The following is a 57,351-nucleotide window of genomic DNA, read 5'->3' as shown; positions in this document are numbered from 1 at the left end:
TTCGACGGCTTCGCCCATGATCCCGACTACACCACCTCCGTGGTGGTCGAGGCCTTCGCGGCGGGCGCGCGCGTGGTGGTGCTGTGCGACACCAACGGTGGCATGCTCCCGCACCAGGTGACCGAGGTGGTCGAGGAGCTGCGCGCCCGCCTGGAGGCCGCAGGGCACGCCGGGGCACGGTTGGGCGCACACACCCACAACGACTCCGGCTGTGCTGTCGCCAACGCCCTCATGGCAGTGCGCTCGGGCATCACCCATGTGCAGGGCTGCGTCAACGGCTACGGGGAGCGCACCGGCAACGCGGATCTGCTCACCATGCTCGGGGACCTGCAGCTGAAGATGGGGCTGGACCTGGTGCCGGGGGAGACCCTCGCCGAGGCCACCCGGATCGCGCACGCCATCGGCGAGATCGTCAACATGCCCGTCGGCGCCCGCGCGCCCTACGTCGGGGCCAGCGCCTTCGCCCACAAGGCAGGCCTGCACGCCAGTGCCATCCGGGTGGACCCGGACCTCTACCAGCACATGGATCCCCGCGCCATCGGCAACGACATGCGGATGATCATCTCGGACATGGCCGGGCGCGCCTCCATCGAGCTGAAGGGCCGGGAGCTGGGCTTCGACCTCACCGGGCAGAAGAACCTGCTGGGGCGGCTGGCCGGCACCGTCAAGCAGCGCGAGGCGGAGGGGTACTCCTACGAGGCGGCCGATGCCTCCTTCGAGCTCCTGCTGCTGGAGGAGATGGGTCGGGTGCCGCGGTACTTCGAGGTGGAGTCCTGGCGCGCCACCTCCCAGCAGTTGCGCGACGGCACCTTGGAGACGGAGGCCACCGTGAAGCTGCGCGGGGCGGGCATCGATGGGGCCGACGGCGGCCGCTCCGTCGCGATCGCTGAGGGGAACGGTCCGGTCAACGCCCTGGACCTCGCCCTGCGGCAGGCCCTGCGGGACCGCTTCCCGCTGATCGACGAGCTGGAGCTGCAGGACTTCAAGGTGCGCATCCTCGATGCCCACCACGGCACCGACGCCACCACCCGGGTGCTGGTGCGCACCGCGGGGGCGGACCTCGAGTTCACTACCGTGGGCGTGGGCCCCAACCTCATCGAGGCCTCCTGGGAGGCGATCTCGGATGCGTACACCTACGGGCTGTACAAGACGGGTATCACCCCGTCGGCGCCCGGCCTCGGATAGTCTGCGCGACATGACTCAACTCGTGCTCACAGCGATCGGTGATGACCGCGAAGGACTGGTCTCGGCCCTCTCCGAGCAAGTCGACCTCCATGGCGGGAACTGGCTGGAGAGCGGCCTGTCGCATCTGGCCGGCAAGTTCGCCGGTGTGGTCCTGGTGGAGGTGCCCGAGGAACGGGTCCAGGACCTCACCTGTGCCCTCGGCGCCCTGCATCAGAGCGTGGGCCTGCGGGTCGACGTCACCGATGCCCGCCTCGCGGCCGCCGCGTCGGGCGATGCCGGGGAGCAGGAGCGTCTGCGGCTGCACCTGGTGGGGCAGGACCGCACCGGCATGGTGCGGGAGGTCACCTCGGCGCTCGCCGCCCAGGGCGCCGGCATCGAGGACCTGCGCACCTGGACCAGCGATGCCCCGCAGGGCGGCGGCGTGCTGTTCGAGGCGGAAGCCCTGGTCGCCCTGCCGGCGGGGCGCGACCCGGGCGAGGTGCGGGAGGCGCTGGAGCGCATCGCCGCCGAGCTGATGGTGGACCTCGACCTCGACGAGCCCGCCTGAGCGTTGCCAGCGCGTTGTCAGGAGACGAGACCGGGCATGTCTACCATCGCGCTCATGCCCGATGAACCCCCGTCTGCCAGTACCGTGCCCGTCAGCTCCCCTGAGGGAGGCCTCCTCTGATGGGCACCACGATCCTCCTGCTCCTGCTGGGCGTCGCGATCATCCTCGCGCTGATCGCTGCCAACGGCTACTTCGTGGCCCAGGAGTTCGCCTACATGTCGGTGGACCGCTCGCGGCTGCGGGCCGCCGCGGCCGGGGGCGACGAGGCCGCCAAGCGCGCCGTGAAGGTCACCGAGCGCACCTCCTTCATGCTCTCCGGCGCCCAGCTGGGCATCACCGTGACCGGCCTGCTCGTGGGTTATGTGGCCGAGCCCCTGGTGGGCGAGTCCCTGGGCACGATCCTGGGAGTGGCCGGCGTGCCCGCCGCCATCAGCATCGCGGTGGGCACCGTGCTGGCCCTGGTGCTCGCCACCGTGGCGCAGATGATCTTCGGCGAGCTGTACCCCAAGAACCTCGCCATCGCCGCCCCGGAGCCCGTGGCACGCGCCGTCTCCCGCTCCACCCTGATCTACCTGGCCCTGTTCGGCTGGCTGATCACCGTCTTCGACCATGCGGCCAACGGCCTGATCCGCCTGCTGGGCATGGAGCCCGTCCATGACGTGGACTCCACCGCGACCGCCAAGGATCTGGAACGGATCGTGCGCGACTCCCGCGACAGCGGGGACATGCCCGAGGACCTCTCCGTGGTGATCGACCGCGTGATCGACTTCCCCGAGCAGGACGCCGAGCACGCCATGGTTCCCCGCGCCAAGGTCAGCACCGTGGACACCGAGACCACCATCGGTGAGATCCGCACCCTGATGGCCGGCGCCCACAGCCGCTACCCCGTGGTCTCCGACGAGGACGAGCCGGTGGGCGTGGTGCTGATGACCGACCTGCTGACCGCCGGCCACGGCGACCACGAGTCGGTCACCGCGGCCATGCGCGAGCCCCTCATCGTCCCCGAGCGGATGCCGCTGCCCGATGTGCTGGAGGCCCTCAGCGAGGTCGGCCAGGAGATCGCCTGCGTGATCGACGAGTTCGGCACCTTCTCCGGCATCCTCACCGAGGAGGACCTCGCCGAGGAGCTGATCGGTGAGCTGCACGACGAGCACGATGCCGAGACCGACGAGGTCACCGCCTCCACCGGCCCGGAGGACTCCTGGGAGATGGACGGCGACGTCCACGCCGACGAGCTGATCCGCCTGATCGGCCACCCCCTGCCGGAGGACGACTACGAGACCGTCGGCGGCCTGGTGATCGCCCAGCTGGGCGAGCTCCCCGAGCAGGGCCGCACCCTCACCATCGAGCTGCCCGCCGTGCCCAGCGACGTGGTCGCCGACCAGCCCGTGCGTCGCGAGCTCCACATCGAGGTGCTGGAGACCGACCGTCATGTGCCCAGCCGCCTCCGGGTGGAGCTGCGGGTCCACGAGATCGACCCCGATGAGCTGAAGGCCGGCGACATCGACAGCACCGACCGCGCGACGGACCAGGAGACGAAGCGATGAGCACTGATCCCGTCTTCGTCACCGTCGCGACGATCCTGCTGCTGATCGCCAGCGCCTTCTTCGTCGTCATCGAGTTCGCACTGCTCGGTGCCCGTCAGCACCGCCTCGAGGAGGAGACCGGCCACAGCGCCTCAGCGCGGGCCGCACTGAAGGGCATGCACGAGCTGACCATCATGCTGGCCGGCGCGCAGCTGGGCATCACCCTGTGCACCTTCGCGCTGGGCGCCATCACCAAGCCGGGCGTGGATGCGGCGCTGGGCCCGCTCCTGGAGGCGACCGGGCTGCCCTCCCAGGTCGCCGGCACCACCTCGTTCGTGCTGTCGCTGCTGCTGGTCACCTTCCTGCACCTGGTGGTGGGGGAGATGGCTCCGAAGTCCTGGGCCATCGCTGCCCCGGAGACCGCCGCAAAGGTCATCGCGATCCCCTCCCGGGTGTTCATCGCCGGGGTGCGGCCCCTGCTCACCTTCGTCAACGCGGTGGCCAACCGCCTGGTGGCGGCCAGCGGCTTCGAGCCCATGGACCGCGCCGCCGTGGGCGGTCACGACGCGGAGACCATCCGGCAGCTGGTGGAGCACTCCGGGGAGCAGGGCGTGCTGGAGCAGGAGTTCCGCGACCAGATCTCCGAGGTGCTGGACCTGGCCGACGCCCCGTTGTGCGGGTTGATCGACCCGGCCGACCGCGCCACCGCCGTGGATCGCGATGCCACCGTCGCCGATCTCCAGGCGGCCTCGGCCCGCACCGGTCACAAGCGGATCCTGGTGCGGGACCTGGATGCCGACGGCCCCGGTGTGATCCACGTGCGTGACACCCTGCTGGAAGATTCGGCCCGTCCCGTCGCCGAACTGGCTCGCCCCGCCTTCCGGCTCCAAGGGGACACCCCGGTGCTGGCCGCGCTGACCATGATCCGGGGAGAGAACGAGCAGCTCGCGGCGGTCATGGACGGGGAGGAGTTCCTCGGCGTGGTCACCTCGACCGACATCATGCGCAAGGTGCTGCCCCGCCGGGAGCCGCAGGAGACCGGCGCCTAGAGGGGGTCCACGCGCAACCGGAAACCCTGCGCCCGCAGCCGCTCGACGAGCACATCGCCCAGGGCCACGGCCGGTGTCAGCACGCCCCCGCCGGGGCGGCAGCGCTCGGGCTCCACGGCCAGGGCGAGCGCGCACTGTCCGATCATCACGCAGGTGGCGGCGTACCCGGGGTCACCCTGGGCGCCCACGGTGGCCAGGTACCCCTGCCCGTCCTGGGCGGTGGTCCGGGCCTGCACCTCGAACAGGCCGGAGGCGCGCTTTTCGGGGGAGGGGCCCTCGCCGGGCTTCGGCAGCAGGGCATCGACGATCCGCGACAGGCCCGGTGTGCTCAGGCCCAGCCACAGCGCCGCGAGTCCGGTGCGGAGCGCCTGTGCACGCCGACGTCCCCTCCGCCCACGCCCGGTGTCGACCATCTCGCGGTACCGGAACGCCGCGCCGTACCCCGCCGGTGTGTCCCCGTGCTCGCGCAGCAGCGCGTGGCTGCGGCGCACGATGCGGGTGTTGTAGGAGGCCATGACGAACGGGGCCGTCCACCGGCCGGAGCCCGCCTCGACGAAGACGCCTGTGGAGTCCTCTTGCCCGGGCAGGCGCGGCTCGGCGGCACGGTCCGGTGCGAGCGCGTAGGGATCGGCGGCCAGCTGCGCCGCCTCCCGGTCGGAGCGGACCAGGGAGAGCTGCTCGCGCATCGAGTCCACGGTGCCTCCGCTGAGCCCGCCGCGCAGCCGTGTCACCAGCAGGGTGGTGTCGCCCAGCCCGCCCGCTCCGTCTGCGGTGGCGGCGCCGTGCAGGAGGTGGACGGCCAGATCGGAGGGGACCGAGTCGAAGCCGCAGGAGTGGACGATGCGGGCCCCGGTGCGCACCGCCTCGTCATGGGCGCGGTCGATCGACGCGCGCACGAAGGCGACCTCCCCGGTCAGGTCCACGTAGTCGGTGCCGGCGCGGGCGCACTCGAGCACCAGCGGCAGGCCGTGGCGGTGGTACGGGCCGACGGTGCTCAGCACCACCCGGGTCGATGTGGCCAGGTCCGCCAGCGCGGCCTGGTCGCTGCTGTCAGCGGTGAGCAGATCCCACTCGGGGCGGCCGTGCTGGTCCCGCACCTCCTCCAGGCGGGAGACGGTGCGGCCCGCCAGGGCGATGCGCAGCCCGGGGGGAGCCTGGTCGGCCAGGTGCTGGGCGATCAGACGGCCGATGAAGCCGCTGGCACCGAACAGGACGAGGTCGTGACGCCGGTCGTGGTCCATCCGTCGACCGTACCCTTCCCGTGCGCTGAGCGGGGAGCGCGCGGGGAGCCGATACCGGCGTCAGTGCCCGCCCAGCTCGCCCACGTGGGTGATCGCCAGCACCGGCTCGCCGGCCTCGTCGGTCGCCTCCAGGTCCAGCTCGGCCTCGATGCCCCAGTCGCGGTTGTGGTCCGGATCGTCCAGCACCTGGCGGATCCGCCACACCTTGGACTCCTCGGTGATCTGCAGCAGCTGCGGTGAGCGGGCCGGGCCGTCGATGCCGACGTGGTCGTAGGTGTCGTAGTAGTCGTCCATCGCCTCGGCCCAGGCTTTCCGGTCCCAGCCCGAGGCGCCGTCCAGCTCCGCCAGGCGTGCCTCGCGTTCGAAGGCGAAGTGCTCCACGCGCTGCCACATGGCCGAGCGCACCATGGTGCGCAGCACCTTGGTCTGGGCGGAGAGGCCGCGCGGGGTCGAGGGGCGGATCTCCTCGGCACCGTCGGCGGCGTCCTCGGGATGGGTGAGGGCCTCCCACTCGTCCAGCAGCGAGGAGTCGATGCCGCGCACCAGCACCCCGAGCCACTCGATCATGTCCTCGAGCTGCGCGGTGCGCAGATCCTGCGGGATGGTGCGGCGCATCGCCTGGTAGGCGTCGGAGAGGTAGCGCAGCACGATGCCTTCGCTGCGGGCCAGGCTGTAGCGCTGCACGAACTCGCTGAAGGTCTGCCCGGTCTCGTAGATCTCGCGCACGATCGACTTGGGGGAGAGGTCACCGGCCCGCACCCAGGGGTGCTTTCCCCGGTAGATCTCCAGGGCGGCCTCGAGGTCCTCTGCCAGGGGCCTGGGCCAGGTGACCTCGTCCAGCTGGGCCATCCGCTCGGTGTACTCGACGCCGTCGGCCTTCAGCTCCGCCAGCAGCTCGCTCTTGGCGGCGTTCTGCTGTGCCAGCAGGATCTGCATAGGGTCCTCGAGGATCGCCTCGATGATCGAGACGGTGTCCAGGGTGACCGTGTCCGACTCCTCGTCCAGGGAGTCGATCATGGCGATCGCGAACGGGGCCAGCGGCTGGTTCATGGTGAAGTCCAGCTGAAGGTCCTCCACCAGGGCGATGCGACGACCCAGGTGGTCGGGCTGGTCCAGGATCTCGATGATGTCGGCGTCGCGCAGCCCGCGGAAGATGTCGACCGCCTGCTTGACCAGCGCCAGCTTCTGGGTGCGGGTCTGGTGGCTGGTCATGATCAAGTGGCGGCCGGCAGCGATCGCGTCCCCGGGCCGGGCGATCATCGCCAGCACCATGGAGGCGGTGATCCGAAGGTGGGGGCGCAGCTGCTCGGGCGGGTTCTCCATCAGCTTGGTGAGGTTCTGCTCGGACCACGTCACCGCTCCGTCGGGGACCTTGGGCCTCGGCTCCTTCTTGCGCTTCTTGGCGCTGTTGGGGGCCGTGCCGGCCTCCTCGCGGGCACGCACCTTGGCCCGCTCCTTCTCGAACTCGATGGTCCACGGCGGGGCCTGCACCACCACGTGCCCCACGGTGTCGAAGCCCGCCCGGCCCGCACGGCCGGCGATCTGGTGGAACTCCCTGGCGTTCAGCAGGCGCGTGCGGCGCCCGTCGTACTTCGCCAGCCCTGTCAGCAGCACGGTGCGGATGGGTACGTTGATGCCCACCCCCAGGGTGTCGGTGCCGCAGATGATCTTCAGCAGCCCGGACTGGGCCAGCTTCTCCACCAGACGCCGGTACTTGGGGAGCATCCCGGCGTGGTGCACGCCGATCCCCTCACGCACCAGGCCGGACAGCACCCGCCCGAAGCCCTTGGCGAAGCGGAAGTCGCCGATGATCTCCCGCACCTGCTCCTTCTCCGCGGCGGTGAGGATCTTCTGGCCCTTGAGGGCCTGCGCCTGCTCGAGCGCCTCCTTCTGGGTGAAGTGCACGATATAGACCGGCGCGTCGCGGTCCTCGACGATGGTGGCAATGGTGTCCGGCAGCGGCTCGAGCGACCAGCGGAAGTCCAGCGGCACCGGGCGGGGCGCGTCGTCGATGGTGGTGACCGGACGCCCCGTGCGCTGCTCGAGGTCCTCCTCGAAGAAGGAGACATCACCCAGGGTGGCGCTCATCAGCACGAACTGGCAGCCGGGCAGCTCCACCAGCGGCACCTGCCAGGCCCAGCCGCGCTGGGGGTCCCCGTAGAAGTGGAACTCGTCCATCACGGCCAGGCCCACATCGGAGGTGGGGCCGTCGCGCAGGGCGTGGTTGGCGAAGATCTCCGCGGTGCACACGATGATCGGGGCGTCGTGGTTGACCGAGCTGTCCCCGGTCATCATGCCCACGTTCTCGGCGCCGAACTGGGAGACCAGGTCGAAGAACTTCTCGCTCACCAGCGCCTTGATGGGGGCGGTGTAGTAGGAGCGCTGGCCCCGGGCCATGGCCGCGAAGATCGCGCAGTAGGCGATGGTGGTCTTGCCCGAGCCGGTGGGGGTCGCCGCGATCACATGATCCCCGGCGGCGATCGCCAGCAGCGCCTCCTCCTGGTGCGGGTAGAGGCTGCGGCCGATGGCCTGCTGGGAGGCGATGAAGCCCTCGACGATCCGGTCCTGCGCGGCCTCGTCGTCCGCAGCGACAGGGGAGGAGTGGTCACCGGGCAGGAAGGGCGTCAGCAAAGCCATGGGTCCAGTCTCTCAGGTGCAGCCATCCGCTCAGGTGCAGGCCTCTCACCGGTCAGGGAGCGTCGACCGGCAATCCCTCGAGCTCACCCAGGATCCGCCCGCGGAGCTGCTCGGCTCTGTCGGCCAGGGCGCGCTGCCGTCGTACGTACTCCGCCTTACCCGCCGGCGTCTCGATCGGGACCATCCCGTACCCCAGGGGCCGAACGTCATAAGGGCTCGCCTCCATGTCCAACACGCGGGTCTGGCGGGCATGCTCGAAGCAGTCCAGCGCCAGGCTGCTCGACACCAGGGGTGAGAGCTTCATGGCCCACTTGTACAGGTCCATCCGCACGTGCATGCACGCAGGATTGTCATTGGCCATCTGCGTGGCCCGGGTGGGCTGGGTGGCGTTGCGAGGAGCGGCCGAGGGGGTGAAGAAGCGGAACGCATCGATGTGCGAGCACACCAGGCGCTCGCCTTCCACCACGGCGTCCGTCTCGGCCTCGCTCAGGCGCAGCGGGAGGGTCTCGTGACGCTGCTGACCGGGCCGGAGCCCGTGCACCATCGCCCATTCGTGCAGGCCGAAGCAGCCGAACTGCGGGGAGCGCCGCGCCATGGAGGAGGCCGACAGCAGGCGCACCATGAAGCGGAGCGCATCGGAGCGCTCGGCGAGGTACCGGCCCACATCCGCCCGGCGCAGGGGCGTTGTCGCGGGAACGTCCACGTACCAGGTGCGCGAACCGGCCTCCTGCACGTCACCGCCGATCCCGTGCCCCGCAGGGTCGAAATCGGCGGCAGGGTCGTAGGCCGTGCGCCACCCCGGGTGCCAGCGACGCAGCCGGGCTGCGGAGAAGGGGTAGTAGGAGAACAGGAAGTCCTCCACCGGGTGCTTCTCCCCTCGTGCGCGCCGCTCCCGGTGACCGGCGGTGAGGGCGTCGGCCCGCTCCTCGTGGAGCGCGCGCGCCTGCCGGGCCTGCTCAGCGGTGAGCACCCGCTCGGGCGCACGGATCGGCGGTATCGTCACCAGGCTCCTTCTCGAGCGTCGGCAGCGGCAGCGGAGAACTCGCCGCTCAGGTACCTGCGGTGCGCGTCCATCGCCGCCCGGGTGGGCACGAGGTGTTCGCGCGGATCGCGGGCCCGGGCGTCGTACGGCTCGCTGCGCCAGAAGATGTACTGGTAGGCCGTGACGGCGGCGGTGATGCGCTCGCCGTTGCCCGAGAGGGTGTGGTGGGTGTGGATGCAGGTGGCCCTGCGCCAGTACCAGTGGGAACTGGACTCGATCATCGCGATCTGATCCCACGGGATCCAGCGACGGATCCAGTACCCCCGCACCTCGATGCCGGTGGTGGTCGGTGCAGTTCACGCCCCCGGTCCTGGGTGCGTGCTCTCGCGTCGGCCATCGTTCCCCTCTCGGTCTCCCGTACGTGCACTCGAGGCGTGACGGGGCGGTGCGGTCCATGATCGCACCGCCCCGAAGGTGGCGGTCCAGACCTCGCTCCCCAGGCGCCGGTGATGCCGGTCTCCAAGGCCGCGGCCTCGGGAGACGTGACCCCCGGGGCCGGGCGGAGCCCGGCCGGTGCGTCAGGCCAGCAGGTCGCGCACCCGCGGGATCACCTGAGTGCCGTACAGCTCGATCGACTGCATCAGGTGCTCATGGGCCACGGTGCCATTGGCGTACTTGAGGTCGAAGCGGTCCACCCCTAGCGCACGCACGGTATGGGCGATCTTCTTGGCCACGGTCTCCACCGAGCCCACGTACAGGGCGCCCTGCTCCACCTCCGAGTCGAACTCGCCGGGACCCGCCGGGCCCCATCCGCGCTCGCGGCCCAGCTGGTTGCGGTTGGCGAGCCATGCGTCGCGCAGCTGCTCGCGTGCGGTGTCGTCGTCCTCGGCGATATGACCGGGGGAGTGCACGCCGACGGGCAGGGCGGGATTGCCGAGCTTGTCATTGGCCTCGTGGAACAGCTGGACGTAGGGGGCGAAGCGCTCGGCCTGCCCGCCGATGATGGCCAGCATCAGCGGGAAGCCGTAGCGGGCCGCGCGGATCACGGAGTTGGGGCTGCCGCCGACGGCCACCCAGGTGGGAATGGTGCGTTCGGCCCGGGGGTGCACGGACTGGTCCTTCAGCGGCGGGCGGGTGGTGCCGGACCAGCTGAAGGGCTCCTGCGGCAGGACTTTGCTGAGCAGGTCGATCTTCTCCTCGAACAGGGTCTCGTAGTCCTGCAGCGCGTAGCCGAACAGGGGGAACGACTCGGTGAAGGACCCGCGGCCGATGGTGATCTCGGTGCGGCCCCGGGAGATCGCGTCGAGGGTCGAGAAGCGCTCGAACACCCGGATCGGGTCGTCGGAGCTGAGCACGGTCACCGCGGTGCCCAGGGTGATGCGCTCGGTGCGCGTGGCCAGGGCCGCCAGCACCGTGTCCGGGGAGCTGATGGCGTAGTCGGGGCGGTGGTGCTCACCGACGGAGAAGTGGTCGATGCCGACCTGATCGGCCAGGGCGCCCTCGGCCAGGACGTTCCGGATCACCTGCGCGGGGGCGAGGGACTCGCCAGCGAGGTCATGGGTGATGTCGCCGAAGGTGTCCAGGCCGAAGGTGACCTCGGTCGGATCGATGGCTGCTGCTGTCGGATCGATGGCTGCTGCGTTCTGGGGGGTGCTCACGATGCTCCGTCCTGCCGCCCAGCGGCACATGGTTGATAGTTCAACAATAGCGGATATCGGCCCGGCCCGGGAGGGATGCGGGATGGTGGCGGCCGCGCGTCGCAGGCCCCGACGCAGGTGCACCTAGACTGGCGGGCATGCGCATCGCCCGATTCACCACCGGTGACGACCCGATGTACGGCATCGTCCAGGCCAAGGACGGTCGCGAGATGGTCTACGGCATCACCGGGGACCCGCTGTACACCGAGATCCGCCCCACCGGCACCATCCTCCCGCTGGACGAGGTCCGGCTGCTGGCTCCCGTGATCCCCCGCTCGAAGGTGGTGTGCGTGGGCCGCAACTACGCCGAGCACGCCGCTGAGCTGGGCAACGAGGTGCCCGAGCAGGCGCTGTTCTTCCTCAAGCCCAACACCGCCGTGATCGGCCCCGGCGAGCCTGTGGTGCTGCCCGCCTACAGTCGGGAGGTGAGCCTGGAGGCGGAGCTCGCCGTGGTCATCAAGCGGATGTCCAAGGAGCTCGAGCCCGATCAGGTGCGCTCCGCGATCCTGGGCTTCACCTGCGCCAATGATCTCACCGCTCGGGATGCCCAGCGGGAGGAGAACCAGTGGCTGCGCGCGAAGGCCTTCGACACCTCCTGCCCCATCGGTCCCTGGATCGAGACGGACCTGGACACCTCCTCCCTCTCCATCGCCTCGAGCGTGGACGGCGAGCCCGCCCAGACCGGCAGCACGGCCGACATGATCCGCTCGATCGAGCAGATCGTCTCCGAGGTCTCCCAGGTGATGACCCTCCTCCCGGGCGACGTGATCCTCACCGGCACGCCCGCCGGGGTGCGCGCCGTCGACGCCGGGTCCAGCATGGACGTGACCATCGAGGGCATCGGCACTCTCACCAACCCCGTGGTGCGGCGCTGAGCGCCCGCCGCCCTTCGACACCGAACTACCTGTCTCGACCAAGGAGCATCCTCGCGTGAGCGACACCCCGGACACCCTCACCCCGACCTCGTCGGCCCCCTCGGAGGTGCGGGTGCGCTTCTGCCCCAGCCCCACGGGGACCCCGCACGTGGGGATGGTGCGCACCGCGCTGTTCAACTGGGCGCACGCCCGCCATCACGGCGGCACGCTGATCTTCCGGATCGAGGACACCGACGCCGCCCGCGACAGCGAGGAGTCCTACCACCAGCTGCTGGACGCCATGCGCTGGCTGGGCATCGACTGGGACGAGGGCGTCGAGGTGGGAGGCCCCCATGGCCCCTACCGCCAGTCCCAGCGCGGGGAGATCTACCAGGACGTGATCGCGAAGCTCAAGGCAGCCGGGCACATCTACGAGTCCTACTCCACCGCTGAGGAGATCAAGGCCCGCCACGAGGCGGCCGGCCGGGATCCGCAGCTGGGGTACGACGGCTACGACCGGGAGCTCACCGAGGAGCAGAAGGCCGCCTTCCGGGCGGAGGGCCGCGAGCCCACCTGGCGCCTGCGGATGCCCGACGCGGACATCTCCTTCACCGACATGGTGCGCGGGGAGATCACCTTCAAGGCCGGCACCGTTCCCGACTTCGTGGTGGTGCGCGCCAACGGGCAGCCGCTGTACACCCTGGTGAACCCCGTCGACGACGCGCTGATGCGCGTCACCCATGTGCTGCGCGGTGAGGACATCCTCTCCTCCACGCCCCGCCAGATCGCCCTGTACCGGGCCCTGATGGACATCGGGGTGGCCGAGCGCATCCCCGAGTTCGGGCACCTGCCGTACGTGATGGGGGAGGGCAACAAGAAGCTCTCCAAGCGCGACCCGGAGTCGAACCTATTCCTGTACCGCGAGCAGGGCTTCCTGCCCGAGGGCATGGTCAACTACCTGGCCCTGCTGGGCTGGGGCTACAGCGCCGACCAGGACGTGTTCAGCCGCGAGCAGCTGGTGGAGCGCTTCGACGCCACCGACGTCAACCCCAACCCCGCGCGCGTGGACATCAAGAAGGCCACCGCCATCAACGCGGACCATGTGCGCCTGCTGCCCGAGGCCGAGCTCACCGAGCGGATGATCCCGTACCTGCAGCAGGCCGGCGTGCTGGGCGAGAGCATCACCGAGCAGCAGCGTGCGCTGCTGTCGGCCGCCACCCCGCTGGTGCACACCCGCATGAACCTGCTGGGTGAGGCACCAGACCTGCTGCGCTTCCTGTTCGTCGACGACGCCCAGCTGGAGGTCCAGGACGAGGCCCTGAAGAAGATCGGGGAGGACCCCGTCGCGGTGCTGGAGCGCGCCATCGCCGAGGTCGAGGCGGTGCCCGAGGACTCCTTCGCCGCGTCGACCCTGGAGGAGGTGCTGCGAGGCGCCATCGTGGAGGACATGGGTATCAAGCCCCGCCTGGCCTTCGGTCCGCTGCGCAGCGCGATCTCCGGCCGGCGCATCTCACCGCCCCTGTTCGAGTCGATGGAGCTGCTGGGCAAGCCCTCCAGCCTGGCCCGGCTGCGGTCGCTGCGGGACCGTCTGGCGGGCTGATCAGGCCCGGGTGCGCAGCCTCACACCGCAGAACGGGCCTCTGGCTTTGTCTTGAGGGCGGAGATTCGCTAGAGTCGTCTCCCGGTACGCTTCCGTGAACCACTCGCACGAAGGAGCTCCTCCCCAGGAGATCCGGACCGCGAGGAAGGCGCGAAAACGTGCTCTGACCATGGGGTATGGTGTAATTGGCAACACGGCTGATTCTGGTTCAGTTGTTCTTGGTTCGAGTCCAGGTACCCCAGCGCTGATCGACTTCGGTCGTTCCGTCCGCGCCCCGTTCGTCTAGCGGCCCAGGACGCCGCCCTCTCACGGCGGTAACACCGGTTCAAATCCGGTACGGGGTACGAAGTGCAGCCCTTCGGGCTGCACTTGCTCTCTGTCAGGGAGCGGGGCCCCGTTCGTCTAGCGGCCCAGGACGTCGCCCTCTCACGGCGGTAACACCGGTTCAAATCCGGTACGGGGTACGAGCAGGACGCAGGAGCCGGCACCTACGGGTGCCGGCTCCTTCTGCATTCGGCCTGCGGTCGGCGCGGCGGAGCCCTAGACTGCCATGTATGACCTCCGTCACAGTTCCGCGCATCACCGTGGGCGTCTCGGACACCCCGGAGGCCGATCGTGCCGTGCGATGGGCCGCCCATCACGCGCACGTGGTCGGTGGTCAGCTGCACCTGGTCCATGCCTTCGTATGGACCGAGCTCGACGTCAACACCGATCCGATCCCGGGCCTGACGGGGTCGGGGATCCGCGCCGCAGCGGACGGCCTGATCGAGGATGCGGTGGCGATCGCCCGCCAGGTCCATCCCGATCTGGAGATCACCTCGCAGGTCATCGACGGCAACCCGGTGCCGGTGCTGCTGCACGTCAGCTCCCGCTCGGACGTGGTGGTGGTGGGCGGTCGAGGCCTGGGGCGCCTGCTCACGCTGATCGTCGGCTCCAAGAGCCTGGCGCTGGCGGCGAAGGCGTGCTGCCCCGTGGTGGTGGTGCGCGGCGATCTCGCGGTCGACGGCCCGATCGGACTGATCCACCACCCCCGAGGGCAGGAGGCCGTGCAGCGAGCCGTGGAGCTCGCGCGGGGCTACGGCCGTCCCATCCAACTGGTGGCTCGGGCCGATGTCGATGAGCAGCGCGCCGAGCAGATCCTCGGCGAGGTGCGCGAGGCGGTCGCCTCCGCCGATCCCCACGTCGAGGTGCTGGGGGTGACGATCCCCACCACCCCTGCGCCGCGCGAGCTGGCGCAGGCCAGTGAGGGCGCGGCGTTGATGGTGGTCTGCGGAGAGAGGGTCGAGGGGCGGCCCAAGCGGATCACCGCACCGCGGCAACTGGTCACGGTGCTGCGGTACGCGCACACGCCCGTGTGGATCGAGCGGTCCTGAGCTCAGCCGCCGGCGCGGCGCAGCATCTCGGTGAGGTGGTTGGCCGAGCTCATCACGGAGGTGGCGTGCAGCCGGCCGGGCTGGCGGGTGAGTCGCTCGATGGGGCCCGAGATGCTGAGCGCGGCGACCACGCGGCCGTTGGAGCTGCGCACGGGGGCGGAGAGCGATCCCACGCCTGGTTCGCGCTCGCCGATGGACTGTGCCCAGCCGCGGCGACGCACGGCCGAGAGCTGGGTGGCGGTGAAGCGGGCGCCGAGCAGGCCGCGGTGCAGGCGGTCCGGCTCCTCCCAGGCCAGCAGGATCTGCGCCGCGGAGCCGGCCTTCATGGTGAGCGTGGCGCCCAGGGGCACCGAGTCGCGCAGGCCGATGGGGCGCTCGGCGGCGGCCACGCAGATGCGGTGATCGCCCTGGCGGCGGTAGAGCTGCGCTGATTCGCCGGTATGGTCGCGCAGGGCGGCCAGCACGGGCCCGGCGGCGGCCAGCAGTCGGTCCTCGCCGGCGGCGGCGGCCAGTTCGCCCAGGCGCGGGCCGAGCACGAAGCGGCCCTGCATGTCGCGGGTGACCAGGTGGTGGTACTCCAGCGCCACGGCGAGACGGTGGGCGGTGGGCCGGGCCAGGCCGGTCGCCTGCACGAGCTGGGCCAGGGTGGCGGGGCCGGCCTCGAGGGCGCTGAGCACGATCGCGGCCTTGTCGAGAACGCCGACGCCGCTGCCGTTCTCGGTCGATGTGGTGTCCATGGTCCGATACTGCCGTCTTATTCTATGAGACGCAAGTGTCGCGGAGTGGGATTCCCCGCAGGATGACGGGGTGCGCCCGAACCTCGGGTGCGTCACCAGAGCAGAAGGCGCCCGCGATCCGGGCGCGGGGAAGGATCATCCATGGCGGGAACGCTGGCGGAGAAGGTCTGGGCAGACCACGTGGTGCGCCGCGGGGAGAACGGCGAACCGGATCTGCTCTACATCGACCTCCACCTGATCCACGAGGTCACCAGCCCCCAGGCCTTCGACGGCCTGCGGCAGGAGGGGCGTGCCCTGCGGCGCGTGGACCAGACCCTCGCCACGGAGGACCACAACACCCCCACCGTCGACATCGACAAGCCGATCGCCGACATCACCTCCCGCACCCAGATCGAGACCCTGCGTCGCAACGCCGAGGAGTTCGGGGTGCGCATCCACTCCCTGGGCGACAAGGACCAGGGCATCGTGCACGTGGTGGGACCCCAGCTGGGTCTGACCATGCCCGGCATCACCGTGGTGTGCGGCGACTCCCACACCTCCACGCACGGCGCTTTCGGGGCACTGGCCTTCGGCATCGGCACCAGCGAGGTCGAGCACGTGATGGCCACCCAGACCCTGCCGCTGACCCCTTTCAAGACCATGGCGATCAACGTCGAGGGGTCCCTCAAGCCCGGCGTCACCGCGAAGGACATCATCCTGGCGGTGATCGCGAAGATCGGCACCGGCGGCGGAGCCGGCTACGTGCTCGAGTACCGCGGCCAGGCCATCCGCGACCTCTCCATGGAGGGCCGCATGACGATCTGCAACATGTCGATCGAGGCCGGTGCCCGGGCCGGCATGATCGCCCCTGACCAGACCACCTTCGACTACGTGCAGGGCCGTCCCCACGCCCCCGTCGGCGAGGACTGGGATGCGGCGGTGGAACACTGGCGCACGCTGCGCAGCGATGACGACGCGGTGTTCGACGCCGAGGTCACCATCGACGCCGACCAGCTCGAGCCCTTCGTCACCTGGGGCACGAACCCCGGCCAGGGCCTGCCGCTGTCGGCCTCCGTCCCGGCGCCGGAGGACTTCGCCGAGGACAATGCTCGCGTGGCCGCCGAGCGCGCGCTTGAGTACATGGACCTGGTCCCCGGCACCCCGCTCAAGGACATCAAGGTGGACACCGTCTTCATGGGCTCGTGCACCAACGGCCGCATCGAGGACCTGCGCGCCTTCGCCGAGACCATCCGTGGCCGCACCAAGCACCCCGACGTGCGGGTGCTGGTGGTGCCCGGCTCCGCCCGGGTGCGCCTGCAGGCGGAGCAGGAGGGCCTGGACCGCGAGTTCCTCGACTTCGGCGCTGAATGGCGCCAGGCCGGCTGCTCGATGTGCCTGGGCATGAACCCGGATCAGCTCACCCCGGGTGAGCGCGCCGCCTCCACCTCCAACCGCAACTTCGAGGGCCGGCAGGGCAAGGGCGGCCGCACCCACCTGGTCTCCCCGGTGGTGGCTGCGGCGACCGCCGTGCGCGGCACCCTCGCCTCGCCCTCCGACCTCACGCCGGCCGCCTGAGCGTCCCCTCGACCACCGCGATCCCAGGAGCACACCCATGGAAGCCTTCACCACCCACACCGGCATCGGCGTCCCGCTGCGCCGCAGCAACGTCGACACCGACCAGATCATCCCGGCCGTCTACCTCAAGCGCGTCACCAAGACCGGCTTCGACGACGGGCTGTTCTCCGCCTGGCGCAACGACCCGGACTTCGTGCTGAACAAGGACGCCTACCGCAGCGGCTCCGTGCTGGTGGCCGGCCCGGACTTCGGCACCGGCTCCTCCCGCGAGCACGCCGTGTGGGCCCTGCGCGACTACGGCTTCAAGGCCGTGCTGTCCTCCCGCTTCGCGGACATCTTCCGCGGCAACGCCGGCAAGCAGGGCCTGGTGGCCGCTCAGCTGGCCCAGGACGACATCGAGCAGCTGTGGAAGATCCTCGAGGAGGCCCCGGGCACGGAGGTCACCGTGGACCTGGTGGAGCGCCAGGTGCACGCCGCCGATGCGACCTTCCGCTTTGACGTGGACGACTACACCCGCTGGCGCCTCATGGAGGGCCTGGACGACGTGGGCCTGACCCTGCGGCACGAGGCCGATATCGATGCCTTCGAGGCCCGACGCCCCTCGTGGCTTCCGAAGACCCTCCCGGCCCGCAACGCCGAGTCGGTCTGAGCGCGGTATCGCAGCGGCCGGCAGCGCCCCCGGCAGGGATCGACGATCGCGCGGGCACTGAGACCTGCGTCGCGGCCTGCGACCAGGGAGCTCCGGTATGGTGAGCCGGTCATACAAGCGGGTGCCGAGGTGCCCGTCCAGCGGAGCAAGGACACTATGAGTTCGACATTCCATGTGCGCGGCGGGCGCCGGCTCGACGGTGAGATCACCGTCCGCGGCGCGAAGAACCTCGTCTCCAAGGCGATGGTGGCCGCACTGCTCGGGGAGCAGCCCAGTGTGCTGCGCTCCGTGCCGGACATCCGGGACGTCCAGATCGTGGGCGAGCTGCTGAAGGTGCACGGCGTCAAGGTCGAGCGGGGCGTCGCATCCGGCGTGATCCGCATGGATCCCTCGGCCGTGGAGAAGGCCCACGTGGCCGATATCGACGCCCATGCCGGCTCCTCGCGGATCCCGATCCTGTTCTGCGGCCCGCTGCTGCACCGCCTCGGCGAGGCGATCATCCCGGACCTGGGCGGCTGCCGCATCGGGGACCGCCCCATCAACTACCACCTCGACGTGCTGCGCAGCTTCGGCGCCGTGGTGGACAAGCGCGAGATGGGCATCTACATCACCGCGCCGGACGGCCTGCGCGGCACCAAGATCCACCTCGAGTACCCCAGTGTGGGCGCCACCGAACAGGTGCTGCTGACGGCGGTGCGCGCCGAGGGCATCACCGAGCTCACCAACGCCGCGGTCGAGCCCGAGATCGAGGATCTCATCGCGGTGCTGCAGAAGATGGGTGCGATCATCTCCCTGCAGACCGACCGCACCATCACCATCGAAGGCGTCGACAGCCTGGGCGGCTACGACCACGTGGCGATCCCGGACCGCATCGAGGCAGGTTCCTGGGCCTGCGCGGCACTGGTCACAAAGGGCTCCGTGTTCGTGCGCGGTGCGCAGCAGAAGCCGATGGCCACGTTCCTGAACACCTTCCGGAAGATCGGCGGCGGGATCGACATCACCGAGGAGGGCATCCGGTTCTACCACCCCGGCACCCCGCTGAAGGCGATCGCCGTGGAGACCGACGTGCACCCGGGCCTGATGACCGACTGGCAGCAGCCTCTGGTGGTGGCGCTGACCCAGGCCGACGGCATCTCCATCGTCCACGAGACGGTGTACGAGAACCGCCTGGGCTTCACCGATGCCCTCAACGACATGGGTGCCCGCATCCAGGTGTACCGCGAGTGCCTGGGCGGCTCCAGCTGCCGCTTCGGCCGCCGCAACTTCAACCACTCCGCTGTCATCTCCGGCGCCAAGGCCCTGCATGCGGCCGAGATCACCGTGCCGGACCTGCGCGGCGGCTTCTCCTACCTGATCGCCGCGCTGGGCGCCGAGGGGGTCTCCGGCATCCACGGGATCGACCTGATCGACCGCGGCTACGAGCTGTTCCGCGAGAAGCTCACCGCCCTCGGGGCCGAGTTCTGGGAGGACTGACATGCCCGGGCACGACGATGCGATCGACACCGGCGCGGACGGTGCCCTGAGCGCCGGCCACACCTCGGCCTCCACCTCGCTGGCACTGCGGGACATCCCCGTGCCGGACTACTGCGACGTGGTGATCGTCCCCACCCGGGGCGTCGACGAGCCCGATCCGCGTGCCTGGGCGGAGGCGATCTTCTCCCACGAGAACACGCCGCTGGGCCGGCGAGGCCTGCTGGCCCTGCGCGATGAGGCCGTGCGGCTGTTCGACATGGTGCCGCCCCCGGCCAAGGAGTACGTCGCCGACGAGGTGGTGGGCTCGGAGGCCCTGATCCGCGACGACGACGAGGACCTGCTGGTGCGCATCGGCGTGGCCCTGCTTCCCGGTGGCCGGCTGCTGCAGGTCACCACGGCCGTGAAGTACCGCAGCCTGCGGGGCCGCCTCGCATTCGGTCCCCGTCGACTGATGCACGCCGCGGCCGTGAACACCCTGGCGCGTCGCGCACCGACCACGCTGCGCCGCCGCTCCCTGGCCGGCGGGCAGGCACTGCCGGCCGCCCGTCGGAACCGGTCCGTGCGTGCCCAGGCCGTGCGCAAGGCCCTGGGCCGCGGTGCGAGCAGCACCGACCCGCGCTGATGACCCCGCCGCCGCCCGCTCGCCGTGCGCGGTCCCTGCGGCAGCGCGCACATGACCTGGCCGTCAGCTGGGACCTGGGTGGCGCCCGCGCACCCGAGAGGCGCTCCGGGGCCGTGATCGGCGTGCTCCAGGTGCCGCTGCGGCCGATCCTCACCCTGCTCGCCCGCCCCACCTGGATCGGCCGTGAGAACCTGCAGGTGCCCGGGCCCGCCGTGGTGTGCGGCAATCATCTGGGCCCCTTCGATGCCTTCGCCTACGGTCACCTGCTGCACGCCGCGGGGATCGCCCCCCGCTTTCTGGCCAAGGAGTCCCTGTTCCGCATCCCCGTTGTGGGGGGCCTGATCCGCGCCACCGGGCAGATCCCGGTGCTGCGCGGCACGGCCCGTTCCGGAGGCGCCCTCGCCGCAGCCCGCGCCGCCCTGGGGCGGGGCGAGATGCTGATGGTGTTCCCCGAGGGCACCTACAGCCGGGACCCGCAGGGATGGCCCATGCGGGCCCGACTGGGCGCCGCCCGGCTCGCCCTGGAGACCGGGGCGCCGCTGATCCCCGTGGCGTGCTGGGGCTCCCCCCAGCTGTGGCCCGTCGGCTCCCCGCTGCCGCGCCCGCGCCCGGGCCGGACCCTCACCCTGCAGGTCGGCGCACCGATCCGCGCCGAGCGCGCCGAGGGGGAGAGCACCCACGACGCGGCGGTGCGGGTGACCGGTCACGTGATGGACGTGATCACCGCGATGCTCGCCGATCTGCGGCAGGAGCAGCCGCCCGCGCAGCGGCACGACCCCCGGCTGGACCCCCATCGCCCCGAGGAGGGCAGTCCTGCCTCCCGGGCGGTGCGCCGCCGCATCGAGCGCCGCGGCATAGGCCGCCGTCGCAGCCCCCTGTTGCGGCGGTCCACCTTCTCGACCCCGCCCGAGGAGCGATGATGGCCCGACTTGCCGTGCTGGGTGCCGGCAGCTGGGGCACCACCTTCGCGCAGGTGCTCGCCGACGCCGGGAACGACGTGGTGCTGTGGGCCCGCCGTGAGGACGTGGCCCGCGAGATCAGCGAGCACCGCACCAACCGCGCGTACCTGGGGGAGCGGGAGCTGCCTGCCGCCGTCACCGGGACCGCTCGCATCGAGGAGGCAGTCGACGGGGCTGAGGGGCTGGTGGTCGCGGTGCCTGCGCAGGCACTGCGCGCGACGCTCGGCCAGTGGCGCCGTCGGCCCGGCCTTCGGGAGGGTCTGCCCGCCGTGCCGGTCCTGTCGCTGACCAAGGGCATCGAGCGCGGCACCGACGCCCGGATCAGCGAGGTGCTGGTGGAGGCAGGGGGTGTGAGCGCGCAGCGGGTGGGAGTGCTGTCCGGACCGAACCTGTCGGCGGAGATCGCCGAGCGCCGCCCCTGCGGCAGCGTGGTCGCCGCCGCCGACGAGGAGCTGGCCGGTGTGTTCGCCCGCTGGTGCGACGCCCCGTACCTGCGGGCGTACACCTCCACCGACGTGACCGGCGTGGAGATCGCCGGTGCCGTCAAGAACGTGGTGGCGATCGCGGTGGGCGCGGCTTCCGGCCTCGGCCACGGCCACAACACCACCGCCTCCTTGATCACCCGCGGCCTGGCGGAGATCACCCGCCTGGGCGTGGCCCTCGGGGGCCGACGGGAGACCTTCGCGGGTCTCGCCGGGATGGGTGACCTGGTGGCCACCTGCGCCTCCCCCCTCAGCCGGAACCACCGCCTGGGGCTCGCACTGGGGCGGGGTCTGGACATCGAGCAGGCCGTGGCGGAGGTGGGGCAGACAGCGGAGGGCGTGGCCACGGCCCGTGCCGTCGCCGATCTCGCCGAGCGCCTCGAGGTGGACATGCCGATCACCCGCTCCGTGGTGGCGGTGGTGGATCACGGCGCGAGCATCGAGCACGTCACCACGGCCCTGCTGGCGCGGTCCGTGCGGCCTGAGTGATTACGCTGGAGCGATGACGACCACCGTTGCACTCCTGTTCGGCGGCCGCAGCGGGGAGCACGGCATCTCGTGCATCACCGCCGGCGGCGTCCTCGGCGCGATCGACCGCAAGAAGTACCACGTGATCGCCGTGGGCGTGACGCGGGAGGGCCGCTACGTGCAGGTCTCCGACGACCCGGCCGACTGGACCCTGGTGGACGGCAGGGCACCGGAGGTCAGCGGTGACGGACCGGAGGTGCTGCTGCCCGCTGTGCGCCACAGCGCCGGGGAGCCGATCGAGCTGCGCGTGATTCGGGACGGTCGTGTGGAGCCGCTGGCCCGCATCGACGCGGTCTTCCCCTTGCTGCACGGCTCCTACGGGGAAGACGGCACCATCCAGGGGGCCCTGGACCTGCTGGATGTGCCGTACGTGGGCAGCGGGGTGCTGGCCTCCGCGATGAGTATGGACAAGGCCACCACCAAACTGGTGCTGACCACCGCGGGCCTCACCTGCGCACCGGGCCTCGTGGTGCACCAGGACCACTGGGAGCAGCAGTCGCGCTCCGTGATGCGGCACCTGCGCGAGTCGTACCCGCTGCCGTGGTTCGTCAAGCCGTCCCGGGCAGGTTCCAGCCTGGGCGTGACCCGAGTGGGCCGCGAGGAGGAGCTCGAGCCCGCGCTCCGGGAGGCCTTCGCGGAGGATCCGAAGGTGCTGATCGAGCAGGCCGTCGCCGGGCGCGAGGTGGAGTGCGGCGTGCTGCAGGGAGCCGACGGGGGACCGCCGCGCACCACGCTGCCCGGTGAGGTGCGCGTGGGGGAGGATCTCGAGTTCTACGACTACGGCTCGAAGTACTTCGGCAAGGGGACGATCGACATCGAGATCCCGGCAAAGCTGCCCGACCGCGTCCTGGAGGAGGTGCGGCACGTGTCCGCGGCCGCCTTCGAGGCACTCGGCCTGGAGGGCCTGGCGCGGGTGGATGTGTTCGTGACGCCGGAGAACACGGTGATCGTGAACGAGGTGAACACCATGCCCGGCTTCACCCCGTACTCGATGTTCCCGGTGCTGTGGCAGAACATGGGTGTGGACTACACGGCGCTGATCACAGATCTGGTGGAGCAGGCGCTGGCACGGCGCATCGGTCTGCGCTGAGGGCCCAGCTCGGGCGGGCTCTCTCCGGGAGGGCTGTCAGGGTTGACCCCGGGCGGGCTTTCTCCCGTGGGCCGACCCGGTCGATCGGGGCCTTCACTCCACGTCGCCGGGCCCCACGCAGTGGTCCGTGGCAGGGATGGTGGCGTCGATCAGTCGGCCCATGTCCATGGCCGCGGCCGAGGGCTGGTCCGGGGCCACCGCGCGCGGCACCGAGATGTCGATCGCCGGTTCGCGACCGTAGGTGGTCAGCAGCACGATGCCGTCCTGCTCACGCACGATCCAGTCCACCTGGATCCCGTCTGTGTCCCCGAGTCGGGTGCAGGCATCGGTGGTGGGACCGGGGGGTGCGACGCCGCAGCGCAGCACGACGGTGTCGTCCCCGGATCCCCAGGCCACGGTGCCCTGGCTGCTGGTCTCGGCGCGGGGCAGGCCGAGCATCTCGTGCGGGGCACCGAGCACGATCTCGGCGCACAGCGGATCTGATGCCGCCGGCCCCGCTGGCACCCGGACCGCGCCGCAGCCAGCGATCCCCAGCAGCAGCCCGGTGAGCGCGGGCAGCACGAGCAGGCGTGATCGAAGAGGGGGGCGTCGGGCAGCGGGCGGTCGGCGGGGCACCCGTCGAGCCTACCGCTGGAGCTGATCGTGAATCCCCTGCAGCTGCGCGTCCGCTCCGGCACACTGGGAGGATGAGAGACCAAGCGCGCCCCGGTGAGGCCGGGATCCTCGCCCGCCTTCTGCCGCACCTGCCTCCCGGTGGTCCAGGAGGGGCTGCGAGCATCGAGGTGGGGCCTGGTGACGATGCCGCAGTGCTCTCCCTTCCCTCGTCACGGATGGTGATCACCACCGACAGCATGGTCGAGGGGTATGACTTCCTGACCCATGCCACGACTCCGGCCTGGATCGGTCACAAGACGGCAGTGCAGAACATGGCTGATGTCGCGGCGATGGGCGCCCGACCTCTGGCGCTGGTGTCTGCCGTCTCCACCCCGGGGGACACGCCGGTCGAGTGGTTCGAACAGGTCACGATCGGTCTCACCCGACGGGCGGCCCGGGACGGCGCTCAGCTGGTGGGCGGGGACTTGGGACGAGCTGATCAGTGCACTCTCACCATCACTGCCGTCGGGGCCCTCGAGGACGGCGAGGAGCCTGTGCTGCGCAGCGGGGCCCGGCCCGGGGATGTGATCGCGATCGGTGCTCCGCTGCTCGGGCGCTCCGCGGCGGGTCTGACCGGGGTGCTGTCCGGCAGGGTGGAGATGGACCCGACCGGTGTGGTGCTGGTGGATCCGGGTCTCGACCCGGAGCTCGCTGAGGAGCTGAGGGAGATGGTGGGCTGGCACAACGCCCCGGATCCGGATCTCTCGCTCGGGTGGACGACGGGGCGCACCGCGCACGCGATGATGGATCTCTCCGACGGGCTGGTACGCGACGGGAGCCGTATCGCGGCGGCCTCCGGCGTGCGGCTGGACCTGGCCTCCGATCTGCTGGCTCCGGATGTCGACGCTCTGCGCCCCGTGGCGGACTGCCTGGGGGCAGACGCGTGGGAGTGGGTGCTGCACGGCGGGGAGGAGCACGCCATGCTTGCCGCCTTCGGCGAGGGGGAGGTGCCTGAGGGGTTCCGCCCCATCGGTCGTGTGCTGTCCCGCGCCGAGCAGGGGCACTCCGGCGACGGCTACGGCGGCGGCGACGGAGGCACCGACGGCTACGGGGACAGCGACGGGCCGCGGGTGCTGCTTGACGGCGAACCGATCGTGGGTGCGGGATTCGATCACTTCGACTGATCCTGGTGCGGTCGCCTGCCGTGTTCTGCTGGCTGACGATGCCCGCGGTGCCTTCAGAAGGGTGGGGGTGTGGTGCGGTGGTGGTCGGTGTCGTCGTGGTCGGGGTGGTCGGGGTGGTGGAGGTGGTCGAGGGTGCCGTTGCGGTCCAGGGCGGTCAGTTCGAGGCCCCACTGGTACTGGCTCCAGGCGTCGTGGAGTGCTTGGGCGAGCAGGGGGGTGGTGAGGTCGCGGTTGGCGGGGATCGACGCCGTGGCGCGGGGGCGCCCGGTGCTGGCTCCAGTGGTGGTGCTGGTTCCTGTGGTGGTGGCGCCGATTCTCCAGTGGGTGGTGCCGTCGGGTCCGCGGACGGGGTCGATCCTGCCCCGGGTCTTCAGCCGGTGGTGGGTGAAGCACAGCAGGTGCAGGTTCGCCAGGCAGGTCTGGCCACCGGCGGTGGGGTCGGTGTGGTCGTACTCGGTGATGTGGTCGGCCTCGGCGCGGGAGGTGGAGGGCCGGATACAGCCCGGGACCGCGCATACGGGGTGCTGGATGCGGAGCTGTTCGAGCATCGATGCGGGTGGCCGGTAGCTGGTGGTGGTCGCGGGGATGTGCGCGCCGGTCACAGGGTCGGTGAGGATGCGGTGCCAGAGTGGCTGGTCGGCGGCGATCATGCGGGCCATCGAGGCGGGGATCGGGATGGTGCCATCGATCAGGGCGGGCGCATCGGAGTGGCCCATCAGGGTCATCACCGGCACCATCACGCTGATCCGGAACCGCTCACCAGGCACCTCGATCCCCCCGGTCTCCAGCACACTGCGGGTCAGCACCAGGTAGCGCAGCGCCGCCAGAGTCAGCGGCGCACCGGTGGCGGCGGCCTGCCCGTCGGGATCGAAGGGGATCGGGGCGCCGTCGGCGAGGGCATGGCGCTGCTGGTCCTGGATCGCGCGGGCGCTGGCATCCAGGCGTCGTGACAGGGAGAGGATCTCCGGGACGGGCCCGGTGATGCGGACGGTGGCGGTGCCGTCATCGACCGGGGAGCCCTCCAGAGCGACCTCGCGCTGATCCTGTGGCCGTGGGGTGGTCTCACCTGCGTGGTGGAGCCAGGCCACCAGGACACGCAGTTCACGACGGAACCGCTGGACGGGGATCGAGGCCAGATCCCAGGCCGATACCCGCTGATCCACTTCCGCCAGCTGGGCGGGGGTGAACTCCCGGGTGGTGCGGAGGATCCGCTGGTGCCACTCGACCGGCAGGTCCCCGGCCTCGAGCCGGGCGAACAGGGCCGGCAGATGATGCACAGCCGTGTGTGCCTCGCGGATCAAGGTCGAGGCATGGCTGGTGGTGGTGCGCAGGGCGACCGCGGCCACCACAGCGGATTCGGCCCGGTCATCGGCTGCTTCCTCGTCGTTCGCGGGCGCGATCCACAACGGTGCCAGCTCCCGCAGCATCCGGGCACGCTCACGGGACTGCTCACGCTGCAGGGCAAGCAACCTGACCGCGGTATCAGCCTCTACTGTGCCCGGCACCGCACCGCCCCGCTCAGCCACGCTCTGCGGGGTCAGGGGGTGACGGGCCCGCACCTGGTTCGCGGGCGGGGCCGGGGGCTTGGGGGAGGTGATCGGGGCGTAGCGGGGGCGAGGGGCGCGTGGGGGCTCCTCGATCAGCTCCCCGTTCTCGAACCGGAACGATGGCACCGCACCCACCCCCTTTCTCTCCTGGCATCTCGTGGGTCCTGCTACTGGCTTCGATCGGCCGGTGACCTGGCCTTTTGATCTGGCACCTACTCTATGGACCCCCACCGACAAACCAAGCCCGGGCCCCCGCAATGGGGACAACCACCCCCAGGGGAGGAACCCCGACGACGCCCTGAGGGGGAGCTTCGCTGAGTCCTGGGGACGAGCGCCGACGACGCCCTAAGGGGGAGCTTCGCTGAGTCCTGGGGGCCAGCGCCCACGACGCCCGATGGGGGAGCTTCGCTGAGTCCTGGGGACGAGCGCCGATGACGCCACGAGGTGGGACCTCGAGCTCAGCCACCCACCGATCGCCGCAGACGAGGTCTCGGCAGTCACGTCGTGCGCCGGCGCCGGCGTCGGCGGACACGGCGAACGAGCTCCGGGCCGGGCGCGCCTCAGAGCTCCGCCTCGGCTCCCATCACCACCGTCCTCGCCGGCGGCAGATGGAGCACCTGGGTGCGGTTGGCCGAGAGCTTCTCCAAGGATCTGAACAGGGACTTCTGCCACCGAGGCATGCATCGGTCGGAACCGGGCTCGATGCGGAACACCGAGAGCATGTACATCGCGGCATCCGGGTCCACGTCGAGCTCAGGGCCCTTGCCGGCCGCAAGGCGCAGGGCCTGGGGGACGTCCTGCGAGTCGTTGAACCCCACGCGGTACAGGACGTGGACGATCCCGTCGTGCGGATCGCCGAGGTCCGAGATGCTCACACGGGCGTCGTGCCGCACATGGGGCACCCCGATGTTCTTCACCGTGATGATCACGACCTGTTCGTGCAGCGCATGGTTGAACTCGACGTTCGACCGCAGCGCGAGAGGAACGGTGGCGGGGTCTCCGTGCGGGTAGACCGCCAGACCGGGGACGCGACGTACGCCGTCCGTCCGCACACGGGCGACGAAGTCCTGGATCGGGCCCTCCATGTCGCTGCGACGGCCGAACATGATGCGCGAGCCCCTGCGCCAGGTGAGCATCACCAGCACGCAGATCGTTGCGACGACCAGGGGAAGCCATCCTCCGGATGCGATCTTCGCAAGATTGGCGGCGAACAGGAGCAGTTCCAGCCCTCCCACGGTGATGGCCACGGCCACCACCCGCCACAGGGGCCACGCCCAGACGCGAAGGGCGAGCAGCAGGAAGAGGGACAGCTCGAGCAGCAGGGTGCCGGTGACCGACAGACCGTACGCGGAGGCGAGTGCTTCCGAGGAGCGGAACACGAGCACCAGCGTCAGCACGCCCAGGAACAGGATCAGGTTCACCACGGGTACGTAGATCTGTCCCCCATGCAGGGCAGAGGTCTGCATGACCCTGAGACGGGGCAGCAGGGACGCCCTGGTGGCCTGGCGCGAGACGGAGAACGCGCCGGATATCACTGCCTGTGAGGCGATCACCGTCGCGCAGGTCGCCAGCACGACCAGGGGTACCCGCGCCCCTTCCGGGGCCATGTGGAAGAACGGGCTGTCGATCGTCGCCGGGTCGGAGAGGATCATGGCGCCTTGCCCGACGTAGTTGATCAGCAGCGCCGGCAGGACCAGGCCGAACCATGCCAGGGCGATGGGCCGACGCCCGAAGTGGCCCATGTCCGCATAGAGGGCCTCGGCACCCGTGACCGCGAGGACCACGGCGCCCATCGCGATGAACGCGACGACGGGCCTGTCCACAGCGAAGCCGACCGCATAGGTGGGCGACAGAGCACGAAGCACGAAGGGATTGGCGATGATCTGCGGCGTTCCCATGACGATGAGCACCACGAACCACACGACCATCACCGGGCCGAATGCTCGTCCGATGGCCCCCGTCCCCCAGCGCTGCACCATGAACAGCAGTGCCAGGACCGTCACCGCAGCCGGGACCACCCAGGAGTGCAGCGAGGAGCTGACCACCTCGAGTCCTTCGAAGGCCGAGAGCACCGAGATCGCAGGTGTGATGAGGGAATCGCCGTAGAACAGGGCTGCCCCGATCACGGCCAGCACGAGGGCCAGCGCGGCCTGCCGCGAACCGCTCCCGAGCTTGCGACGTATGAGCGCTGCCAGCGAGAGGATGCCGCCCTCCCCTGGTTGTGGGCGCGCAGGATCAGGCCCACGTAGGTCAGCGACACGATGAGCATCAGGCACCACAGCACCATCGACACCACGCCGAGCACGTCCTGCTCCGTGGGGGCCACCGCGCCGCGGTGCACGCTGAAGACGGTCTGCAGGGCATACAGGGGGCTGGTCCCTATGTCACCGAACACCACACCGATCGACCCCAGTACCAGGGCTGGCATCGGCAGTCGGCGACGCGCCCGGCCGTCCTTCCCCACCAGGGCCTTCCCCCGGTGATCGGTGCGGACGTCAGGGCCCACCGGCAGGGGCGGCAGCTCGAGCTCCGTGAGCGGCGGGTGCTGCGGGGGCGCGGCCGTCGGCTCTCCGTCGTCGAGGATGGTGGGAGCTGTCTCCGCGCGGGGGCCGGACGAGCATCCCAGCCGTTGCCCGATGTGGAGGAGTCCTCGGCGTGGATGCTGTCGACATCCTGATCGCCGGGGCGAGAATCCGAGTTCGTTCGGCGGGCCGTCTCGCCGGGCCCGTCACCGCGAGGGGTGATCACGAGCGAGAATCATGCCACGTGCGCGGGCGCTGTCCAGGCCCCGGGGGCGACTGTCTCCGAGCCCACACCAGCAGGGCGTACCGTAGGACTCCCAACAGCGCAGCCCAGGAGCGAACCACCATGCCGTTCACCGTCAAGGCACTGCAGAAGACCGGCCCTGACCAGCCGTTCCGCGTCACCGAGATCGAGCGGCGCGACCCGCGCCCCAACGATGTGGTGATCTCCATCAAGGCCGCCGGCATCTGCCACAGCGACATCCACACCATCCGCAACGAGTGGGGCGAGGCGCCCTTCCCGCTGTGCGTGGGCCATGAGATCGCGGGCGTCGTCGAGGCTGTCGGCGACGGCGTCACCCGCCACCAGGTGGGAGACCGCGTGGGGGTGGGCTGCCTGGTCGACTCCTGCGGTGAGTGCGAGCAGTGCGCCATCGACGAGGAGCAGAGCTGCCTGAACGGCTCTGTGGGCACCTACGGCGCGAAGGACGTCGACGGCACCATCACCCAGGGCGGGTACAGCCAGAAGGTGGTGGTCGACGAGCGCTTCGTGCTGAGCATCCCCGACTCCCTGGGCTTCGACGTGGCCGCGCCGCTGCTGTGCGCCGGCATTACCACGTACTCGCCCCTGGCCCGCTGGGGCGCGGGCGAGAAGGTCGCCACCGAGGACGGCGAGCGCGCCAAGCGCGTGGCCGTGCTGGGCCTGGGCGGGCTGGGCCACATGGGCGTGCAGATCGCCGCCAAGATGGGGGCCGAGGTCACCGTGCTCTCGCGCAGCCTGAAGAAGGAGCAGCTGGCCATCGACCTGGGCGCCACGCGCATGCTGGCCACCACCGAGGACGACTTCTTCCGCAAGCACCGCGGCGAGTTCGACCTGATCCTCAACACCATCAGTGCCGACATCCCCGTGGACAAGTACCTCTCCCTGCTCACCCCGCACGGGGTGATGGCCGTGGTGGGCCTGCCCCCGCAGAAGCAGCCGGTCGGCTTCGGCGCCCTCATCGGCGGATCGAAGGTGCTGGCCGGGTCCAACATCGGCGGCATCAAGGAGACCCAGGAGATGCTGGACTTCTGCGCCGAGCACGACATCGCCGCCCACATCGAGACCATCGGCGTGACCGAGGTGGACGCGATGTACGACAAGGTCGTCGCCGGCGAGGTGTACTTCCGGGCCGTGATCGACACCGCCACCTTCGAGGACGCCGAGGTGGAGCACAGCGCGTGACCGATCCACGCACCACGCTCCCTCCTCAGCTCGATGCCGATCAGGTGGCGGCTCTGGCCTCCGCCCACCACCACTGGTGGCGATCGGCCACGCCGGCGCCGCGGCCGGAGCACGCGACGGACGAGGCCCCGCTGCCTGCCCCGGGTGAGGTGCGCGCTTCTCGGATCGGCAGTGGGGAGTCGTTCATCGCGTGGGGTGTGGTCCGCGGGGGAGATCCAGCGCTGGAGCTGGTGGTGAAGATCCCCACCCGCCCCGTCGCACAGCTCAGCCACCCCCTGGGTGAGGAGCTGCAGGTGCTCGCCACCGCTCCTCCCGGCCTGACCGCCACCCCGATCGGCTCCCACGAGCCGACCATCGATGAGCCGCTGGCCTTCGTCGTCACCACCCGGGTGCCCGGGCGACGTGTTCCCGCCGCGCAGTGGGGGAGCGACCTGGTCGCGGCACTCACCCGGCAGCTGGCACGCCTGCACGTGCACGGCGGCACCGATGCCGCGTCGAAGGTCGCGATCACGGACCCCGTGGCGAGCGCCCAGCAGGCGATGGAGTGGTGGCGCACCAACGAACCCGAGGCAGCCCGCACGCTCGACGATCTCTGGCCGCTGGTCCTGCAGCGCCTCGAGTCGACCCGGCCCTCCTTCGAGCGCGCCGAGCAGCTGCTGGTCCACGGTGATGCGAGCGCCGCCAACGTGCTGGTCGACGAGCAGGGAGTGCCTCGGCTGGTGGACTGGGAGTGGAGCCATCGCGGCGACACGGCACGGGACCTGGCCTTCATCGGCGGTCAGATCCATGCCGATCCCTGGTTCGCGCAGCTCGATGCGCAGCAGATCCAGGAGCAGGTCGACGTGTACCTCGAGGCGCGTGCGCAGCTCGGCGCTCCCGTGACAGGGAGCGGGACAGAAGGTGCAGCCCAGGTGCGGAACGCGATGCTGCAGCGGCGTGACGCGCACCTGCTGCACGAGGTGTTCTTCTCCTCGGCCCACTTCGCGATGGTCGCCGCGCGGGGCGGGGCCGAGGCGGACTTCTACGCCCGGACCAGCGCGTCGGTGCAGCAGCAGATCCGCGACTGGCTCAGCTGAGCTCGCGGTCCGTCATGCGCGGCCCGGCAGGCACGCCGCGATGTGCACGGCCGGACGGTCGCCGACGGGCCAGCGGATCCGCCCGCCGTGAACAGTCGAAGGCCCCCGGCCGTGGTGGCGGGGGGCCTTCGAGCGGTACGGGGTGCGAGCCCCGCCGAGAACTCAGGCGCCGAGCTTCTGCACCTTGCCGGCCTTGAGGCACGAGGTGCAGACGTTCAGGCGCTTGCTGGTGCCGTTGATCAGGGTGCGCACACTCTGGATGTTCGGGTTCCAGCGGCGCGAGGTGCGGCGGTGCGAGTGGGACACGCTCTTGCCGAAGCTCGGGCCCTTGGCGCAGATGTCACACGTGGAAGCCACTGTCAGTCTCCTGAGGAATAGAAATCTGTTCGGGTGCCCCCGCCGCCGTGTCCGCTCACCGGCTGCTGGCACGGGAGCTTCGCTCGGAAGCAGTGACCTGAGATCGTGAGCGCACGAGGCACCCGGGAGGTCAGGGCAACCTGGGAAGTGTATCCCACCCGGTGGCCCCAGTTGAAGGGGAGGGGCGGCGCACCGGGCTGTGGATTCCGACACAAGGTGCCGCCGAGGTGGCACGATGGTCGGGTTCGTGGGTCCATCCTCCCACGTCTCCCCGTCCAGGAGGAACCCGATGAGCAGCAAGCGGAAGCTTCCCGAGCTCTCGCCCCTGCTCACCTCGTTCCTGACGGACAAGGAGGCCAAGGCGATGAGGACGCTGGGCCTCACCGACCTGGACACGATGCTGCGCCAGGCCCCCCGCCGCTACGTCACCCCCGCTCCGCTGGAGCAGCTGCGGGATCTGCACGTGGGCATGCACGTCAGCGCCGAGGTGCGGGTGGTCTCGGTGAAGGACCGCCGCATGCGCAGCCGCAAGGGGCACATCCTCGAGGCCCGCGTCACCGACGAGACCGACGAGATCACCCTGACCTTCTTCCTCACCAACCCCGGGCTGGTCTCCTGGCATCGACGCACCCTGGTGCCCGGGAACCTGATCCTGGTGTGGGGCACCGTGGGGTGGGACAAGGTCGCCGAGCGCCCCCAGCTCAGCCACCCGCAGTACGAGGCGTTCGAGGACACCGAGGCCGGCCGGATCCGTGCACGGCGCCCCCGGCCCGTGTACCCCCTCAAGCAGAACATCGCCCTGAACACCGTGCGGGCCGCGATGGTCAAGGCCCTGAACCACGTGGAGAAGCTCGAGCAGCCCGTGCCCCGGGAGCTGCTGGACCGTCGCGGCATCGACCGTCTGCCGGAGGCCATGCGCCTGCTGCACCAGCCGCTCACCTGGGAGGACGTGGACCGCGGCAAACGCCACCTGGTGTTCGAGGAAGCTTTCGTGCTGCAGACGATCTTCGCGCAGCGCCGCGTGGCCGACGCCCGGACCCCCGCCCCCGCGCTGCGGGCCGACGGGCCCCTCCAGCCCGCCTTCGAGGAGCGGCTGCCCTTCGCACTGACCGAGGGGCAGCAGTACGTGGGGGCGGAGATCGCCGAGCGGCTCGAGCGGGACCATCCCACCAGCGTGCTGCTGCAGGGCGACGTGGGATCCGGCAAGACGGTGATCGCGCTGCGCGCCATGCTGCGCGCCGTGGACTCCGGCCACCAGGCCGCGCTGCTGGCCCCGACCGAGGTGCTGGCCGAGCAGCACCACCGCACCATCACTGAGCTGATGGGGGACCTGGCCCGAGCCGGTCAGCTGGATGCGCACCCCGATGCCACCGCCGTGCGACTGCTCACCGGGTCCCAGCGCACCGCGCAGCGCCGCCGCACCCTGCTGGACGTCACCTCCGGTGAGGCAGGCATCGTGATCGGCACCCATGCGCTGCTCACCGAAGGGGTGGACTTCGCCTCCCTGGGCCTGGTGGTGATCGACGAGCAGCACCGCTTCGGGGTGGACCACCGCCGGCGACTGCGCACCAAGGGACCCGGCGGCATTAGCCCGCACATGATGGTGATGACCGCCACCCCGATCCCGCGCACCGCCGCCCTGGCCACCGTGGGCGACCTCGACGTGATCACCCTGCGGGACAGCCCCGGCATGCGCGCCGGGGTGGAGAGCTTCGTGGTGCACGAGGATCATCCGGCGTGGGAGCAGCGCATGTGGCAGCGCGCCGGGGAGGAGATCGCGGCCGGCCGCCAGGTGTTCGTCGTCTGCGCGCGCATCGACGAGACCGGCACGGAGAGCGACGGCGTCGACAGCCCCGCCGCCGCAGTCGGCGCTCGGGCGGCACAGGGGCGCCAACCGGTGCTCGACCCGGAGACCCTCGGGTCCACCGGGCAGCAGCCCGCCCTGCCCGCCCGCGGGGTCACCGAGACCGCCGAACGGCTGCGCACGCGGACCGAGCTCGCCGGGGCGCGCATCGCGGTGCTCCACGGCCGGCTGAGCACCGAGGAGAAGCAGGCGGTGATGGAGAGGGTGGTCGCCGGCGAGGTGGACGTGCTGGTGGCCACCACCGTGATCGAGGTGGGGGTGGACGTCCCCAACGCCTCGGCGATGATCGTGCTGGACGCCGAGCGCTTCGGCGTCTCCCAGCTGCACCAGCTGCGCGGTCGCGTGGGCCGCGGTGGCCACCCGGGCATCGCCTTCCTCGACACCCGCGCCGCACCCGGCTCGGAGACCTCCCGGCGGCTCGAGCAGATCGCGGGCGCGGCCGACGGCTTCGCCCTGGCCGAACTGGACCTTCAGCACCGCGGGGCCGGGGACCTGGTGGGCGATGAGCAGTCCGGGCTGGGGCGTACCCTGCGGTACCTGGACGTGCTGCGGGACGTGGACGCGATCGAGCGTGCGCGCAAGGACGCCCTGGCCGTGGTGGACGTGGACCCGGACCTGCTCACCCACCCCGACCTGGTGGCCGCCATCGAACGACGGCTGCGGGATGCCGACCCCGAGGTGGAGAGGAGCTGAGATGCCACGCATCATCGCGGGCGAGCTGGGAGGCCGCCCCATCCCCGGCAGCGCCGGCAAGGGAACTCGCCCCACCACCGACCGGGTGCGGGAGGCGCTGTTCTCCCGCCTGGCCGGCTGGGACGCGATCGACGGGGCGCGCGTGCTCGACCTGTACGCCGGCACCGGGACGCTGGCCTTCGAGGCGCTGTCCCGTGGGGCGCGCAGCGCACTGCTGGTGGAGGCGCACGGTGCGAGCGCCCAGCAGCTGCGTCGCTCCGCGAAGGCGCTCGGGCTCGGGGACCGCACCGAGGTGAGGGCAGCACGGGCAGAGACAGTGGTCGATGGCCTCGCCGCCGCACGAGTCGATAGCGATGATGCGCCTACTGGACGGGCGGGGACCGATGCCGGTACCGGCTGGGGCCTGGTCTTCATCGACCCGCCCTACGAGGTCAGCACCGAGGCTGTCGAGTCGCTGCTGGTCACTCTGCTGCCGGCGCTGGCCCCCGAGGCGGTAGTGGTGGTGGAGCGGTCCTCGCGCACCAGGCCGATCTCCTGGCCCGATGGCTACGTCGACGACGGCACCAAGAGCTACGGCGAGACGGCGCTGCAGTACGGCGGGCCGGCCTGAGGCGGGCGGCACAGCCCGTGGTGCGCAGAGGCCAGGGCCACTCACTCGCGCAGCAGGTCCCGCACGTCCTCGGCGCTCAGCACGTTCTGGAAGGCGGCGTCACCGTCGGTGAGCGAGCTGAACAGGGCTGATTTGCGCTGCTGCAGCGCCACCACCTTCTCCTCGATCGTGCCCTCGGCGACCATCCGGTACACCATCACGCTGCGCTGCTGGCCGATGCGGTGGGCGCGGTCCACGGCCTGGGCCTCCGCCGCCGGGTTCCACCAGGGGTCCAGCAGGAACACGTAGTCGGCCTCGGTGAGGGTGAGGCCGAACCCGCCGGCCTTGAGGCTGATCAGGAACACCGGCAGCTCGCCCTCGCGGAACGAGGCGATGGCCCCGGCGCGGTCGTCGGTGGAGCCGTCGAGGTAGGAGAACGGCACCTGCTGCTGCTCCAGCCGTTCGGCGACCCGGGTCAGGAACGAGGTGAACTGGCTGAAGACGATCACTCGGTGCCCTTCGGCGAGCACCTCCTCCAGCTTGCCCATCAGCGCCTCGAGCTTCGAGGAGGGCACCGCGGCGTGCTCCTGGTCCACGATCGCAGGATCCAATGCCAGCATCCGCAGCAGCGTGAGGGAGCGGAAGACGATGAAGCGGTTGCGGTCCAAGTCCTCCACCAGGCCCAGCAGCTTCTGCCGCTCCCGCTGCAGCACCTGCTCGTAGAGCCGGCGGTGCTGGGGTTCCAGCGGGACCCGCACCACCTGCTCCTGCTTCTCGGGGAGGTCCGTGGCCACCACGTCCTTGGTGCGGCGCAGCACGAAGGGCCGGATCCGACGGCGCAGCCGGGCCATGCGCTGATCGGCCCTGGCGCGGGCGGACTCGGTGCCGTCGTGCTTCTCGATGGGCTTGACGTACTCCTCGCGGAAGCGCGGCATCGACGGGAACAGGCCGGGAGCGGTCAGCGACAGCAGAGACCACAGGTCCGTCAGCGAGTTCTCCATCGGCGTGCCGGTGATCGCCAGCCGGAACGGTGCCCGCACCTCGGCCGCCGCCCGGTGCGCCTTCGCGGTGCGGTTCTTCACGAACTGGGCCTCGTCCAGCACCAGGCCCTGCCAGTCCAGGGCCGTGTACTCCTCCTGGTCCAGGCGCAGCAGGGCGTAGCTGGTGACCACCACGTTGGCTCCGTCGATCGCGGTGGCAAGGGGAGTGCCGCGCTTGGCCGAGGTGGTGGCCAGCACCCGCAGGTCCAGGGAGGGAGCGAAGCGAGCCGCCTCGGACTCCCACACCGACAGCACCGAGGACGGCGCCACCACCAGGAAGGGCCGGCCGGCCGTGTCGGCCCCGGGCGGGGTCCCAGCGCCGGCCTCGCGGGCGTGGAGGATCAGCGCGAGGGTCTGCAGCGTCTTGCCCAGGCCCATGTCGTCGGCCAGGATCCCCCCGAGGCCGTGCTGGTGCAGGAAGGCGAGCCACGCGAAGCCCTCATGCTGATAAGGCCGCAGGGTGGCCTCGAGCCCGGCAGGTGCCGCCGGGACAGGGATTTCCTGCAGATCGGCGAGGGCCCCCACACTGCGCCGCCAGGAAACGGCGGTGGTGGACTCGTCGGCGAGATCCTCGAAGTCCTCCCAGAAGGTGACCTGGTGGCGGCCGATGCCGGGGGCTCCCGGCTCCCACTCCGGCATGGCCTCCGCCTCCGCCAGCAGCTCGCGCAGCCTGTCGAAGGTGGGGTGGTCCAATCTGGCGTAGGTCTTGTCCGGCAGCAGCACGGACTTCCTGCCGCGGGACAGGGCGGTGAAGATCGCGGTGAACGGCACCTGGTGCTCGCCGATGCTGATCTCGAATCCGAGGTCGAACCAGTCGGTGCGGTCCGAGCGCGGGGTCTCCACCTGGGTGATGCGCAGGTGCGGTGTCCCGGTGAGCTCCTGATACCCGGGGCGCGTGCCGTGCTCGATCACGTCCACATCGGCCAGGGACGCCAGCCGGGGCAGCAGGTGCTCCACGAACGCCGCGCTCTCCACCTCGTGCAGCGTGGCCTCCTCGGCGTCGAAGGCCCGGGGCCACAGCGCCGCCACCTCCGCCAGCACCCGCTCCTCGTGGTCCACGTCGCGGCCGGCGGCAGAGCGGGTGATGCCATGCACCTGTCGCAGCGGCAGGGTGCGCAGGGGCGCCCGGTACTGCCACTGCCACACCAGGTCGGTAAAATCCCCGCGGCGGTGGTGCACGGTCAGCTGCAGCCGCGGCGCCGGCGGCTCGGGGAAGGTGACCGAGCTATCCAGGCTGTGGAGCGCCACCACGGCCCGCAGCTGCGGCGTGTAGTCCTCCAGGAAGTCCCGAGCCTCGGCCGCGGGAACAGTGACCGAGTCACGAGAGCGGAACAGGCTGCGCAGGGCCTCGGGAACGGGCTCGGCCGCCATTGCCAGCTGCAGGCGCACCGCAGGCGCGCTGCCGGTGGTGCTGTCGTCCAGCTGCACCGCGATGAATCCGCCGGCACCGGCGGGCCGCAGATCGGTGCGGGGCTCACCCGCGGAGGAGAGGGTGAGCGTGCTCAGCTCCAGTCCTTCGGCCGTGCGCTCCACGTTCAGTGCGGCGGTGACCGGCTCTATCCACTCCACGCTCTCCAGCACGCCTTGCCCCACCATCTCGATGCCGAGGCGGCGGGCCTCCTCCAGCAGGCTCCACGCCTCGGCGCTGCGGAAGGAGTCCAGGCGCAGCAGCTCCCCCGGATCGATGCCGTAGACATTCTCGGCCATGTGCAGCCGCACCAGGCGGGCCACCAGGTCGGCGTGATCCTCGCGGATTCCCAGCACTGGGCTGCTGTACTGGAACTTCTTCCATGTCAGCCCGCCCTTGATCCAGTTCTCCCGGCTGCCGCGGCGCAGCACCCGCAGGCTCGCGAACACCGCGGCCCCTTCGCGGATCGCTTCGGCCGACGCAGGCTGGGCGCCGAAGCGGGAGAAGCCGAACCCGCCGAACTCGGTGCGCAGCTCCACCCCGAAGGCGAGCGGCGCTGCGCCATCGGCGGTGGTGTCGTGCACCAGTGGGTTCAGCAGCTGCTTCCACGTGGGTGGCACCGGGGCGGGGCGAGTGTGGTGGGCCTGCACAGGAGCGCGCGAGCCGGTGCGGGGAGGCGACGTGGCCAGGCGCTCCCGCATCGCCTGGGTGGTGGCCGTGTACAGCAGGGCGGCGGCGTGCTTGCAGTCCTGGCTGACCGGGCAGGTGCAGGTGGCGCGGTAGGGCTCCCAGGCGTTGACCCCGAGGCTGCGCACATGGGTGCCGACCTTGAGATCCACGACGGTGGTGTACGGGCGGGGCTCCGTGCCGTGCACAGTGCCGATCAGGGTGCCGCGGTCCCCGCCGGCATCCGGGTGCTCCCACTCCACGATGGAGGCCGCGCCCGAGCGGGCGTAGGCCTTCCCGCGCTGTGCACTCGCCGCCCCTACCAGCTGAAGGATCGACTGCTCGCTGATGTAGGGGGTCGCGAGCCGTTCGGTCATGCGTTCATGGTGCCACCTGGGGGTGACTCTTGCGTTGCCGCAGATCCCAGCGACATGGCGGGGTCGGACCTCAGTGGGCGACGGGGCGCTTGGTCGACAACCGCTCGACGAGCTTGACCGGAACTGTCACAGCGGACCGGTAGCCATCGGAGATCTCTCGTTGCAGAACGGATACCAACTCGGTGCTGATCTGATCGAAGGGCTGATGGATCGTCGTCAGTGGTACGTCGGCCCCGGTCGCGAACGCTGAATCGTCGAAGCCTCCGACGATGAGCGAGTCAGGAACGGGGCGACCAAGATCCCGCGCAGCGTCGAGCACCCCCGCAGCCATCGCATCGCTACCAGCGAAGATGGCATCGATATGCGGGGAGGAAGTAAGAGCTTCGGTTCCTAGCCGGCGCCCGGAGCTGCGCGTGTAGTCACCGTGCAGAACCGTGACGATCTCCGCCTGTCCGCTCTCATCGATGATCCTCTGGAAGGCGTCACGCCGGAGGCTCCCGCCGGGCGAGTCCTCTGGGCCGGCGATGACCCCTACGTGGGTGGCGCCCTGTTCGAGCAGATGGTGCGCCATCAGGGTCGCTCCCTGTGCTTCATCCGCGGCGACGTAGGAGACGCGTGTCTCCAAGGAGCGAGGGAACCCGCAGTTGACCAGGGGGACCCGCGTGTCCAGTACCCGCTCGAGCAGGTGATGCCGAGGATGAACCGAGATCGTCACGGCGCCGTCCACGCCGCTGGTTCGCAGGAACTTCTCCACTCGCCGCACGTTCTCGGCATCGCCGGCGAGCAGCATCACCATCGACATGTCCACAGCCGAGAGTGCATCGCTGACACCGGCAACGAGCGTCTCGAAGTTCGGGTCGTCGAAGAACTTCGCGGGACGCTCGTCGATCAGCGCCTACCGCCTGGTGCTGGCCCCCGCCTCCTACCTGCTCACAGACACCGCTGCCGGCAACTTCGAGAGGTACGTGAAGGCAGGAGGGAACCTGGTGGTGGGACCGTTCTCCGGCATCGTCAATGAGAACGACGCCGTGCGCGAGGGCGGTCTGAACGCCGCGCTCTCCGAGCTGTTGGGCGTGCAGGTGCACGAGTTCTGCCCGCTGCGCCAGGAGGACTCCGCCCGCATCACCTGGGACGCAGGAAGCAGCGACGTCGGAACGCAGGAACTGCCGGTTGCCGTGTGGTGCGAGGAACTGGTCACCACCACCGCCACCGTGCTGGCCCGCTACGCCGACGGGCCACGTCCCGGCGCACCGGCGATCACCGAGCACGCGCACGGATCAGGCAAGGCCTGGTACGTCGGCTCCGACCTCGATCTCGACGGCCTCGCCACCGTGTTCCGGGGTGCCTACGCCGCCGCAGGCATCGGGGTGCCGGATCTGCCGGCGGACGTCGAGGTGCTGCAGCGCCACGGCGAGGACGGCACCCGCTACGTGGTGCTGCTGAACCACACCGACCAGGCCCACACTCTGACGATCCCCGGCACCGATCATGAGGCGACGATCGAGGCGGGGGAGAGCCAGACCCTCCAGGTCACCGACTGACCGGCCAGTTCGGCTGCAGGGAGGCGCTGCTGGACCGGCGTCAGCGCTCCGAGGCCAGCACGCCGTACACCAGGGTGCTGGTCCACTCGCCCTTCATCCACCAGTTCTGGCGGAGGTGTGCCTCGCGCTGCATGCCCAGCCGCTCGCACAGCTGCGCGGAGGCGCAGTTGCGGGCATCCATCTGGGCCTCGATCCGGTGCAGGTCGTGGTGGGTGAAAGCGGCGTCGATCAGCGCGGTGGCGGCCTCGGTGGCGTAGCCCTTCCCCGCCGCCTGCGCGGAGAACACCCAGCCGATCTCGGCCTTGCGCCCGGTGGAGTCATTCAGCCAGATCGCGAGGTCCCCGATCACCTGGCCCTGGTGCTCGACCACCAGGGCCAGGGACCGCGCATCGCTGCGCAGGCCGGTGCGCACGAGGCGCCGTTCGAGCTCCTGGCGCGCATACTCCTCGGCCCACGGCTCATCCAGCAGGTAGCGGGCCACATCAGGGTCCGAGTAGTAGGCCAGCAGCGCATCGACGTCATCCGGCAGGTAGGTGCGCAGGCAGAGACGGTCGGTCGTCAGGGGGAGGGGGATCGGCATGGACTCACCGTAGAGGATCGACCCCGACCGACCGGGCGGGGCGTGGAGCGCCTTCCTTCCGATCTTCTGGTGCGGTGCTACTTTCCTGTGACCACAGCCTGTCAGGAGGACTGCCATGAGCCGCGCCGTCGCCGATGCCCACCCCACGGCCTACCGTCGGCCCAGCCGGAAGCTCCAGTGGATGACCGTCGTGGTGGGCTTCCTGCTCTTCGTGCTGCTCCTGGTGGAGACGGCACTGCTGGTGCTCGGATCCACGGCGACCGCGGTGAGCATCTGGAAGCCGCCCGCCGATGCGGACGCCCAGATGATGGCGATGATCGGGAGCGCTGTGGCACTGGTGCTGGGCGGGCTCACGATGCTGCTCGCCGGCGCTTGCATCGGGCGGTACCGGGCGCTTGTCAAGCTCGCCGCGCTGCTGCTGTTCCTCGGAGCCTTCCTGCGGCTGGTGCTGCCGGTCGTCTACTACTCGCTCTCCTCTGCCGGGGTGTACACGAGACTGACGTTCTTCGGTGCCCGGCTCGACGGGCAGCTGGGCGAGATCCTGCTGAACCTGCACTGGTACGCGATGGTGCCCGCTCTCCTGCTCACCCTTCTGGGGCTGCTCGGCCTCGTGCTGATCGCCCCCAAGCGGCTGCCGGTCGCCGAGCAGACCGGCCGCACGGACGACCCTCGCTACCCCCATTCCGCTGAAGCGCCTCGTCCGACCGGCGAGCGCCGTCCCGTCGATGGCACCCGCGCCGAGCAGAGCACCGCACTTGATACGGACCGCCCACAGCCCAGCGACCGCACCCCCGCCGACGGGTCCGGCAGCACCGCCGATCACCGTGACCGCTGATCACGGCACCCACCCAGTCCTGGCGGACCTCGACTGGCCGCTGCGCACCGAGCGCCTCGAGCTGAGGCCCGGCCGCGCAGAGGACGCCGATGCGATCTGGCCCTGGTACGGGCTGCCCGAGGTGCAGCAGTGGACCACCGCCCTGTCCCGCAGCCTCGAGGAGCACCGCGAGCGGTGGTCCGCGAAGTTGCCCTCGTCGGTGGTGGGCCTGCTGGGCAGCCGCATCATCGCGGTGGGCAAGGTGGACCGGCAGGACGCCTGGTCCCAGGCCGACATGGCCGAGCAGGCACGCGGGCAGCAGGCGGAGCTGGGCTGGGTGCTCGACCCGGCGAGCCACGGCCGGGGCTACGGCACCGAGTTCGCGGCCGGGCTGGTCGAGATCGCGTTCGAGGGACTGGGCGTGCGCCGGGTGGAGGGCAACTGCTTCGCCGAGAACCTCGCCTCCCGCCGCATCATGGAGAAGATCGGGATGCGCCTGGAAGGGCACTTCCGTGAGGAATCCCTGCACCGCAGCGGTCGCTGGCTGGACGGCATGAGCTTCGCCCTGTTGGCGAGCGAGTACCGCTCGCCGAGACCGAGCACGTGAGAGCACTAGAGTTGCCACCATGCGCACCGTCGTCCTGCCCGGCTCCTTCGACCCCTACACGCTGGGGCACCACGACCTGACCCGGCGGGCCGCCGCGATCGCCGAACGGGTGGTCATCGCCGTCACCCACAACCCCTCCAAGAAGGGCCTGCTGGATGTGGAGGCCCGCACCCGCGCCATCACCGCCTGCATCGCGAACGAAGGCCTCGACTCCACCGTGGAGGTGCGCACCCTGGGCAGCGGGCTGCTGGTGGACTTCTGCCGCGAGGTGGGGGCCGGTGCCGTGGTGCGGGGGCTGCGCTCCCAGCTGGACCTCGCCTACGAGGAGCCCATGGCCCGCATGAACCGCCACCTGGCCGGTGTGGACACGATCTTCCTGCTCACCGACTCGCGCTACGCCCACATCTCCTCGTCCCTGGTGCGGGAGGTGCACAAGCTGGGCGGTGATGTGACCGACATGCTCCCTGCGCCCTCCCTGGACGCGCTCGCCGCCGCCGGGAACGTATCCTGAACAGTCCCTCCCCGCCCCCCACCAGAAAAGGAGTGCTCCGCCATGTCCTCGACCGACACCGCCGGCTCGCCCTTCGACAGCGACCTCCGATTCGACGCGGTGGACCTGATCGGCCGCACCGGCTCCCACCGCCACGTGGAGCGCACCGTCGCCGCGGCCGCCCGTGACGCCGGCGGGCCCGCCATGCAGGTGCCCGAGGGGGAGCCCGTCGCCGTGCAGGCCGAGCTCGAGTCCGTGGTGGAGGGGATCTACGTGCACGGCACCGTCACCGCCCATCTGGCGGGGGAGTGCTCGCGCTGCCTGGACCCCGTCGAAGACCACATCGAGGCCCGCATCGACGAGCTGTTCATGTACCCCGAGAAGGTCAAGGCCGACGAGCGCGAGGACACCGTGATGCTCGACGGGGACGAGGTGGACCTCGGGCCGCTGGCGCGCGACGCCCTCGCCCTGGAGGCCGACGACCGGCCCCTGTGCCGCCCCGACTGCCCAGGCCTGTGCCCCCAGTGCGGCTTCCGCATGGAGGAGGACCCGGACCACGAGCACGTGGTGATCGACGACCGCTGGGCCGCCCTTCAGGGCCTGCTCGAGGAGGGCAGCGACGAGGGATCCGCGGGCACCACCACCGCGGATGCCACCGGCCAGGACGGCGGCCCGGAGGACCGGGCCTGATGGCGCGATCCCGCCGCACCACCCCGGCCGCGGATCCGAGCGGCCTGCTGCGCGCCCTGCCGCTGGACGGCGCCCAGAGCGCCGATCTGGCCGAGTCCGGCCTGCTGGACCTGGCTCTCGTGCACCGCTCCTACGCCTACGAGAACGCGCTGACCACCCACAACGAACGCCTCGAGTTCCTGGGTGATGCGGTGCTGCAGCTCGCCGTCACCGAGGAGCTCTACGCCGCCCACCCCGGGCTGCCCGAGGGCGACCTGGCCCGCCGTCGCGCCGCCACCGTCAACACCCGGGCCCTGGCGCTGATCGCCTCCCGGGTGGACCTGGGGGCGTATGTGAAGCTGGGCCGCGGGGAGGACCTCTCCGGCGGCCGCTCCAAGGCCTCGATCCTCGCCGACACCACCGAGGCCGTGATCGGTGCCGTGCACCTGGCCTGTGGGCAGGACGTGTCCCGCCGCTTCGTGCTGGACCTGCTGCGCCCCCTGCTGGACTCCGACGAGTTCCTCGAGGCCGGGTACGACTTCAAGACCCGCCTGCAGGAGATCGCCGCGGAGACCGCCACGGTTCCCGTGTACCGCATCACCGAGACCGGGCCCGAGCACCAGAAGGTCTTCACCGCCACCGTCACCGTGCCCGAGGTGGTCACCGCCAGCGGGGACGGCCCCTCCAAGAAGGACGCCGAGCTGGTGGCCGCCCAGCACGCCGTGCGGGCCGTGCTCGCCGAGCGCGGCGAGACCCTGATCCCGCGAGGCTGAGCCGTGCCCGAGCTGCCCGAGGTGGAGGTGGTGCGGCGCGGACTGCTGCCCCACACCCTCGGCCGGACCGTCGTCAGGGTCGAGGTGCTCGATGCGCGCATCCTGCGCCGCCAGGTGGGCGGCGCGGACCGCCTGCGCGAGGCCGTCGAGGGGAACCGGCTGAGCGCCCTGGCGCGGCGCGGCAAGTTCCTGTGGTGGAGGCTCGAGGAGCCGGACGCCTCGAACAGCGGCGGCAGCGACGTGGGGCAGGCCCTGATGAGCCACCTGGGCATGAGCGGCCAGTGGCGGGTGCGCGGCGCACATCCCGCCGCCGACGCCGCGGTACCCGCGCTCGCCTCCGCTCCGGGATCGGAGGGCCCGGCTCCTGACCCGCTGCGTCACCGCCGCCTCACCCTGCACCTGGACACCGGCACCGCGATCGACCTCATCGACCAGCGCATCTTCGGCGGCCTGTGGACCAGCCCCCTGACCGAGTCGCCCGACGGCGCCATCGCCGGGGCGGGCAGCCCCGACCACCTGCTGCCGGCCGACGCCCGCGACATCGCCCGGGACTTGCTGGACCCGGCGGCCGACCTGCCCGCCATCGCACGCACCCTCCGCTCGCGCCGCAGCGCCGTGAAGTCCCTGCTGCTGAGCCAGGACGTGGTCAGCGGCATCGGCAACATCTACGCCGACGAGGCGCTGTGGGCGGCTCGCACCCGTTACGACACCCCCGGCAACGCCCTGTCCCAGCGGCGGGCGCTGTCGATCCTGCGGGCCGCGGCAGCGGTCATGGAACGGGCCCTGGACCACGGCGGGACCAGCTTCGACGCCCTCTACGTCAACGTCGACGGGCGCAGCGGCTACTTCGCCCGATCGCTGAACGCCTACGGTCGTGCAGGAAATCCCTGCCCCAGGTGCGGTAGGTTGATCCGGCGGACCATGCATCAAGGGCGATCGAGCCATTACTGCCCCGGATGCCAGCGCCCGCCCACAGCAGTCGGCCGTCCCCCAGCGACGGCACGAGCCAGGAAGGACCCTCAGTGACATCGAGCGATGAGCGAGGCCCGATCCGCGTGATGCTGGTGGACGACCACGAGGTCGTGCGCCGCGGCATCGTCACCGCGATCGATTCGAGCGCGTCCCTCACCGTGGTGGGTGAGGCCTCCTCCGTGGCGGAGGCCACGCGCCGACTTCCGGCGATCCGCCCCGACGTGCTGGTGGTGGATCTCCAGCTGCCCGACGGCACCGGCATCGACGTGATGCACGCCGCCCGTGAGCTGAACCCCGAGCAGAACATGCTGGTGCTCACCAGCTTCGACGACGACGCGGCGCTGCGCGAGTCCCGCGCCGCCGGTGCCGCGGGGCTGATCCTCAAGTCCGCCCGCTCCAAGGACATCGTCAGCGCCATCGAGACGGTGCACGGCGGCGGCACGGTGTGGCCGAACGGCCATGCGGACGACGAGCCCGAGCTGTCCGAGTCCGATCGCCGCATCGTCGAGCTGATCGGGGACGGCCACTCCAACCGGGAGATCGCCGAGGGCATCGGCATCGCGGAGAAGACGGTCAAGAACCGGGTCACCGTGATCCTGCAGACCCTCGGCATGCAGCGCCGCACCCAGGTGGCCGCCATGGTGGCGGCCCGCCGCCGCGCCGGCTGGAAGTGAGCGCCGGGCGGTCGTGGGCGTCTGGGCCAGAGGTGACCGGTGCCCCGCTCATTGCGGCGGCAGCGTGACCCTCCACGAGATCATCGTGCCCGGCTCCAGGTTGAACGCGTCCACCCAACCCGCGTGACGGCGCGCCCGGCTGGACATGTTCGCCAGACCGCTGCGGCGGGTCACCGTGGGATCGATGCCGCGCCCGTTGTCGGAGACGTTCACCTGCACCACGCGGTCCACACCCTCGCTGAACACGCTCACCGACACCGCCACAGCGGTCGCATGCGCATGCCTCGCGGCATTGGCCAGGCACTCCCGCACCACCGCCACGACGTCCTCGGCGATCTCCCCGGGCAGCTCCGAGTCCAGCTCGGCCGGGCGGGTGGGCAGGCGCAGCGTGGGGACGAAGCCCAGGCCGGCGGTGGCCAGCCCTGTCTCGTGACGCAGCCGCTCGGTGAGCGTCGCCTCCGTGCGCTCACGCCGGAGCGACTGGACGATCTGCCGGATCTGGGCCACCGCGTTCTCCACGCCCTGCACGGAGGTCGCCACCGAGCTGCGGATCCGGGAGTTGGTGGGCTCCTCCCCGGGGGAGGACAGCGCCTCGGTGAGGGCCTCCAGCTCCATGCCCACGGCGAACAGTTCCTGGATGGCCAGGTCGTGCAGGTCGCGGGCGATCCGGCTGCGCTCGTCGTCCACCTCGCCGGAACCGAGGGAGGGGCCGCGCAGGGTCAGTGCGATCAGTCCGGCCAGGGAGTCCAGTCGCTCCCTGTCCGCCGCCGTGAAGGCGATGTGCTGCTGATCCCGGTCGCGCAGCACGGCGAGGAACCCACGTCCGTGCTCGGCAGCGTCGACCACCGCGAGCAGGGCGCGGGAGGGCGCGGGGGCATCCGGGTCCAGGGCGAGGGCGCCGATCGCCTCCAGTGCGTCGCTGTCGGCAGCTGCGAGGGCCAGGAACGCCGGTGACTGCGGGTCCAGCAGCTGTCCCAGCAGATCCGCGGCGCCGGGCCCCTCGGCCATCTCCACGGTCCAGGTCCCGGGCTCGAGCGGCATCACCAGCACGGAGTCGCCGGGTGCCAGATCGGTGCGGGCGGAGGCCACCAGCAGCTGCAGCAGGTCCTCCGTGTCGCCGCCGGCCAGCACGGCCTCGGCCAGGTCCTGCACGCGGGGTCGGTCGGCGCGGGCGGGGGGCAGCAGGTCCAGACTCATCGATCCTCCTGGGATGCGGAACCGGAGCGGGTGGGGCGGGCGGTGCGGGCAGCATGCAGCTCAGCACGTGCGCCGGGTCCGATGTGGAGCACGGGGGTGGCCGGGGGGATCGCCTCGGCGCGGTGCGTGACCACCACCACGGTGGTACCGGAGGGCACCAGGGTGTCGTCGGCGGGGGTGAGCAGCGAGCGCAGCAGGGCATCGCCGCGGGCGGGATCGAGGTGCTCGGTGGGTTCGTCCAGCAGCAGGATCCCGTTCGCGCGGATCACGGCTCGGGCCAACAGCAGCCGTCGCCGCTCGCCTCCGGAGACGGTGGTGCCGTCCGGGCCCAGCATGGTGTCCAGTCCGCGGGGGAGCTGCGCCACCCAGTCCTCCAGCCCCACGGCACGCAGGGCAGCATGGGTGGTGTCGTCGTCCAGGTCGCCGCGCACCACCCGCAGGTTCTCCCGCACGCTGGTGGCGAACACGTGGGCGTCCTCGGCGAACATCACCACCTTCTGCCGTACGGCATGTGGCGGCAGGGAGGCGATGTCGGTGCCGTCCAGCTGGACGGTGCCGGCCAGCGGGGACAGCAGACCGGCGAGAGTGGCCAGCAGGGTGGATTTCCCGCTGCCGGAGGCGCCGACGACCGCGAGGCGGGAGCCCGGGGGCAGGTCGAGGTCCAGGCCCGCCACGCGCGGGGCCTCGGGGCTCCAGCCGGCGGTGAGGCCCACGGCGCGCAGATGCGCGGTGGGGGCGAGGGACGGGACCGCAGCGGACGGCGCGACGGCCGGCTCGTTGTCTGCGGGGAGCCCGGTCGACGCCGCGCTCTCGGTGCGCGCCTCCGGCGACGCAAGGGCCGCGTCCGGCCGGACCACGGCGTCGAGCCGGGCGGCAGCGGCGCGGGAGCGGGCGTACTGGGAGGCGGCCGCCGGGAGTGCTGAGGCAGCCTCGAAGGAGGACAGCGGCAGCAGGAGCAGCACGCCGATCTGCCCGGCGGAGGCACCGCCGTCCAGCCAGGCGGAACCGGCGGCCAGCAGTGAGCCGAGCACCGCCAGCACCATCGAGGCGGGAACGGCGGCGGAGGCCACCGCACTGGGCAGGGCCGCGCGGTCGATCGCGGCGTCGTGCGCGGACTGCTCCGCGGCGAGCGTGCCCAGGGCGGCGTCGAGGCGGCCGTCCACGCGCAGGCTGGTGGCGTCGTCCAGGATCTCCAGCGCGCTGGCGGAGACCTGGGAGCGGGTGGTCACCACCGCGTCCTGGGAGATGCGTGAGGCGCGGTAGGCCGCCAGAGGAGCGATCAACGAGGCCAGCACCAGCGATGCGGCCATGGTCAGGCCCGCCAGCATCGACATCGGCATGATCGTGGCCAGCACCACCACGAACATGACCACCGAGACGATGCCCGGCACGATCGCCTTGATCACGTGGTCGGCGAGCTCCTGGGCGTCGTCGCCGATGCGGGCCAGCAGGTCACCGCGGCGCAGCCGGGCCAGGGTGTCGTCGGTGCGGGCGGCCAGGGCGGTGAACAGGTTGGTGCGCAGGGAGACCACGCCGCGCAGCGCGACCGCGTGGGTGGTCATGCGGTCCAGCCAGCGGAACACGCCGCGGGCCACGCCCAGGGCGCGCACCATCACCACGGCCACGGTGAGGTCCAGCACCGGGGGCATCGTCCAGGCGCGGGTGACCAGGTAGGCGGAGACCGCGGCGAGGGCGAAGGCAGCCGCGAGGGTGGCGCAGGCGGAGAGCACCGCGGCGGCCAGTCGGGCGCGGGGGATCTCCAGCGCTCTCTCGGCGCGGCGCAGGGCCAGATCGGGGGAGGTGGTCACGGGGCGACCTCCTGGTGCTCGTGCCCGGCCGGGTGCTCGGCATCGCGGGTGTGGCGGGCCTGCACCTCGGCGACGTCGTCCGCGATGTCGACCAGGCGGGAGCGGTGGGCGATCACCACCACGGTGCGTCCCTGACGGCGCAGGTCCGCGATGAGGTCCAGCACCACCTGCTCGGTGGCCCCGTCCAGGTGGGCGGTGGGTTCGTCGAGCACCACCAGCGGTGCGGGGGAGAGCATGGCGCGGGCCAGGGCCAGGCGCTGCCGCTCTCCCAGGGAGATGCCGGCGCCGGCGCGGCCCAGATCCGCATCCCAGCCGCGCTCGGCCACCACGGCGTCCAGGCCGGTCGCCGCGGCGGCACGGTCGACCTCGCCCTCGCTCGTACCGGGGCGGGCCGACAGCAGCACGGAGCGGATGGTGCCCGCGGGCAGCACGGGACGCTGGGGCAGCAGCGCCACCTGGTCCCACAGGGAGCGTCGGCGCAGCTCGCGCACGTCCACGGCGGTGCCGTCGGCGGCGATCACCTCAGCGCGGCCCTCCGCGGGCTCCAGCAGCCCCAGCATGACGTGCACGGCCGTGGTCTTCCCGGACCCCGAGGGGCCGGTGAGGGCCAGCACCCGACCAGGGCGCACGGTGACCTCGGCGCGGTAGGGGGCCAGGCCGTCGCGGGAGGCGACGGTGACCCCGCGCAATGCCAGGGTGGCGGTGCGCAGGTCGGGAGCCTCCGTGCGGCCGTCGGCCGTGACGGGCTCGTCGAGCACCTCGAAGGCCGCGGTGACGGCGGCCAGGCCGTCGGTCGAGGAGTGGTACTGGGAGCCGACGTTGCGCAGCGGCTGGTACACCTCGGGCGCCAGCACCAGCACGGCCAGCGCCGGGGCCAGGTCCATGTGCCCGTACACCAGGCGCATGCCGATGCTCACCGCGATCAGCGCCACGCACAGCGTGGCCAGCAGCTCCAGCACCATCCCGGAGAGGAACGCGTACTTCAGCGAGCCCATGGTGGAGGCGCGGTGGCGGTCGCCGAGACTGCGCACCACCTTCTCGGGGCCCTTCTCCCGGCCCAGGGCGCGCAGGGTGGGCAGCCCGTCGACCAGGTCCAGCATCTGGGCCCACATGGTGCGCATGTCTGCCAGCAGGCGCTCGGAGCGGCCCACCGTCAGCTTGCCCACCAGGATCATGAACAGCGGCACCAGGGGCAGGGTGAACAGGGCGATCAGAGCACTGGTGAGGTCCAGCAGGCCGATGGTCAGCAGGCACAGCGGGGTCACGGTGAGGCTCAGCAGCAGCTGCGGCACGTACCCCACCAGGTAGGGGCGCAGGTTCTCCACGCCGGTGGTGGCCAGGGCCGTGAGGTCCGCTCCGCGACCGGCAGAGCTGCGCGGGCCCAGTTGGGCGGCGTGGGACACGATGCGGGAGCGCAGCTGGGCGATGGCGTCGGTGGCGGCCCGATGGGCGGTGCGCTGCTCCACCAGCACCGCGAGCGCCCGGATCGCCAGAGCCAGCGCGAGCACTCCCAGCAGTGCAGGGGCGGCCTGGGGGAGCTCACGGTCCACCAGCAGTGAGGCGCCGAGACGGCCGATCACCAGGGCCGTGGTGATCACGCAGCCGGCCTGCACCAGGCCCAGCACGGTGGTGCGGGCCACGTGGCTGCGGGCGGCCCTGACCTCGCGGACCAGGCGCGGGTCCAGCGGGGCGCGGGAGGCCCGCTTCGGGGTGGGGACGGACGCGCCCGCCGTCCCCGCGGGCGGCGGGGCAGGCGGGCGCGAGATCGAGGTTGTCATCGTGGACAGTCTGACAGGGCGGAGGGACTGCTCGGCGTGCCGAGGGTCCCCGCGGCACCGTCAGGCTCTCAGCTCTCGGCGTGGCGGCGACCGCCGTCCTGGTCGAAGGCCTCGCGGTAGGCGCCGCGAGCACGCTCCACCAGGCCGGGCGGCTGGGGGTCGTCTGGGCCGGCGATGCGGTGGCGGAACACCCAGAAGGACCAGATCTCGTAGGCCAGCACGATCGGCATGAACACCACCACGGCGATGGTCATCACCAGCAGCGTGTGCTCGCTGGAGGAGGCTCCGGCCACCGTGAGCGAGTTGGCGGCGTCGTTGGTGGCCGGCAGCACGTAGGGGAACAGCCCGCCGAACAGGGTCGCTCCGGCCCCGAGGATCGCGACCATGGAGGCGGTGAACGCCGCACCCTCCCTGCGCATGCGGTTCAGCACCAGCACGGCCACCAGTGCCAGTGCCGCGATGAGCAGCGGGACCCAGGTCAGAGCAGAGTGGGAGTAGGCCAGCTGGTACCAGATCAGGAAGGCCGCACCGGCCACGATGGTGGGCAGGATCAGAATGCCGGCCAGGCGGTTGGCGTCCTCGCGCAGCTCACCCACGGTGCGCACCGTGAGGTACAGCGTTCCGTGCAGCCAGAACAGCAGCACGAACACGATGCCGCCCAGCAGGCCGAAGGGGTTCAGCAGGCCCAGCAGGGAGGTGGTCACCCAGCTGTTGCCGTCGATGGCCACGCCCCTGACGATGTTGGCGAAGGCCACGCCCCACAGCAGGGCCGGCAGGAAGCCGGAGAGGATGTGGATCCAGTCCCAGGTCTTCGTCCAGGTGGGGGTGTCGTGCTTGGCGCGGTACTTGAAGGCGCACACCCGCACGATCAGCACCAGCAGCAGGAGCAGCAGTGCCAGGTAGAAGCCGGAGAACAGCGTGGCGTACCACTCGGGGAACGCCGCGAAGATCGAGGCGCCGCCCACCAGCAGCCACACCTGGTTGCCGTCCCACACAGGGGCGATGGTCTTGATGATCGTGCTGCGGCGCTCGGAGTCGCCCCGGCCCAGGGCCAGGACGTTCATCTGCACCCCGAAGTCGAAGCCCTCCAGCATGAAGTAGCCGACGAAGAAGAAGGCGATGAGTGCGAACCACAGGGTCTGCAGCGTGGTCGGATCGAGCATGGCGTCCATGAGGTGTCCTTATCCCTTCTCAGTAGCCGAAGGAGATCGAAGGGGTGTCGAGCTCGTCGGTCTCCTCGTCCCGCTGCGGGACGGGGATGCCCTTGAGGGCGGCCTTGCGCATCAGGAAGAACCAGACCACGGCCAGCACGCCGTACAGCAGGGTGAAGGCCACCATGGAGGTCAGGACCATCCATCCCGGATTGCTGGAGACGCCCTGGATGGTCATCAGGCGCACCGTCGGGTCCAGCGGATTGGGGTGCACCACCCACGGCTGGCGGCCCATCTCGGTGAACACCCAGCCGGCGGAGTTGGCCAGGAACGGCATCGGGATGGCCAGCACGGTGAACCATGCGAAGGCCTTGGAGCCGGTGGTGCGGGCCTGGTCGCCCTTCCCGCGCGTCACCCACAGTGCCCAGAAGGCCACGATGGCGCTGAAGGCGGCCAGGCCGATCATCAGGCGGAAGGACCAGTAGGTGACGAACAGGTTGGGCCGGTAGTCGGCCTCGACCTCGTTGCCGAAGATGTCCGTGGTGGTCTCGCCGAACTGCTCCTTGTACTGCGCGTTCAGGTCGTCCACGCCCATCAGGGTGGCGTTCGGGTCGTAGGTGGCGAGAATCGCGGTGACGTAGGGGACCTCGATCAGGTGGGTGACACCGTCGCAGTCGGTGGCGAAAGCGTCGGGCCCGCCCACGGTGAGGATCGAGAACGGCGCTCCGGACTGCGTCTCGCACAGCGCCTCGGCCGAGGCCATCTTCATCGGCTGCTGCTCGAACATGATCTTGGCCTGGAAGTCGCCGGAGATCACCAGCACCAGGGCGGAGACGAACATGGCCACCACGCCGAAGCGGACGGCGGGCCGGAACACGTCGCGGCTCATCAGGTGGTGCTCGGCGCCGTCGGTGGTCTCCATGCCGAGCTCGCGGGCCTTGTTGTGGTGGCGCACCATGTGCCAGCCGGCCACGCCGGTGACGAAGGCGGAGGCCACCAGCCAGGCGCCGGAGATCACGTGGGGGAACGCCGCCAGGGTGGTGACGTTGGTGAGCACCGAGAGGATGGAGCCCTGGGAGGGATCGAGCTCAGCCCGCCCGGTCTCCGGGTTCAGCACGGCCCCGACGGGGTGCTGCATGAAGGAGTTCGCGGCGATGATGAAGTACGCCGAGAGCATGGTGCCGATCGCCACCATCCAGATGGTGAGCAGATGGATCTTCTCCGGCAGCTTGTTCCAGCCGAAGATCCACAGCCCCAGGAACACCGACTCCAGGAAGAAGGCCAGCAGGCCCTCCAGGGCCAGCGGGGCACCGAACACGTCGCCCACGTAGCGGGAGTACTCCGACCAGTTCATGCCGAACTGGAACTCCTGCACGATGCCGGTGGCGATACCGATGCCGAAGTTCACGATCAGCATCGATCCGAAGAACTTCGTCAGGCGCGTCCAGGCGTCCTTCCTGACTGGGTCCTTGGATCGCACGGCGACGGTCTGCATGATCGCGACCAGCAGCGACAGCCCGATCGTCAGCGGCACGAAGATGAAGTGGTACACGGTGGTGATGCCGAACTGCCACCGTGCCAGGTCGAGGGCTTCCATGAATCCTCCCGGGAGAACGACACGCTGTCACGAAAGTACGACCGGGCAGGGTTGCAGGCAGGGACGATCGTCCCGGGATGCGCGCCGGTCCGGCAGTAGCCAGTCTCCCACCGCGAGGATCCCCCGGGCGGGATCGACGGGCGCGGGGCGGGGTGTGTCGGCCCGGCGGCGGCGTGTGTCGCGCCGCATGTCGCGATGTCCCGGACCAGCTCCCTGTGCCATACTGACCGCGGCGCTCTCCTGCCCCGTACCGGGTGGGGGAACCTCCCGGCGTTGTTGCGTCGGAGCACCGGGAACGCGAATTCACGCGACCGAGTCGGCTCCCGCGATCAGCATCGCAGCGCTCCCTCCGAGGAGCAGCGCGGCGGCGAGGGCCAGAGACTTCCGTCCCCAGGGACGATGACCACATGGGACCCAGGGTGCGCTGGATCCTCCAGAAGGAGACGGCCACATGGCTGACAGCACCGACGACCGCGCATCGATCGACGAGGATTCGACCGGAACCACCCCCACGCGCAGGCGCCGCCGCGCTGCGGGAGCGCCGGCAGGGGCCCCGGCCCCCGTCCTCACGCCGGAGACCCCGACGGACACCCCTGTGTTCCGCACGGTGGTGCCCGAGCAGACCGCCGCCGCGGCGGAGCCGACCGCCACCAAGCGTCCCCGCCGCCGCGCGGGTGCGCCCGCAGGAGCCCCCGTCGTTCCTGCGCCGGCCGCCCAGGATCTTGAGACGGGCGAGGCCGCGGAGAGCTCCGAGGTCCTCCCGCAGGGGTCCGCTGCGCAGCAGGACGCACCGCGCACCGCACCGGCGGCCGCCCAGCCCGAGCCGCGCACCGAAGCCGTCGCCTCCTCTCCCGCCACTGCGCAGGAGGAGGACGAGGACGAGCTGGACGGCGACGAGCAGGACGCCAATCCCGTCGCCGATGACCTGCGCGCCCTGGCCAGCACCCGCACCCGCGGTGGGGAGGTTGAGCAGGCTGCCGGTCAGGCCGATGACGACAGGGCGCGCCGTGAGCAGGCCCAGCAGGACTTCGCCTCGCTTCTGTTCCAGGCGCCTGCGCCCGCGCAGCCGCGCACGACGGTGGGCCCGAAGGACGCCCCCGTCGGCAGCGCCGACCTCTCCTTCGACGCGGGCTCCGACTCCGGGCAGGACACGGACGGTGCCGACGACACCTCCTCCGAGGACGCCGAGGACGCACCCCACCGCCGCAACCGCTCGCGCCGTCGCAGCGGCTCGGTGGGGGAGCAGGGCTCGGACGCCACCGCGGGCGAGGCCCGGAAGGACGGCGGCACCGACGAGGAGAGCACCGGTGACGACAGCTCCTCCGAGGACGGCGACGACTCCGGCGACAGCAAGGACGATGAGGGCCGCGAGGGCTCCGGCAACTCCCGGCGTCGACGTCGCCGTGGCGGCCGTGGGCGCCGTGGCCGTGGCCGTGGGGACGAGGACCGCATCGGCGGCGACGACCAGGACTCCGGCACCGACAGCTCCCGCGGCGGCAGCGACGACCAGGACGGCGAGTCCGAGGATCCCTCGAGCGAGGACTCCGACGGCGAGAAGGACTCCGGGGAGGGCAGCTCCAGCTCCTCGAGCTCGCGCCGGCGCCGGCGCCGGCGACGCTCCGGATCCAGCGACGGTGACGTCAGCTCCCCGGACGATCCCCCCAACACCGTGGTCAAGGTGCGCGAGGGCCGCGACGAGGTGAAGTCCGTCAAGGGCTCCACCCGCCTGGAGGCCAAGCGCCAGCGTCGCCGAGAGGGCCGCGACGCCGGTCGCCGCCGCAGCGTCATCACCGAGGCAGAGTTCCTGGCCCGTCGCGAGTCCGTCAAGCGCTCCATGGTGGTGCGGGAGCAGAAAGGCCGCACCCAGATCGCCGTCCTCGAGGACGACGTCCTGGTGGAGCACTACGTGGCCCAGAAGGCGCAGACCTCGATGGTGGGCAACGTGTACCTGGGCAAGGTGCAGAACGTGCTGCCCTCCATGGAGGCCTCCTTCGTGGACATCGGCAAGGGCCGCAACGCCGTGCTGTACGCCGGCGAGGTCAACTGGGACGCCGCGGGCCTGGAGGGGCAGCCGCGTCGCATCGAGCTGGCCCTCAAGAGCGGCGACTCCGTGCTGGTCCAGGTCACCAAGGACCCGATCGGCCACAAGGGCGCCCGCCTGACCAGCCAGATCTCCCTGCCCGGCCGCTACCTGGTGTTCGTGCCCGGCGGCTCCATGACCGGTATCTCCCGCAAGCTGCCGGACACCGAGCGCGCGCGGCTGAAGAAGATCATGCGCCAGATCATCCCCGAGGATGCAGGCGTGATCGTGCGCACCGCCGCCGAGGGGGCCAGCGAGGAGGAGCTCACCCGCGACGTCGAGCGCCTGCGCGCCCAGTGGGACAAGATCCAGAAGGCCCAGAAGTCGAAGTCGGCCCCGGCCGCTCTGTCCCAGGAGCCCGACATCGCCATCAAGGTGGTGCGCGACGTCTTCAACGAGGACTTCACCTCCCTGATCGTCGAGGGCGGCAAGGTCCACGACGACGTGCACGAGTACATCTCCTCCGTGGCACCTGACCTGCTGGAGCGGCTCACCCGCCACGTGGGCCCCGAGGACGTGTTCGCCAAGCACCGCATCGACGAGCAGCTGCTCAAGGCGATGGACCGCAAGGTGTACCTGCCCTCCGGCGGATCGCTGGTGATCGACCGCACCGAGGCGATGACCGTGGTGGACGTCAACACCGGCAAGTTCACCGGTTCCGGCGGCTCCCTCGAGGAGACCGTCACCCGCAACAACCTCGAGGCCGCCGAGGAGATCGTGCGGCAGCTGCGGCTGCGGGACATCGGCGGCATCATCGTCATCGACTTCATCGACATGGTGCTCGAGTCCAACCGCGACCTGGTGCTGCGCAGGCTCGTCGAGTGCCTGGGGCGCGACCGCACCAAGCACCAGGTCGCCGAGGTGACCTCGCTGGGCCTGGTGCAGATGACCCGCAAGCGCGTGGGCCAGGGACTGGTGGAGACGTACTCCGCCACCTGCGAGCACTGCAACGGCCGCGGCCTGATCGTGGACATGGACGGCTCCCACGCCCACACCGGCGGCAACGGGAACGGCTCGAACTCCGGCAGCGGAGGCGGCAACGGCTCCGGCGAGGAGTCCTCCCGCTCCGGTCGGCGCCGCGGCGGGCGCAAGTCCCGCTCCGCGGAGGCCAGGGAGGCCGTGGGTGAGCTGATCGACCCGCAGTCGCCGGACGTGCACCGCCTGCAGGAGGACGAGAGCTCCCGGGCCCTGGCCCGTGCCACCATCGCCTCGATCGCGGCGGCCTCCGGTCACCAGTCGAGCCCCGAGGTGACCGTGGACGGCAAGGTCGTCTCGGTGCAGGGCCAGGAGCAGACCCCCACCGCGAACGACGAGCCAGGCCAGTCCGGAGAGCAGGAGGGAACCGTGCCGACGGACCAGCAGCCCCAGCAGGAGGCCGGCGAGGCCACCCACGCCGCCGACGCCGGGTCCCTCGAGCGGCCCGAGCAGGCCGACCGCGTCGAGGAGTCGGCCCCCGCGGCCGATGCGAGCGGCACCGGGGACACGGAGCCCGTCACCCGCATCGACCCCGAGGCCGGCAGCACCGACCCCGAGCAGGCGAGCCCTGACGGCGCCGAGGGGACCGTCACCCCCGAAGGGTGACCAGTTCCACAGCTTCCGCCAGCATCTGCGCAGGTCGCGCCGGTAAGAATGGTTGACCGGCGCGCCCGGGGATCGTAAGCTGTCCCCTGGCGCAGAACGCGCCGAAGTCGTGATCCCGCTGGGCGTCGCGCGGCCGCACCTCCCTCCTGGGGTGTTCTCGAGTGGATCGAGGGCGCAGCAGGACCGGTCGACGGTCGCAGGTGCGCGGTGAGTCCGCGAGTCCGGCTCTCGGGTACGTCCCGAACCAAGCAATTCCCGAACCAAGATGGAGCAGTGACGTGGTGTACGCAATCGTCCGCGCAGGCGGTCGTCAGGAGAAGGTGTCGGTCGGTGACACCATCGTGATCAACCGCGTGTCCGGCGAGGCGGGCGACAGCGTCGAGCTCGCTCCCGTCCTCCTGGTCGACGGCGACTCGGTGACCTCCGCCAAGTCCGATCTGGACAAGGTGAAGGTGACCGCTGAGATCCTCGAGGAGCTGCGCGGTCCCAAGATCCGCATCCTCGAGTACAAGAACAAGACGGGCTACAAGAAGCGCCAGGGCCACCGCCAGGAGCTCACCCGCCTGAAGATCACGGGCATCGCCTGAGCGATCCCTTCGTAACGAGAGAAGGATTGATTCCAGATGGCATCGAAGAAGGGCGTCAGCTCCTCCAAGAACGGGCGTGACTCCAACGCCCAGCGCCTCGGCGTCAAGCGCTTCGGCGGCCAGGTCGTCGGCGCCGGTGAGATCATCGTGCGTCAGCGCGGTACCAAGATCCACCCCGGTGACGGCGTGGGCCGCGGCAACGACGACACGCTGTTCGCCCTCACGGCGGGCACCGTCGAGTTCGGCCGCAAGCGCGACCGCCGCGTGGTCAGCGTCGTCGCCAGCGCCTGAGCGCAGCGACCGCTG

48 protein-coding genes, 3 tRNA genes and 1 pseudogene (1 of these 52 only partly in view) are annotated in these 57,351 nt (G+C 71.0%); 33 read left to right on the top strand and 19 right to left on the bottom strand.

Going from position 1 to position 57,351, the window contains the following annotated elements; all coding sequences use genetic code 11:
• The 4 genes from cimA to M3B01_RS03785 form a co-directional block, all read left to right on the top strand.
• On the top strand, positions 1–1,185 hold the 3' portion of the coding sequence (cimA, locus tag M3B01_RS03800; protein WP_259789543.1) for a citramalate synthase. 480 nt of this gene lie to the left of the window's left edge; the window shows 1,185 of its 1,665 coding nt (coding positions 481–1,665); the start codon falls outside the window, past its left edge; its stop codon occupies positions 1,183–1,185.
• 10 nt (positions 1,186–1,195) lie between these two features.
• Positions 1,196–1,732: a glycine cleavage system protein R gene (locus tag M3B01_RS03795; RefSeq protein WP_259789541.1), complete on the top strand. Its 537-nt coding sequence runs from the start codon at positions 1,196–1,198 to the stop codon at positions 1,730–1,732.
• A gap of 119 nt (positions 1,733–1,851) precedes the next feature.
• Positions 1,852–3,279, top strand: a complete 1,428-nt coding sequence (locus M3B01_RS03790; RefSeq protein WP_259789539.1) for a hemolysin family protein — start codon at positions 1,852–1,854, stop codon at positions 3,277–3,279.
• A complete protein-coding gene (locus M3B01_RS03785) occupies positions 3,276–4,307 on the top strand; it encodes a CNNM domain-containing protein (RefSeq protein WP_193864844.1) in 1,032 nt (343 codons plus the stop codon). Before M3B01_RS03790 ends, M3B01_RS03785 begins: the two co-directional genes overlap by 4 nt.
• Here the strand turns inward: M3B01_RS03785 and M3B01_RS03780 are convergent.
• From M3B01_RS03780 to M3B01_RS03760, 5 genes are all read right to left on the bottom strand, one after another.
• A complete protein-coding gene (locus M3B01_RS03780) occupies positions 4,304–5,548 on the bottom strand; it encodes a trans-acting enoyl reductase family protein (RefSeq protein ID WP_259789537.1) in 1,245 nt (414 codons plus the stop codon). The genes M3B01_RS03785 and M3B01_RS03780 overlap by 4 nt on opposite strands.
• A 60-nt stretch (positions 5,549–5,608) precedes the next feature.
• A complete protein-coding gene (locus M3B01_RS03775; protein ID WP_259789535.1) occupies positions 5,609–8,185 on the bottom strand; it encodes an RNA helicase in 2,577 nt (858 codons plus the stop codon).
• Positions 8,186–8,237: 52 nt separating this feature from the next.
• The gene (locus M3B01_RS03770) at positions 8,238–9,188 is read right to left on the bottom strand and encodes a 3-methyladenine DNA glycosylase (RefSeq protein ID WP_259789533.1); all 951 of its coding nucleotides are present in this window, start codon (positions 9,186–9,188) and stop codon (positions 8,238–8,240) included.
• Positions 9,185–9,448, bottom strand: a complete 264-nt coding sequence (locus M3B01_RS03765; RefSeq protein WP_259789532.1) for a hypothetical protein — start codon at positions 9,446–9,448, stop codon at positions 9,185–9,187. Before M3B01_RS03765 ends, M3B01_RS03770 begins: the two co-directional genes overlap by 4 nt.
• Before the next feature lie 297 nt (positions 9,449–9,745).
• Entirely contained in the window at positions 9,746–10,825 is a 1,080-nt protein-coding gene (locus M3B01_RS03760; protein WP_259789531.1) for an LLM class flavin-dependent oxidoreductase, read from the bottom strand.
• 137 nt (positions 10,826–10,962) lie between these two features.
• On the opposite strand from M3B01_RS03760, the gene M3B01_RS03755 reads away from it, so the two are divergent.
• The 6 genes from M3B01_RS03755 to M3B01_RS03730 all read left to right on the top strand — a co-directional run bounded on the left by M3B01_RS03755 (position 10,963) and on the right by M3B01_RS03730 (position 14,691).
• Positions 10,963–11,739: a fumarylacetoacetate hydrolase family protein gene (locus M3B01_RS03755; protein WP_259789529.1), complete on the top strand. Its 777-nt coding sequence runs from the start codon at positions 10,963–10,965 to the stop codon at positions 11,737–11,739.
• 154 nt (positions 11,740–11,893) lie between these two features.
• Positions 11,894–13,318, top strand: coding sequence for a glutamate--tRNA ligase (gltX, locus tag M3B01_RS03750; RefSeq protein WP_228018725.1), 1,425 nt, complete (start codon positions 11,894–11,896; stop codon positions 13,316–13,318).
• Between the two features lie 170 nt (positions 13,319–13,488).
• Positions 13,489–13,560, top strand: a tRNA-Gln gene (locus M3B01_RS03745).
• 29 nt (positions 13,561–13,589) lie between these two features.
• Positions 13,590–13,662, top strand: a tRNA-Glu gene (locus tag M3B01_RS03740).
• A 47-nt stretch (positions 13,663–13,709) separates the two neighbouring features.
• A tRNA-Glu gene (locus M3B01_RS03735) sits at positions 13,710–13,782 on the top strand.
• A 90-nt stretch (positions 13,783–13,872) separates the two neighbouring features.
• The gene (locus M3B01_RS03730) at positions 13,873–14,691 is read left to right on the top strand and encodes a universal stress protein (RefSeq protein ID WP_259789526.1); all 819 of its coding nucleotides are present in this window, start codon (positions 13,873–13,875) and stop codon (positions 14,689–14,691) included.
• Between the two features lie 2 nt (positions 14,692–14,693).
• On the opposite strand, the gene M3B01_RS03725 is transcribed toward M3B01_RS03730, so the two are convergent.
• Complete coding sequence (locus M3B01_RS03725; RefSeq protein ID WP_259789525.1) at positions 14,694–15,428, bottom strand: IclR family transcriptional regulator; 735 nt, start codon at positions 15,426–15,428, stop codon at positions 14,694–14,696.
• A 141-nt stretch (positions 15,429–15,569) separates the two neighbouring features.
• Between M3B01_RS03725 and leuC the strand changes: the two genes are divergently transcribed.
• The 7 genes from leuC (at position 15,570) to M3B01_RS03690 (ending at position 22,785) form a co-directional block, all read left to right on the top strand.
• Positions 15,570–16,982 carry a 3-isopropylmalate dehydratase large subunit gene (leuC, locus tag M3B01_RS03720; RefSeq protein ID WP_259789524.1) on the top strand — a complete coding sequence of 471 codons (1,413 nt, stop codon included), beginning with the start codon at positions 15,570–15,572 and terminating at the stop codon, positions 16,980–16,982.
• Between the two features lie 37 nt (positions 16,983–17,019).
• Positions 17,020–17,631, top strand: a complete 612-nt coding sequence (gene leuD / locus M3B01_RS03715) for a 3-isopropylmalate dehydratase small subunit (RefSeq protein WP_259789523.1) — start codon at positions 17,020–17,022, stop codon at positions 17,629–17,631.
• 156 nt (positions 17,632–17,787) lie between these two features.
• Entirely contained in the window at positions 17,788–19,104 is a 1,317-nt protein-coding gene (murA, locus tag M3B01_RS03710; protein ID WP_259789522.1) for a UDP-N-acetylglucosamine 1-carboxyvinyltransferase, read from the top strand.
• 1 nt (position 19,105) lies between these two features.
• A complete protein-coding gene (locus M3B01_RS03705; protein WP_259789521.1) occupies positions 19,106–19,726 on the top strand; it encodes a DUF2867 domain-containing protein in 621 nt (206 codons plus the stop codon).
• A complete protein-coding gene (locus tag M3B01_RS03700; protein ID WP_259789520.1) occupies positions 19,726–20,646 on the top strand; it encodes a 1-acyl-sn-glycerol-3-phosphate acyltransferase in 921 nt (306 codons plus the stop codon). Before M3B01_RS03705 ends, M3B01_RS03700 begins: the two co-directional genes overlap by 1 nt.
• Positions 20,646–21,656: an NAD(P)H-dependent glycerol-3-phosphate dehydrogenase gene (locus tag M3B01_RS03695; protein WP_259789518.1), complete on the top strand. Its 1,011-nt coding sequence runs from the start codon at positions 20,646–20,648 to the stop codon at positions 21,654–21,656. Before M3B01_RS03700 ends, M3B01_RS03695 begins: the two co-directional genes overlap by 1 nt.
• A gap of 13 nt (positions 21,657–21,669) precedes the next feature.
• Positions 21,670–22,785, top strand: coding sequence for a D-alanine--D-alanine ligase family protein (locus tag M3B01_RS03690; protein ID WP_259789517.1), 1,116 nt, complete (start codon positions 21,670–21,672; stop codon positions 22,783–22,785).
• A 93-nt stretch (positions 22,786–22,878) separates the two neighbouring features.
• Here M3B01_RS03690 and M3B01_RS03685 read toward each other — a convergent pair whose 3' ends face one another.
• On the bottom strand, positions 22,879–23,400 hold the full coding sequence (locus M3B01_RS03685; RefSeq protein WP_259789516.1) for a DUF3515 domain-containing protein: 522 nt from the start codon (positions 23,398–23,400) through the stop codon (positions 22,879–22,881).
• A gap of 71 nt (positions 23,401–23,471) precedes the next feature.
• Here M3B01_RS03685 and thiL point away from each other — a divergent pair, with 71 nt between their 5' ends.
• Positions 23,472–24,563 (top strand): thiamine-phosphate kinase, encoded by a 1,092-nt coding sequence (thiL, locus tag M3B01_RS03680; protein ID WP_259789515.1) that lies wholly within the window; start codon positions 23,472–23,474, stop codon positions 24,561–24,563.
• Between the two features lie 53 nt (positions 24,564–24,616).
• On the opposite strand, the gene M3B01_RS03675 is transcribed toward thiL, so the two are convergent.
• From M3B01_RS03675 to M3B01_RS03670, 3 genes and pseudogenes are all read right to left on the bottom strand, one after another.
• Positions 24,617–26,236: an HNH endonuclease signature motif containing protein gene (locus M3B01_RS03675; protein ID WP_259789514.1), complete on the bottom strand. Its 1,620-nt coding sequence runs from the start codon at positions 26,234–26,236 to the stop codon at positions 24,617–24,619.
• A gap of 434 nt (positions 26,237–26,670) precedes the next feature.
• Positions 26,671–27,195 (bottom strand): KUP/HAK/KT family potassium transporter, encoded by a 525-nt coding sequence (locus M3B01_RS14690; protein ID WP_396123332.1) that lies wholly within the window; start codon positions 27,193–27,195, stop codon positions 26,671–26,673.
• Positions 27,196–27,228: 33 nt separating this feature from the next.
• A pseudogene (locus M3B01_RS03670) lies at positions 27,229–28,538 on the bottom strand (KUP/HAK/KT family potassium transporter); the annotation flags it as partial.
• A 440-nt stretch (positions 28,539–28,978) separates the two neighbouring features.
• Here M3B01_RS03670 and M3B01_RS03665 point away from each other — a divergent pair.
• Complete coding sequence (locus M3B01_RS03665; protein WP_259789513.1) at positions 28,979–30,076, top strand: NAD(P)-dependent alcohol dehydrogenase; 1,098 nt, start codon at positions 28,979–28,981, stop codon at positions 30,074–30,076.
• Positions 30,073–31,152 carry a phosphotransferase family protein gene (locus M3B01_RS03660; protein WP_259789512.1) on the top strand — a complete coding sequence of 360 codons (1,080 nt, stop codon included), beginning with the start codon at positions 30,073–30,075 and terminating at the stop codon, positions 31,150–31,152. Before M3B01_RS03665 ends, M3B01_RS03660 begins: the two co-directional genes overlap by 4 nt.
• A 162-nt stretch (positions 31,153–31,314) precedes the next feature.
• Here M3B01_RS03660 and rpmB read toward each other — a convergent pair whose 3' ends face one another.
• On the bottom strand, positions 31,315–31,509 hold the full coding sequence (rpmB, locus tag M3B01_RS03655; protein ID WP_017824130.1) for a 50S ribosomal protein L28: 195 nt from the start codon (positions 31,507–31,509) through the stop codon (positions 31,315–31,317).
• Positions 31,510–31,798: 289 nt separating this feature from the next.
• Here rpmB and M3B01_RS03650 point away from each other — a divergent pair, with 289 nt between their 5' ends.
• Positions 31,799–34,066, top strand: a complete 2,268-nt coding sequence (locus M3B01_RS03650) for an ATP-dependent DNA helicase RecG (RefSeq protein ID WP_259789510.1) — start codon at positions 31,799–31,801, stop codon at positions 34,064–34,066.
• A gap of 1 nt (position 34,067) precedes the next feature.
• Entirely contained in the window at positions 34,068–34,676 is a 609-nt protein-coding gene (locus tag M3B01_RS03645; protein ID WP_259789508.1) for an RsmD family RNA methyltransferase, read from the top strand.
• 41 nt (positions 34,677–34,717) lie between these two features.
• Here M3B01_RS03645 and M3B01_RS03640 read toward each other — a convergent pair whose 3' ends face one another.
• The gene (locus M3B01_RS03640; protein ID WP_259789507.1) at positions 34,718–38,146 is read right to left on the bottom strand and encodes a DEAD/DEAH box helicase; all 3,429 of its coding nucleotides are present in this window, start codon (positions 38,144–38,146) and stop codon (positions 34,718–34,720) included.
• Between the two features lie 70 nt (positions 38,147–38,216).
• On the bottom strand, positions 38,217–38,948 hold the full coding sequence (locus M3B01_RS03635; protein WP_259789506.1) for a LacI family DNA-binding transcriptional regulator: 732 nt from the start codon (positions 38,946–38,948) through the stop codon (positions 38,217–38,219).
• On the opposite strand from M3B01_RS03635, the gene M3B01_RS03630 reads away from it, so the two are divergent.
• The gene (locus M3B01_RS03630; protein ID WP_259789505.1) at positions 38,947–39,687 is read left to right on the top strand and encodes a beta-galactosidase trimerization domain-containing protein; all 741 of its coding nucleotides are present in this window, start codon (positions 38,947–38,949) and stop codon (positions 39,685–39,687) included. The two genes, M3B01_RS03635 and M3B01_RS03630, sit on opposite strands and share 2 nt — an antisense overlap.
• 40 nt (positions 39,688–39,727) lie before the next feature.
• Here the strand turns inward: M3B01_RS03630 and M3B01_RS03625 are convergent, their stop codons facing one another.
• Positions 39,728–40,267: a GNAT family N-acetyltransferase gene (locus M3B01_RS03625; RefSeq protein ID WP_259789503.1), complete on the bottom strand. Its 540-nt coding sequence runs from the start codon at positions 40,265–40,267 to the stop codon at positions 39,728–39,730.
• A gap of 115 nt (positions 40,268–40,382) precedes the next feature.
• On the opposite strand from M3B01_RS03625, the gene M3B01_RS03620 reads away from it, so the two are divergent.
• From M3B01_RS03620 to M3B01_RS03590, 7 genes are read left to right on the top strand one after another with little or no spacing between them, the layout of a single operon-like run.
• A complete protein-coding gene (locus tag M3B01_RS03620) occupies positions 40,383–41,102 on the top strand; it encodes a hypothetical protein (protein WP_259789502.1) in 720 nt (239 codons plus the stop codon).
• Positions 41,092–41,688 carry a GNAT family N-acetyltransferase gene (locus M3B01_RS03615; protein ID WP_259789500.1) on the top strand — a complete coding sequence of 199 codons (597 nt, stop codon included), beginning with the start codon at positions 41,092–41,094 and terminating at the stop codon, positions 41,686–41,688. The genes M3B01_RS03620 and M3B01_RS03615 overlap by 11 nt, the downstream gene beginning before the upstream one ends.
• 19 nt (positions 41,689–41,707) lie before the next feature.
• Positions 41,708–42,199 (top strand): pantetheine-phosphate adenylyltransferase, encoded by a 492-nt coding sequence (coaD, locus tag M3B01_RS03610; protein ID WP_259789498.1) that lies wholly within the window; start codon positions 41,708–41,710, stop codon positions 42,197–42,199.
• 42 nt (positions 42,200–42,241) lie between these two features.
• Entirely contained in the window at positions 42,242–42,868 is a 627-nt protein-coding gene (locus tag M3B01_RS03605) for a DUF177 domain-containing protein (RefSeq protein ID WP_259789496.1), read from the top strand.
• On the top strand, positions 42,868–43,620 hold the full coding sequence (rnc, locus tag M3B01_RS03600; protein WP_259789494.1) for a ribonuclease III: 753 nt from the start codon (positions 42,868–42,870) through the stop codon (positions 43,618–43,620). The genes M3B01_RS03605 and rnc overlap by 1 nt, the downstream gene beginning before the upstream one ends.
• A 3-nt stretch (positions 43,621–43,623) precedes the next feature.
• On the top strand, positions 43,624–44,646 hold the full coding sequence (gene mutM, locus M3B01_RS03595) for a bifunctional DNA-formamidopyrimidine glycosylase/DNA-(apurinic or apyrimidinic site) lyase (RefSeq protein ID WP_259789492.1): 1,023 nt from the start codon (positions 43,624–43,626) through the stop codon (positions 44,644–44,646).
• A gap of 32 nt (positions 44,647–44,678) precedes the next feature.
• A complete protein-coding gene (locus M3B01_RS03590; protein WP_396123331.1) occupies positions 44,679–45,266 on the top strand; it encodes a response regulator in 588 nt (195 codons plus the stop codon).
• A gap of 48 nt (positions 45,267–45,314) precedes the next feature.
• On the opposite strand, the gene M3B01_RS03585 is transcribed toward M3B01_RS03590, so the two are convergent.
• The 5 genes from M3B01_RS03585 to M3B01_RS03565 all read right to left on the bottom strand — a co-directional run bounded on the left by M3B01_RS03585 (position 45,315) and on the right by M3B01_RS03565 (position 52,797).
• Positions 45,315–46,463 carry a sensor histidine kinase gene (locus M3B01_RS03585; RefSeq protein WP_259789489.1) on the bottom strand — a complete coding sequence of 383 codons (1,149 nt, stop codon included), beginning with the start codon at positions 46,461–46,463 and terminating at the stop codon, positions 45,315–45,317.
• Positions 46,460–48,271, bottom strand: a complete 1,812-nt coding sequence (gene cydC, locus M3B01_RS03580) for a thiol reductant ABC exporter subunit CydC (protein WP_259789487.1) — start codon at positions 48,269–48,271, stop codon at positions 46,460–46,462. Before cydC ends, M3B01_RS03585 begins: the two co-directional genes overlap by 4 nt.
• On the bottom strand, positions 48,268–50,049 hold the full coding sequence (cydD, locus tag M3B01_RS03575; RefSeq protein ID WP_259789485.1) for a thiol reductant ABC exporter subunit CydD: 1,782 nt from the start codon (positions 50,047–50,049) through the stop codon (positions 48,268–48,270). Before cydD ends, cydC begins: the two co-directional genes overlap by 4 nt.
• Before the next feature lie 68 nt (positions 50,050–50,117).
• Positions 50,118–51,221, bottom strand: a complete 1,104-nt coding sequence (gene cydB / locus M3B01_RS03570; RefSeq protein WP_259789483.1) for a cytochrome d ubiquinol oxidase subunit II — start codon at positions 51,219–51,221, stop codon at positions 50,118–50,120.
• Positions 51,222–51,240: 19 nt separating this feature from the next.
• Complete coding sequence (locus M3B01_RS03565; protein ID WP_259789482.1) at positions 51,241–52,797, bottom strand: cytochrome ubiquinol oxidase subunit I; 1,557 nt, start codon at positions 52,795–52,797, stop codon at positions 51,241–51,243.
• Between the two features lie 451 nt (positions 52,798–53,248).
• On the opposite strand from M3B01_RS03565, the gene M3B01_RS03560 reads away from it, so the two are divergent.
• The 3 genes from M3B01_RS03560 to rpmA all read left to right on the top strand — a co-directional run bounded on the left by M3B01_RS03560 (position 53,249) and on the right by rpmA (position 57,336).
• Positions 53,249–56,458, top strand: a complete 3,210-nt coding sequence (locus tag M3B01_RS03560) for an Rne/Rng family ribonuclease (RefSeq protein WP_259789480.1) — start codon at positions 53,249–53,251, stop codon at positions 56,456–56,458.
• A 278-nt stretch (positions 56,459–56,736) separates the two neighbouring features.
• Entirely contained in the window at positions 56,737–57,045 is a 309-nt protein-coding gene (gene rplU, locus M3B01_RS03555) for a 50S ribosomal protein L21 (RefSeq protein WP_259789479.1), read from the top strand.
• Between the two features lie 36 nt (positions 57,046–57,081).
• Positions 57,082–57,336 (top strand): 50S ribosomal protein L27, encoded by a 255-nt coding sequence (gene rpmA / locus M3B01_RS03550; RefSeq protein WP_193866839.1) that lies wholly within the window; start codon positions 57,082–57,084, stop codon positions 57,334–57,336.
• Positions 57,337–57,351: the final 15 nt, after the last annotated feature.

The sequence above is a fragment of the Brachybacterium sp. p3-SID957 genome, assembly GCF_025144775.1.
Taxonomy (GTDB): Bacteria; Actinomycetota; Actinomycetes; order Actinomycetales; family Dermabacteraceae; genus Brachybacterium; species Brachybacterium epidermidis.
This window is presented reverse-complemented; position numbering and strand designations above follow the sequence as displayed.

Coding starts and splice junctions, on each gene's coding strand:
- M3B01_RS03780 (WP_259789537.1), bottom strand. CDS start 5,548: ATGGACCACGACCGGCGTCACGACCTCGTCCTGTTCGGTGCCAGCGGC.
- coaD (WP_259789498.1), top strand. CDS start 41,708: ATGCGCACCGTCGTCCTGCCCGGCTCCTTCGACCCCTACACGCTGGGG.
- M3B01_RS03705 (WP_259789521.1), top strand. CDS start 19,106: ATGCCCGGGCACGACGATGCGATCGACACCGGCGCGGACGGTGCCCTG.
- M3B01_RS03785 (WP_193864844.1), top strand. CDS start 3,276: ATGAGCACTGATCCCGTCTTCGTCACCGTCGCGACGATCCTGCTGCTG.
- M3B01_RS03645 (WP_259789508.1), top strand. CDS start 34,068: ATGCCACGCATCATCGCGGGCGAGCTGGGAGGCCGCCCCATCCCCGGC.
- leuC (WP_259789524.1), top strand. CDS start 15,570: ATGGCGGGAACGCTGGCGGAGAAGGTCTGGGCAGACCACGTGGTGCGC.
- rpmA (WP_193866839.1), top strand. CDS start 57,082: ATGGCATCGAAGAAGGGCGTCAGCTCCTCCAAGAACGGGCGTGACTCC.
- M3B01_RS03640 (WP_259789507.1), bottom strand. CDS start 38,146: ATGACCGAACGGCTCGCGACCCCCTACATCAGCGAGCAGTCGATCCTT.
- cydB (WP_259789483.1), bottom strand. CDS start 51,221: ATGGACGCCATGCTCGATCCGACCACGCTGCAGACCCTGTGGTTCGCA.
- M3B01_RS03765 (WP_259789532.1), bottom strand. CDS start 9,448: ATGATCGAGTCCAGTTCCCACTGGTACTGGCGCAGGGCCACCTGCATC.
- M3B01_RS03775 (WP_259789535.1), bottom strand. CDS start 8,185: ATGGCTTTGCTGACGCCCTTCCTGCCCGGTGACCACTCCTCCCCTGTC.
- M3B01_RS03625 (WP_259789503.1), bottom strand. CDS start 40,267: ATGCCGATCCCCCTCCCCCTGACGACCGACCGTCTCTGCCTGCGCACC.
- M3B01_RS03620 (WP_259789502.1), top strand. CDS start 40,383: ATGAGCCGCGCCGTCGCCGATGCCCACCCCACGGCCTACCGTCGGCCC.
- cydD (WP_259789485.1), bottom strand. CDS start 50,049: ATGACAACCTCGATCTCGCGCCCGCCTGCCCCGCCGCCCGCGGGGACG.
- M3B01_RS03700 (WP_259789520.1), top strand. CDS start 19,726: ATGACCCCGCCGCCGCCCGCTCGCCGTGCGCGGTCCCTGCGGCAGCGC.
- M3B01_RS03650 (WP_259789510.1), top strand. CDS start 31,799: ATGAGCAGCAAGCGGAAGCTTCCCGAGCTCTCGCCCCTGCTCACCTCG.
- M3B01_RS03635 (WP_259789506.1), bottom strand. CDS start 38,948: ATGTCGATGGTGATGCTGCTCGCCGGCGATGCCGAGAACGTGCGGCGA.
- M3B01_RS03590 (WP_396123331.1), top strand. CDS start 44,679: ATGCTGGTGGACGACCACGAGGTCGTGCGCCGCGGCATCGTCACCGCG.
- M3B01_RS03790 (WP_259789539.1), top strand. CDS start 1,852: ATGGGCACCACGATCCTCCTGCTCCTGCTGGGCGTCGCGATCATCCTC.
- gltX (WP_228018725.1), top strand. CDS start 11,894: ATGGTGCGCACCGCGCTGTTCAACTGGGCGCACGCCCGCCATCACGGC.
- M3B01_RS03695 (WP_259789518.1), top strand. CDS start 20,646: ATGGCCCGACTTGCCGTGCTGGGTGCCGGCAGCTGGGGCACCACCTTC.
- M3B01_RS03630 (WP_259789505.1), top strand. CDS start 38,947: ATGTCCACAGCCGAGAGTGCATCGCTGACACCGGCAACGAGCGTCTCG.
- M3B01_RS03755 (WP_259789529.1), top strand. CDS start 10,963: ATGCGCATCGCCCGATTCACCACCGGTGACGACCCGATGTACGGCATC.
- murA (WP_259789522.1), top strand. CDS start 17,788: ATGAGTTCGACATTCCATGTGCGCGGCGGGCGCCGGCTCGACGGTGAG.
- M3B01_RS14690 (WP_396123332.1), bottom strand. CDS start 27,195: ATGGAGGGCCCGATCCAGGACTTCGTCGCCCGTGTGCGGACGGACGGC.
- M3B01_RS03795 (WP_259789541.1), top strand. CDS start 1,196: ATGACTCAACTCGTGCTCACAGCGATCGGTGATGACCGCGAAGGACTG.
- M3B01_RS03585 (WP_259789489.1), bottom strand. CDS start 46,463: ATGAGTCTGGACCTGCTGCCCCCCGCCCGCGCCGACCGACCCCGCGTG.
- thiL (WP_259789515.1), top strand. CDS start 23,472: ATGAGAGACCAAGCGCGCCCCGGTGAGGCCGGGATCCTCGCCCGCCTT.
- M3B01_RS03560 (WP_259789480.1), top strand. CDS start 53,249: ATGGCTGACAGCACCGACGACCGCGCATCGATCGACGAGGATTCGACC.
- M3B01_RS03730 (WP_259789526.1), top strand. CDS start 13,873: ATGACCTCCGTCACAGTTCCGCGCATCACCGTGGGCGTCTCGGACACC.
- rnc (WP_259789494.1), top strand. CDS start 42,868: ATGGCGCGATCCCGCCGCACCACCCCGGCCGCGGATCCGAGCGGCCTG.
- M3B01_RS03665 (WP_259789513.1), top strand. CDS start 28,979: ATGCCGTTCACCGTCAAGGCACTGCAGAAGACCGGCCCTGACCAGCCG.
- M3B01_RS03605 (WP_259789496.1), top strand. CDS start 42,242: ATGTCCTCGACCGACACCGCCGGCTCGCCCTTCGACAGCGACCTCCGA.
- M3B01_RS03565 (WP_259789482.1), bottom strand. CDS start 52,797: ATGGAAGCCCTCGACCTGGCACGGTGGCAGTTCGGCATCACCACCGTG.
- M3B01_RS03725 (WP_259789525.1), bottom strand. CDS start 15,428: ATGGACACCACATCGACCGAGAACGGCAGCGGCGTCGGCGTTCTCGAC.
- M3B01_RS03690 (WP_259789517.1), top strand. CDS start 21,670: ATGACGACCACCGTTGCACTCCTGTTCGGCGGCCGCAGCGGGGAGCAC.
- leuD (WP_259789523.1), top strand. CDS start 17,020: ATGGAAGCCTTCACCACCCACACCGGCATCGGCGTCCCGCTGCGCCGC.